The sequence below is a fragment of the Salmonella sp. K21076 genome (assembly GCF_039650795.1).
In the GTDB taxonomy this organism is placed as follows: domain Bacteria; phylum Pseudomonadota; class Gammaproteobacteria; order Enterobacterales; family Enterobacteriaceae; genus Salmonella; species Salmonella enterica.
Map to the genome: position 1 here is coordinate 1 of NZ_JBCLYA010000046.1, position 57671 is coordinate 57671.

Here is a 57671-nt window from a genome sequence, read left to right on the forward strand (position 1 = left end):
GTAAGTAACGAAGTTTGATGCAAATGTCAGATCGTATGCGCCTGTTAGGGCGCGGCTGGTAAGAGAGCCTTACAGGCGCATCAGAAAAACCTCCGGCTATGCCGGAGGATATTTATTATTGTGTTGATAGGTCAGAAATTGATGGAAAGCAATAATAAGCTAAAGCGTGGGCTGAGCACCCGGCACATTCGCTTTATGGCATTAGGTTCGGCAATCGGCACCGGCCTGTTTTACGGCTCGGCGGACGCCATCAAAATGGCGGGGCCGAGCGTGCTGTTGGCCTATATTATTGGCGGGGTCGCGGCATATATCATTATGCGCGCATTGGGGGAAATGTCCGTTCACAACCCTGCCGCCAGCTCATTTTCGCGCTATGCGCAGGAAAACCTCGGCCCGCTTGCGGGCTACATTACCGGCTGGACCTACTGTTTTGAGATCCTGATCGTCGCCATTGCTGACGTGACCGCGTTCGGCATTTACATGGGGGTCTGGTTCCCCGCCGTGCCGCACTGGATTTGGGTGCTTAGCGTGGTGCTGATCATTTGCGCCATCAACCTGATGAGCGTCAAGATGTTCGGCGAGCTGGAGTTTTGGTTCTCCTTCTTCAAAGTCGCCACCATTATTATCATGATTGTCGCGGGTATCGGCATCATTGTGTGGGGAATTGGCAACGGCGGGCAGCCGACTGGCATTCATAACCTGTGGAGCAACGGCGGCTTCTTCAGCAATGGCTGGCTGGGAATGATCATGTCGCTGCAAATGGTGATGTTCGCTTACGGCGGGATTGAGATTATCGGTATCACCGCCGGGGAAGCGAAAGACCCGGAGAAATCCATTCCGCGCGCCATTAACTCAGTACCGATGCGTATCCTGGTATTTTATGTCGGCACGCTGTTCGTCATTATGTCTATCTATCCGTGGAATCAGGTCGGCACAAACGGCAGCCCATTTGTGCTGACGTTCCAGCATATGGGGATTACCTTTGCCGCCAGCATTCTGAACTTTGTGGTATTGACCGCCTCGCTTTCCGCTATCAACTCCGATGTGTTTGGCGTAGGCCGTATGCTGCATGGTATGGCGGAGCAGGGGAGCGCGCCGAAAGTCTTTGCCAAAACGTCACGCCGTGGTATTCCGTGGGTCACTGTGCTGGTGATGACGATTGCGCTGCTGTTTGCGGTTTACCTGAACTACATCATGCCGGAAAACGTCTTCCTGGTGATTGCCTCGCTGGTGACGTTTGCGACGGTATGGGTATGGATTATGATCCTGCTGTCGCAAATCGCCTTCCGTCGTCGTTTACCGCCGGAAGAGGTAAAAGCGCTGAAGTTTAAGGTGCCGGGCGGTGTCGTAACGACGATAGCGGGTCTGATTTTCCTGGTCTTCATTATTGCGCTTATCGGCTACCATCCGAATACCCGCATCTCACTGTATGTGGGCTTCGCCTGGATAGTTCTGCTGTTGATTGGCTGGATATTTAAACGCCGTCGCGACCGTCAATTGGCGCAGGCGTAGTCGTTTTTCTCTGCCTTATCCGGTCTGCAGGCAACGGCAGGCCGGATAAGCGGAGCCGTTTCTCCTCCTGGAGTCTCCTCCCCTAATAAACCCCCGGATGATGAGTTATCCTTTAAATCTCTGTGGCAAGGTGGCCCCATTTTTAGTAGAGGGGATACGAGATGTTGAATGCCTGGCACTTACCGGTTGCCCCGTTTGTTAAGCAACATAACGATAAATTAACCATTACGCTGTGGCTGAGCGGAGAAAATCCGCCGTCTCGCGTGACGTTGCGCTCAGAATTCGATAACGAAGAAATCTCACTGGCGATGCGCAAACAGCGCCGCCAGCCGCAGCCGGGCGTGACGGCGTGGCGAGCGACGCTCAATATCGCGTTAGGACAGCCCCGTCGCCGTTACAGCTTTAAATTGCTTTGGCATGACCGCCAGCGATGGTTTACGCCGCAGGGATTTAGCTGCTTTCCACCCGCGCGTCTGGAACAATTTGCGGTTGATGTGCCGGATAGCGGCCCGCAGTGGGTCGCCGATCAAATTTTTTATCAGATCTTCCCGGATCGTTTTGCCCGCAGCGCGACGCGTGAAGCCGATCAGGACCGAGTGTATTACCATCATGCCGCGGGTCAGGAGATTGTGCTGCGCGACTGGGACGATCCTTTAACCCCCCAGGCGGGCGGTTCCACCTTTTACGGCGGCTGTCTGAATGGCATTTGTGAGAAGCTGCCGTATCTGAAAAAACTGGGCGTCACAGCGCTATATCTGAATCCGGTATTTACCGCGCCGAGCGTCCATAAGTACGACACGGAAGATTATCGCCATGTCGATCCGCAATTTGGCGGCGATCGGGCGCTGCTACGCCTGCGGCGTGAAACGCAAGCACAGGGCATGAGGCTGGTGCTGGATGGCGTGTTTAACCATAGCGGCGACTCGCATGCGTGGTTTGACAGGCATAACCGCAGCACTGGCGGCGCGTGCCATCACCCGGACTCGCCGTGGCGCGACTGGTACTCCTTTTCACCACAAGGCGTGGCGCTGGACTGGCTGGGTTATCCGAGCCTGCCGAAACTCGATTATCAATCAGAAACGCTGGTGGATGAGATCTATCGCGGTGAGGACAGTATCGTTCGTCACTGGCTAAAGGCACCGTGGAATATGGACGGCTGGCGGCTGGATGTCGTACATATGCTGGGCGAGGCGGGCGGGGCGCGCCACAATTTGCAGCACGTCGCCGGCATTACCCGGGCGGCAAAAGAGGCGCAGCCTGAAGCCTATATTGTGGGGGAACATTTCAGCGATGCGCGGCAGTGGCTACAGGCCGATGCGGAAGATGCCGCCATGAATTATCGCGGCTTCACCTTCCCGCTGTGGGGATTTCTCGCCAATACTGATATCGCTTACGAACCACAGCATATTGATGCCCGGACCTGTATCGCGTGGATGGATAACTACCGCGCCGGATTATCGCACCAGCAGCAACTGCGCATGTTTAATCAACTCGACAGCCATGATACTGCGCGCTTTAAAACCCTGCTGGGTAAAGACGCGGCGCGCCTGCCGCTGGCGGTGGTCTGGCTGTTTACCTGGCCCGGCGTGCCATGTATTTATTACGGCGATGAAGTCGGCGTGGACGGCGCAAATGACCCCATGTGCCGCAAACCGTTCCCATGGGATGAACGCAAGCAGGACGGCAACTTGCTGGCGCTGTACCAGCGTATGGCGAAACTGCGCCAGAGCAGTCTGGCGCTGCGTCGTGGCGGATGCCAGGCGCTGTATGCCGAAGGTGACGTAGTGGTATTCGTGCGAGTTTATCAGCAGCAGCGGGCGCTGGTGGCGATTAACCGGGGCGAGGCCTGTGAAGTGGCGCTGGAAGCGTTGCCGTTGCTGAACGTGGCCGGATGGCAATGTAAAACGGGAAGCGGTGACATCCGCGAGGGAAGACTTAGTTTACCCGCGATTTCCGCGACGGTATGGATGAATCGTTGAGGCGAGGTGGTTCATAATACCTCACGCATAAAAAAGGCTCGCATTCGCGAGCCTTTTATCAATGCACTGACTTACAGGCTGGAAATATTCTCAGCCAGGTATTTAGCCACGCCGTCCGGAGAGGCGTTCATGCCTTCTTTGCCTTTTTCCCACTGCGCCGGGCAGACATCGCCGTGCTCTTCGTGGAACTGCAGCGCGTCGACCATACGCAGCATTTCGTCGATGTTACGACCCAGCGGCAGATCGTTTACGACCTGGTGGCGAACAATACCGTTTGCGTCAATCAGGAAAGAGCCGCGCAGCGCAACGCCTTCGTCCGGATGTTCGATACCGTAAGCTTTCTGAATTTCACGCTTCACGTCAGCGACCATTGCGTATTTCACCGGGCCAATGCCGCCTTTATCGACAGGGGTGTTACGCCATGCGTTGTGGACGAACTCAGAGTCGAAAGAAACGCCGACCACTTCAACGCCGCGCTTCTGGAATTCTTCATAACGTTTATCGAAGGCGATCAGCTCAGACGGGCAAACAAAAGTGAAGTCCATCGGCCAGAAGAACAGAACGGTCGTTTTACCATTGGTGTGCTGTTTGAAGTTGAATTTATCAACAATCTCACCGCTACCCAGTACCGCCGCAGCGGTGAAATCCGGGGCCTGACGAGTAACCAGTACCATAATAATTCTCCTGCAATATTAAGGGTTTTAGAACGCAACGCGGGCAGTATAGGGAGGGCGAAGCGACAAAACAATGCGGTCTTGACAATCAATGAGACAGCTTTTGCCTATCGATCGGGTCATTATAAATCGTAATGATGACTCCTTTATGACAGCGAACGATCTTTCTGCCAACGGCGGATCTGACGCACGCCCTCGCTATCAGGCCGTCACAGCGCTTTGCGGGCGGCCTGTGCCATCATACGCGGATAAAAATACCAGAAGCGCTCTTCTAACGCGTCGTAGTGCGCGTCCAGATCGTACCAGGAATCACGCAAGGCATCCAGCCGGGGACGGCGATTCGCCATGCCATTCAGCACGTTTTGAATGAAATCCATATCGCGATACCGCTCTAACCATTTTTCTGACCAAAGATAATCATTCAGGTTGACAAAGCGCGGCGGGGAGTCGGGCAGAATCGTCGCGACCTGCGCATGGGCGTAGCCGACAAACGCCTGAAGTGGAAAATCGGGAGAGATTTGCGTCCAGTGGCGCGATAAAAAATGATCCCACATGACGTCCAGCGTAATGGGCGCCACGCGCCGCGTTTCATGGCGGAACCACTCTCGCGCCTCACGAACTTCCGGCAGGTTGTCGGTCATGACGTCAATACGCCGATGCATATAAATACCCTCTACCACGTCAGGAGGATAATGCGTTGCCGGGTTACCGCGGACAAAATCGGCCAGCAGATTACCGGAAAGCGAGCTGTCGGCAAGGTGCGCCAGATGCAGGTGAGCAAGAAAATTCATTATTGATTCTCTGTCCAAAAAGCGGGTAACGGTTGCAGCGGGAACGCCCCGGCACTAGACTACCCGCCTCTTATTTTAGTCTGAGTCAGAGTCATGCGCGTTACCGATTTTTCCTTTGAACTACCCGAATCCTTGATTGCCCACTACCCACAGCCGGAACGCAGTCGCTGCCGTTTGCTGTCATTAGAGGGGCCGACGGGCGCGCTGACGCACGGTACTTTCACCGATCTGCTCGATAAGCTCAACCCTGGCGATTTGCTGGTCTTCAATAATACCCGCGTGATCCCGGCGCGCCTGTTTGGCCGTAAAGCCAGCGGCGGCAAGATAGAAGTGCTGGTCGAACGTATGCTCGATGATAAACGCATCCTGGCGCATATTCGCGCTTCTAAAGCGCCAAAACCGGGCACGGAACTGCTACTGGGCGATGACGAAAGTATTCACGCGACCATGACCGCGCGTCACGGCGCTCTGTTTGAAGTTGAGTTTAATGACCCGCGTCCGGTGCTGGATATTCTCAACGCCATCGGCCATATGCCGTTGCCGCCGTATATCGACCGTCCGGACGAGGACGCCGACCGCGAACTGTATCAGACGGTTTACAGTGAAAAACCGGGCGCCGTCGCCGCGCCGACCGCGGGGCTGCACTTTGATGAGCCGCTGCTGGCGGCGCTTCGTGAGAAAGGTGTCGAAATGGCGTTTGTTACGCTACACGTCGGCGCGGGCACTTTCCAGCCAGTGCGTGTCGATACCATTGAAGATCACATCATGCACTCCGAATATGCTGAGGTGCCGCAAGAGGTGGTCGACGCGGTGCTGGCGGCGAAAGCGCGCGGCAACCGGGTTATCGCCGTCGGCACGACCTCGGTACGCTCACTGGAGAGCGCGGCGCAGGCGGCAAAAAGCGATTTGATAGAGCCATTCTTCGGCGATACGCAAATCTTTATTTATCCAGGTTATCAATACAAAGTGATTGATGCGCTGATCACCAACTTCCATCTGCCGGAATCGACGTTGATTATGCTGGTTTCCGCATTTGCCGGTTATCAACACACCATGAATGCCTATAAGACTGCGGTAGAACAAAAATATCGCTTTTTTAGCTACGGGGACGCGATGTTTATCACGTGCAATCCGCAGGCTATTTCTGAGCGTCCGTAAGAAGGCTATCTCACTTGCCATTTTGACGCCGGGCAGTGCTCGCCATCCTCACGTACTGCGTGTACGCTCCGGTGGTTGTGCGCTGGCCGACTCCAAACTGGCTGCGCCGATGACGCCTTCGGGAATTTATTAGCTATGGAATCATTCCGTAGCGAGTCGTTAAACGTCGGACTGTTTTTCTGACGCAGGAGTGATAATGAAATTTGAGTTAGATACCACCGATGGTCGCGCGCGTCGCGGTCGTCTGGTGTTTGATCGTGGCGTAGTGGAAACGCCTGCTTTTATGCCTGTGGGTACTTACGGTACGGTAAAAGGCATGACGCCGGAAGAAGTGGAAGCGACCGGCGCGCAGATTATTCTCGGCAACACTTTCCACCTGTGGCTGCGCCCGGGTCAGGAAATCATGAAGCTGCACGGCGACCTGCACGATTTCATGCAGTGGAAAGGGCCGATTCTCACCGATTCCGGCGGCTTCCAGGTCTTCAGCCTCGGCGATATTCGTAAGATTACCGAGCAAGGCGTGCACTTCCGTAACCCGATCAACGGCGATCCGATTTTCCTCGATCCGGAAAAGTCGATGGAGATCCAGTACGATCTCGGTTCCGATATCGTGATGATCTTTGATGAATGTACGCCGTACCCGGCAGACTGGGACTATGCTAAACGCTCGATGGAGATGTCGTTGCGTTGGGCGAAGCGTAGCCGCGACCGTTTTGATAGCCTTGGCAATAAGAATGCGCTTTTTGGCATCATTCAGGGCAGCGTTTACGAAGATTTACGCGATATCTCGGTGAAAGGTCTGGTAGAGATTGGCTTTGATGGCTACGCTGTCGGCGGTTTGGCTGTCGGTGAGCCGAAAGCAGATATGCACCGCATTCTGGAGCACGTTTGCCCGCAGATCCCGGCTGACAAACCGCGTTACCTGATGGGCGTGGGTAAACCGGAAGATCTGGTGGAAGGGGTGCGTCGCGGTATTGATATGTTTGACTGTGTCATGCCAACGCGAAATGCCCGTAATGGTCATCTGTTTGTGACCGACGGCGTGGTGAAGATTCGTAATGCAAAGCATAAAAGCGACATCAGCCCGCTTGACGCCGAGTGCGATTGCTACACCTGTCGCAATTATTCACGCGCTTACTTGCATCATCTCGACCGTTGCAACGAAATATTAGGTGCGCGTCTCAATACCATTCATAACTTGCGTTACTACCAGCGTTTGATGGCGGGTTTACGCAAGGCTATTGAAGAGGGTAAATTAGAGAGCTTCGTAACCGAGTTTTACCAACGTCAGGGGCGACCCGTTCCACCTTTGAACGTTGATTAATTTTAATAATGAGGGAATTTGAATGAGCTTTTTTATTTCTGATGCGGTAGCGGCAACAGGTGCTCCGGCGCAGGGCAGCCCGATGTCTCTGATTTTAATGCTGGTGGTGTTTGGTCTGATTTTCTATTTCATGATCCTGCGCCCGCAGCAGAAGCGCACCAAAGAGCACAAAAAGCTGATGGACTCCATTGCGAAAGGTGATGAAGTTCTGACGAATGGCGGTCTGGTTGGTCGAGTGACCAAAGTAGCGGAAGCCGGCTACATTGCCATCGCGCTGAATGACACCACGGAAGTGGTTATCAAACGTGACTTCGTAGCTGCCGTTCTGCCGAAAGGCACCATGAAGGCGCTGTAATATTTCGTTTTCCCAAAGGGAACTGCCGTGTTAAACCGTTATCCTTTGTGGAAGTACATCATGCTGGTCGTCGTGATTATCGTCGGCCTGCTTTACGCACTTCCCAACCTGTATGGTGAGGATCCGGCTGTTCAAATCACTGGCGTGCGCGGCGTCGCCGCCAGTGAGCAAACGCTGATCCAGGTCCAGAAAACGTTACAAGAAGAAAAAATTCCCGCTAAGTCTGTGGCACTGGAAGAGGGCGCTATTCTTGCGCGCTTCGACACCACCGATACCCAGCTACGCGCCCGTGAAGCGCTGATGAGCGTGCTGGGGGATAAATATGTCGTGGCGCTTAACCTTGCGCCGGCTACGCCGCGCTGGTTGGCGGCTATTCACGCCGATCCGATGAAGCTCGGTCTTGATCTGCGCGGCGGCGTTCACTTCCTGATGGAAGTGGATATGGATACCGCGTTAGGTAAACTCCAGGAACAAAATATCGATAGCCTGCGCAGCGATCTGCGTGAAAAAGGCATTCCTTATACCACCGTTCGTAAAGAAAATAATTATGGGCTGAGCATCACGTTCCGTGACAGCAAAGCGCGTGATGAGGCGATCGCCTATCTGACGCCGCGTCATCGTGACCTGGTGATTTCCAGCCAGAGCGGCAATCAACTTCGCGCGGTAATGACCGATGCGCGCCTGAGCGAAGCGCGTGAATACGCCGTTCAGCAGAACATTAATATTCTGCGTAACCGTGTTAACCAACTGGGCGTCGCGGAGCCTGTCGTACAACGCCAGGGCGCAGACCGTATTGTGGTTGAGCTGCCGGGTATCCAGGATACCGCTCGCGCGAAAGAAATTCTCGGCGCGACCGCGACGCTGGAATTCCGTCTGGTGAATACCAACGTTGACCAGGCCGCCGCTGCTGCCGGGCGCGTACCGGGCGATTCCGAAGTGAAACAGACCCGCGAAGGTCAGCCGGTGGTATTGTACAAACGCGTGATCCTCACCGGCGACCATATCACCGACTCGACGTCCAGCCAGGATGAATATAACCAACCGCAGGTTAACATCTCGCTGGATAGCGCAGGCGGCAATATCATGTCTAACTTCACTAAGGACAATATCGGCAAACCGATGGCGACCCTGTTTGTGGAGTATAAAGACAGCGGTAAGAAAGACGCTAACGGTCGCGCCGTACTGGTGAAACAGGAAGAGGTGATTAACATTGCCAACATCCAGTCTCGGCTGGGTAACAGCTTCCGTATTACCGGTATCAGCAACCCGAACGAAGCGCGTCAGCTCTCGTTGTTGCTGCGTGCGGGTGCCCTGATTGCGCCGATTCAGATCGTTGAAGAGCGCACCATTGGCCCGACTCTGGGTATGCAGAACATCAAGCAGGGCCTGGAAGCCTGTCTGGCCGGTCTGGTGGTCTCCATCCTGTTCATGATCTTCTTCTATAAGAAGTTTGGTCTGATTGCGACCAGCGCGTTAGTGGCTAACCTGGTGTTGATTGTCGGTATCATGTCGCTGTTGCCGGGGGCAACGCTCAGTATGCCGGGGATTGCGGGTATCGTGTTAACCCTTGCGGTGGCGGTCGACGCCAACGTTCTGATTAACGAACGTATCAAAGAAGAGTTGAGTAATGGCCGCACGGTACAGCAGGCGATAAACGAAGGCTATGCCGGCGCGTTCAGTTCCATCTTCGATGCGAACATCACGACGCTGATTAAAGTCATCATTCTGTATGCTGTCGGTACCGGGGCAATTAAAGGGTTCGCGATTACGACCGGTATCGGTGTGGCGACGTCGATGTTTACCGCGATTATCGGTACGCGTGCTATCGTAAACCTGCTATATGGCGGCAAGCGCGTCACTAAGCTGTCAATCTGAGGAGTGCGATGTGGCACAGGAATACACTGTTGAACAACTAAACCACGGCCGTAAAGTCTATGACTTTATGCGCTGGGACTTCTGGGCATTCGGCATCTCCGGGCTGTTGCTGATCGCGGCCATTGTCATTATGGGCGTACGCGGGTTTAACTGGGGGCTGGATTTCACCGGTGGTACGGTAATTGAAATCACGCTGGAAAAACCGGCTGAAATGGACGTGATGCGCGAAGCGCTGCAAAAAGCGGGCTATGAAGAGCCGCAGTTGCAGAACTTTGGCAGCAGTCACGACATTATGGTGCGTATGCCGCCAACCGAAGGTGAAACCGGCGGTCAGGTACTGGGTAGCAAAGTGGTGACGATCATTAATGAAGCCACCAACCAGAACGCGGCCGTGAAGCGTATTGAATTCGTGGGGCCAAGCGTGGGCGCCGATCTGGCGCAAACCGGCGCCATGGCGCTGCTGGTGGCGTTGATCTCTATCCTCGTTTATGTCGGTTTCCGCTTTGAGTGGCGACTGGCGGCAGGGGTGGTCATCGCGCTGGCGCACGACGTGATCATTACGCTGGGGATACTGTCGCTTTTCCATATTGAGATTGACCTGACCATTGTGGCATCGTTGATGTCGGTGATCGGTTACTCGCTGAACGACAGTATCGTGGTCTCCGACCGTATTCGTGAAAACTTCCGCAAAATCCGTCGCGGGACGCCTTACGAAATCTTTAACGTGTCGCTGACCCAGACGCTACACCGTACGTTGATTACCTCCGGTACGACGTTAGTGGTAATTCTGATGCTGTACCTCTTCGGCGGTCCGGTACTGGAAGGCTTCTCGCTGACGATGCTGATCGGTGTCTCTATTGGTACGGCATCTTCTATCTATGTCGCATCGGCGCTGGCGCTGAAACTCGGTATGAAGCGCGAGCATATGCTGCAGCAGAAAGTCGAAAAAGAAGGGGCGGATCAGCCGTCCATTCTGCCGTAAACACGTATTTAAGTGTTATCTGAATCCCGGTCATGCGATCGGGATTTTTTATTTATGTACCATGACGATAAACATTACTGACAGTATGCTGTCAGGAGCCCTGTCATACACTCCTCATGAATTTACCCACACTCGCAGGAGGATGTATGAAAAACTTGATTAACTGGTTTGAAATTCCAGTTACTGATATGGCGCGTGCAATCGCCTTTTATGAGCAAGTGATGCAGATATCGTTACGTCGGGAAACCATGGATGGGGCGGACCTGGCCGTATTCCCGTATGCTGAACCCGGACCCGGCGGAGCGCTGATAAAGCAGGATGATGTCGCTCCAGTTGCGCAGGGAGTCGTTATTTATCTGCATACCGCCGATTTGTTAGCCTCGATTGAACGTGTCGTCCTTGCCGGTGGCAAGTGTGTTCTGGAACCCATGGTTCCCGGAGATGACATTGGAACCATCGCGTTGTTTATTGACAGCGAAGGTAACCGAATAGGTTTACATCAACCTGCGTGATATTTGCTAAATGTAGAGAGTCAATATGACCAGACGCGCTGACCGTTTGTTTCAGATCGTGCAAATTTTGCGGGGTAGACGACTGACGACGGCAGCGCTGTTGGCACAGCGGCTTGCGGTTTCTGAACGGACGATTTATCGCGATATTCGCGATCTGTCGTTATCCGGTGTGCCTGTCGAAGGTGAAGCGGGGAGCGGATACCGTTTAATGGCGGGTTTTGATCTGCCGCCCTTGATGCTTACCCATCGTGAATCGGAAGCACTGATGGTGGCTATACGGTTATTGAAAACCTGGGGTGGCGATTCGCTATCGCGCGAGCTTGAATCCGCCCAGGAAAAAGTGTTGGCTATTTTACCGGAAGAGAGCCGTCGTAAAGCGGAGCAGACACGGATTTACGCTCCGGATTTGGGTACATCTCCACATTCGCGCAGCGCGTTTGATCTTATCCATCAGGCTGTTTCGGCGCAGCAGGTGTTGGCGCTACATTATCGTGATGAAGCGGGGCATCTCTCTTCGCGGGATATACAACCTCTGGGATTGTTTTTCTGGGGAGAGCACTGGCTACTGGTTGCCTGGTGTGAGAGACGGGAAGACTATCGGTGTTTTCGCCTCGATCGCTGTTTACAAATTACTCCGCTTAACCGGCGATTTCGTGAAACAATCGACCGTTCTTTGCGTGATTTTTTGCGTAAAGTCGAGCACGAAAAAATGCCGTAAGATGTGATAGCGATACCTCCAACGCTTGTAAAACGGGTTGATTGGTCATCAGTTTGCCTGAAATAGCCTTCCTTACCTGGATATATAAGTTGCACAGAATCATTGCTAAAAGCCCGGCTTCGCGGGAAACTGCGCATAACCCTTTGTATTATTCAGGTACCTGTTAATTATGGCTATCATCCCAAAAAACTACGCGCGCCTGGAAAGCGGCTATCGTGAAAAAGCGCTGAAGCTGTTTCCGTGGGTGTGCGGACGTTGTTCCCGTGAGTTTGTGTATTCAAATCTGCGTGAGCTGACGGTGCATCATATCGATCATGACCACACCAATAACCCGGAAGACGGCAGTAACTGGGAGCTATTGTGCCTCTACTGCCACGATCATGAGCATTCTAAATATACCGAAGCCGATCAGTACGGTTCGACGGTCATTGCCGGGGAAGATGCGCAAAAAGATGTCGGCGAGGCGACTTATAACCCGTTTGCCGATCTGAAAGCGATGATGAACAAAAAGAAATAAGCAGACTGCTGACAAAGCTGTTGGTGCTGTTGAATGTTAGGTTACGCTTCGCTCCACTCCACCCAACGGAATCCGCAATATAAATGAATTATTGGTTTTCGTAGGTCGGATGCAATCTGACATTTTTTCAGCCCCGGAGTTTGTCGCCAGCCCCAAACGTCCTGTAACGCATACATTGTCACTGGAATTCCGATCGCAAGGTTGGGATTTTTTTGTTTTTAAGTCCTGCCGATACTGGCGAGCAGAGTAGAATCAGCGGTAAGCCGGGGCAACCCGGTGAGGCGCAATGTTGCGGGGGCTTGATCCCCGGTGGCCTTGTCGCTGGAAAGAGAAAACCCCCGCACATTGTTCGGTATTCACCGGCAACATTACGGGGGCTAACTTGACCCCAGACAAGTTGAGGATAGCCGCGAACCGTTGCCATTGCAACAAAGGCGGCAATATGACGCTCACAGAGTTGAGCATTACTATCTGGCACGATCTGGCGGCACCAACGCTGGTCGGGATTGCGACAGGTCTGTTTTTAGGCTGGTGGCATCGCCGGAAGTAATGTGAAGTGGGCGCGACTCGCCGCCGCATGGCAGCATGCGCCCGAAACGGGCCAGAGGACGACCTCTGGCTTTTTTGCAGGTTTAGAAGTTGTAACCCACGACCAGGTAACCGCCCCAGCCGGTAGATTTCGCGCTGAAATCGCCGTCGCCCCAGTTCAGTTTGGCGCCATTCTGCCACTGTCCGCCGTTATGGAAGTAACGCGCAACGACCGAGTAGTGCCAGTGATCGTAGTTCAGCGCCAGGATATGGCTGGAAGCGATGGAGTTGCTGGTACGGTTCGGATCGTCGCCTAAATCAGATCCCCAGTCAAAGTTGGTAAAGCCGATATAGCTCAGTTTACCGCCCCACAGATCGGTGATGGGGACGAAGTATTTCACTTTGAAACGGTAGCCGTCCCATTCGTTTTCATTGGACGCGCCGTAGTTTTGCCACTGATATTTCGCATACACGTTCAGCGACAGACCCATCGGCAGGCCGGTGTCGATATCGGTCCCCAGACCCATATACCATGTGCTCTGGCGGCTGGCTTTGTTATCGCCCATATCGTAGATGTAGTTGTTGGCGAAATACCACTCTTTAAACGGGCCAAAGCTCAGGTCTGCGCCGGTCAGCTTATCAATCGAGAAACGCGGTTCGATTTCCATGAACAGCGGAGAACCGTCGGACCAGATACCTTTATCGTTGCCGTTACCCCAATCAAAGGTTTTGGGAATATCGATATAGCCGTAGAAATCAAACCAGTCTTTTTTGGCAAATGCTTCATATTCCAGATAGACGTCGTTGTTCAATTTCGGCGAGAAACGGGTATGGTAGCTGCCTACCACGTTTACGCTCTGGTGCCACCAGTCGGACAAATACTGCGGCTGATCATTTTCTGCTGCGTTAGCAGTAAAAGATGAGGTGAGCGCCAGCGCTGCGCTGACTGCGAGTAAAGTTTTTTTCATATGTATGCCACTGTTTGAAATCCCTTGCGGGAGTGAAAAGAACGCAATTTGCGTTTCTAAATATTTCGTGTTTCTGCGGAGCCTATTATAAAAATCATTGCTCACAAAAATATGTCTTGTTTCACATATCTATCATTTACGTAATCGATTGCGTTCACGTTTGCGCACTTTAGGCGCGGCGACAGTACTATCTTTCATGAATATTAACAATCCGTGTCATAAATTACGGAAATGTCAGAAGGGCAACAAAAGTTGCGCAGAGGATGTTGCGGAGCGCACAAAACGCTCCGCCAGAACGTTTATTGATTAACAGGCTGAATATCATGGATGCGAATGAAGCCTAACTGCGCCGGTGTGATCCCCTTCAACGGTAACGGAATATTGACATCACTGGGCGCCAGCAAGCTGGCGGGCGCATTTACCAGAAGGCTCTGCGCATTCACCTCCTGATAGTTCTCCGTAGTGCCCTGAATTTGCCCGTACTCTACGGTAGCGCTGAATGCCGGTAGCGGATCGCGGGACTTGCCCTGAATGCGTAACGTTGCGTGAGCGCCGTCAGCGACAGGCGTAATTTCCAGCAATGTCATACGTAGCGTACCGATCTGACTCTCCAGCCGGGCAGGCGTATTGGCGCCAGGCAACAAATAGACGCCGCGGGTTGAATCCGCATTCAGCTTATTTTGTTGGGTAATTTTTACCGTTTCCTGATTCAGTTGGGTCATCTCTTTATTCAGGGTGCTAATGCTTTGATGCATCTGGCGAACTTCGCTCTGCGGCGCGCAGGCGGTCAGGCTCAAGAGACTTCCCACCAGGAGAATTCTTAGGTAACATCTTGTCATGTCGATCATTTCCTTCGTGGTCCGATAGCGTAATGGTAGTGCGCTATACGCACAAAGGCACCGATCCTTTATCTCAAAAGCGCTCCGCCTTTGTTGTCGCGCCAGTTCAGGGTAAAATAGCATTTCCTAAATCATCTGGTCAGGACGCCGTATGCATTGCCCATTTTGTTTCGCCGTAGATACCAAAGTCATTGACTCTCGTCTTGTAGGCGAGGGCTCGTCCGTGCGCCGCCGTCGGCAGTGTCTGGTGTGTAATGAACGCTTTACGACCTTTGAAGTGGCTGAACTGGTCATGCCGCGCGTGATAAAAAGCAACGATGTGCGCGAACCCTTTAATGAGGATAAGCTGCGTAGCGGCATGTTGAGAGCGCTGGAAAAAAGACCCGTCAGCGCAGATGATGTTGAAATGGCATTGAACCATATTAAGTCACAATTACGTGCCACTGGGGAGCGTGAAGTTCCCAGCAAGATGATTGGCAACCTGGTCATGGAGCAGCTGAAAAAACTCGATAAAGTCGCGTATATTCGCTTTGCCTCCGTCTATCGCAGTTTCGAAGATATCAAAGACTTTGGCGAAGAAATCGCTCGCCTACAGGACTAAGCCATGCAGGATGAGTTTTACATGGCGCGAGCGCTCAAACTGGCGCAGCGTGGACGTTTCACCACTCACCCGAACCCTAATGTCGGCTGTGTCATTGTTAACAATGGCGACATCGTCGGCGAAGGTTATCACCATCGCGCCGGAGAGCCGCACGCCGAGGTCCATGCGCTGCGGATGGCGGGCGCAAAAGCCAAAGGCGCAACCGCCTATGTCACGCTTGAACCCTGTAGCCATCATGGGCGAACGCCGCCATGTTGCGATGCGCTGATTGCGGCTGGCGTCGCGCGCGTGGTCGCCGCGATGCAGGACCCGAACCCACAGGTCGCCGGGCGCGGGCTGTATCGCCTGCAACAGGCGGGTATTGCGGTCAGCCACGGGTTAATGATGAGTGAAGCGGAGGCGCTCAATAAAGGCTTCCTCAAACGGATGCGTACCGGATTCCCTTATCTTCAGCTTAAACTGGGTGCCTCCGTGGATGGACGGACGGCGATGGCCAGCGGCGAAAGCCAGTGGATCACCTCGCCGCAGGCCCGGCGCGACGTTCAGCGCTTGCGTGCGCAAAGCCACGCTATTTTAACCAGTAGCGCGACGGTATTGGCTGACGATCCGGCCTTGACGGTGCGTTGGGCGGAGTTAGACGCCTCTACACAGGCGTCTTACCCGCAGGAAAATCTGCGCCAGCCGGTGCGAATTGTTATCGACAGCCAAAACCGGGTAACGCCTGCGCATCGTATTGTGCAGCAGCCTGGCGAAACGTGGATTGCGCGTACCCAGGAAGATAGCCACGCGTGGCCCGATTCGGTTCGTACTATCAGCGTGCCGGCGCACAACGGACATTTGGATCTGGTTGTGCTGATGATGCAGTTAGGCAGGCAGCAGATTAATAGCATATGGGTTGAGGCCGGACCGGGACTGGCGGGCGCGTTGCTGCAAGCCGGGCTGGTGGATGAACTGATTGTCTATGTCGCGCCTAAATTGTTGGGAACCCAGGCGCGGGGATTATGCGAATTGCCGGGGCTTGAGAAGCTCGCCGACGCGCCGCAATTTACCTTCAGCGAAATACGTCATGTCGGCCCGGATGTTTGCCTGCATATGGTGAGCGCATGAGTTCTCCCGTCGAAAGGGGAGCAGCGCTCAAATTATTATGATAAAATCCGCCCCCCTGCGGGGCCAAATGAACCCTGGAAGAGAGAATATGAACATTATTAAAGCTAACGTTGCAGCCCCTGACGCTCGTGTCGCCATCACTATTGCGCGTTTCAATCAGTTTATCAACGACAGCCTGCTGGATGGCGCGGTTGATGCCCTGACGCGTATTGGTCAGGTAAAAGATGATAATATTACCGTAGTGTGGGTGCCTGGCGCTTATGAACTGCCGCTGGCGACCGAAGCGCTGGCGAAAAGCGGTAAATACGACGCCGTGGTTGCGCTGGGAACCGTGATTCGCGGGGGGACTGCGCACTTTGAATATGTGGCAGGCGGCGCCAGCAATGGCCTGGCAAGCGTTGCCCAGGACAGCGGCGTGCCGGTAGCCTTTGGTGTTCTGACCACCGAGAGTATTGAACAAGCCATCGAACGTGCTGGTACAAAAGCCGGTAATAAAGGCGCAGAAGCTGCGCTGACCGCGCTTGAAATGATTAATGTATTGAAAGCCATTAAGGCCTGATTTTTTGTAAGGGGAATTCCGTGAAACCTGCTGCTCGTCACCGCGCCCGTGAGTGTGCCGTCCAGGCGCTTTACTCCTGGCAGTTGTCCCAGAACGACATCGCTGATGTTGAATACCAGTTCCTGGCGGAACAGGACGTAAAAGACGTCGACGTTCTCTATTTCCGTGAACTGCTATCCGGGGTGGCGACTAACAGCGCGTACCTGGATGGTTTAATGAAACCGTATCTGTCCCGCCTGCTTGAAGAGCTGGGACAGGTTGAAAAAGCCGTGCTGCGTATTGCGTTGTTTGAGCTGTCAAAACGCAGCGATGTGCCTTATAAAGTGGCCATCAACGAAGCGATTGAACTGGCGAAAACCTTTGGCGCTGAAGACAGCCACAAATTCGTCAACGGCGTACTGGATAAAGCAGCTCCGGTGATTCGTCCCAACAAAAAGTGATTCACAGGCCGGAAAGATAGCGGGCGATCGATACCCGCCGTCTCCGGCCTTTTCTTTTTTTCTGCTGAGGCATAACGTATGGCATGTGGCGAGTTTTCCCTGATTGCCCGTTATTTTGACCGTGTAAGAAGCTCTCGTCTTGATGTTGAAACCGGTATTGGCGACGATTGCGCGCTCCTGAATATTCCTGAAAAGCAGACCCTGGCGATCAGTACCGATACGCTGGTGGCGGGCAACCACTTCCTCCCTGATATCGATCCTGCCGATCTGGCTTATAAAGCGTTGGCGGTGAATTTAAGCGATCTGGCCGCGATGGGGGCCGACCCGGCCTGGTTAACGCTGGCGTTAACGCTACCGGAAGTGGATGAGCCGTGGCTGGAGGCTTTTAGCGACAGCCTGTTTGCGCTATTGAATTACTACGATATGCAGCTCATTGGCGGCGACACCACGCGTGGACCGCTGTCGATGACGCTGGGTATCCACGGTTATATCCCGGCAGGGCGCGCGCTCAAGCGATCTGGCGCGAAGCCGGGCGACTGGATTTATGTCACCGGTACGCCGGGCGACAGCGCTGCCGGGCTGGCGGTTTTGCAAAACCGGCTACAGGTGTCGGAGGAGACCGATGCTCACTATTTAATTCAACGGCATTTACGCCCGACGCCGCGTATTTTACACGGCCAGGCGCTGCGTGACATCGCCAGCGCGGCTATCGATCTTTCCGATGGTCTGATTTCCGATCTGGGGCATATCGTCAAGGCCAGCGGCTGTGGGGCAAGAGTGGATGTTGATGCGTTGCCAAAATCCGATGCGATGATGCGCCATGTTGATGACGGGCAGGAGCTGCGTTGGGCGCTTTCCGGCGGCGAAGACTATGAGTTGTGCTTTACGGTGCCGGAACTGAACCGTGGCGCGCTGGATGTCGCCATTGGTCAACTGGGTGTTCCCTTTACCTGCATAGGCCAAATGAGCGCAGATATTGAAGGGCTGAATTTTGTACGTGACGGAATGCCTGTCACCTTCGACTGGAAAGGATATGACCATTTTGCCACGCCATAAAGATGTTGCGAAAAGTCGCCTGAATTTGCGCAATCCGTGGCATCTGCTCGCTACCGGCTTTGGCAGCGGGCTGAGCCCCGTGGTGCCGGGTACGATGGGCTCTCTGGCGGCGATCCCCTTCTGGTATCTGATGACGTTTCTGCCGTGGCAGCTTTATTCGCTGGTCGTGATGTTTGGAATCTGCATTGGCGTTTATCTTTGCCATCAGACGGCGAAAGATATGGGCGTACACGACCACGGCAGTATTGTCTGGGATGAATTTATCGGTATGTGGATAACGCTAATGGCGTTGCCGACGACGGACTGGCAATGGGTGGCTGCCGGGTTCGTTATTTTCCGCATTCTAGATATGTGGAAACCCTGGCCGATCCGTTGGTTTGATCGCAACGTGCACGGCGGCATGGGGATAATGATCGATGATATCGTCGCCGGGGTGATATCCGCTGGCATACTGTATTTTATCGGTCATCACTGGCCGCTCGGTATTATTTAAAGGGTTTGCCGGATGGCGGCATAAACGCCTTATCCGGCCTGCCTCCGAACAATATGTCGATTTCGCAGGCCCGATAAGCGCCGCGCCATCGGGCAATGGCAGATTATTTAAATCCCACCACCGGATGCTGCTTGTACGGTGTTTCGAGTTCGGCAATCTGCTCCGGTTTGAGCGTTAAATCAACGGCATTCAGCAACTCATCTAACTGCTCTTCACGCGAAGCGCCGATAATCGGCGCGGCGACGCCTCGTTTGCTGAGCAGCCAGGCCAGCGCAACCTGCGCTCGCGTTGCGCCAAGCGCCTCGCTGACGCCAGCCAGCCGTTCCGCTATTTGCGCATCATTTTTATCGCTTTCATCGTATAAATTTTTGCCCACGTCATCCGAGGCCAGCCGGGCCGTGGTTTCTCCCCAGGGGCGAGTTAAGCGCCCGCGCGCCAGCGGACTCCACGGAATCACGGCGACCCCTTCCTGCCAGCACAGCGGTAGCATCTCACGCTCTTCCTCGCGGTAGATCAGGTTATAGTGATCCTGCATAGTGACAAACGGCGCCCAGCCGTGTTGTTTTTGTAGCGCCAGCGCCTGGGCAAATTGTGAGGCGTGCATTGAGGAAGCGCCGATATAGCGGGCTTTACCCGCCTTTACCACGTCGTTTAGCGCTTCCAGAGTTTCTTCTATCGGCGTGGTGTAATCCCAGCGGTGGATTTGCAGGATATCGACATACTCCATTCCCAGACGGGTGAGGCTATCGTCAATAGAGCGCAGGATTTGCGCGCGGGACAATCCTTCCGGCAGATCGCCGACGCGATGGAAGACTTTCGTCGCTACCACCACCTCGTCGCGCCGGGCAAAATCACGCAGCGCGCGACCGACAATCTCTTCGCTGCTGCCGTCGGAGTAGCTGTTGGCGGTATCAAAAAAGTTAATGCCGCCCTCAAGGGCGCGCTTGATGATGGGACGGCTGCTCTCTTCGGGAAGCGTCCAGGCGTGATTGCCGCGACTCGGCTCGCCGAATGTCATACAGCCCAGACAAAGGCGGGACACCCGAAGATCGGTATTTCCTAACGTGTTGTATTGCATGACTCCGCTCCTGTTATACCCGTCACTCTTCAAGCATAGCAGGAGCAAAGAGGAGATTATGCCAGCCAGGCCTTGATTTTGGCTTCAATGCCTGCGGCGTCAAGCCCCAGTTCCGCGCGGGCTTCTTCCTGCGTTCCTTGCGGGATAAAGAAATCCGGAAGACCGATATTCAGCACAGGTACAGGTTTACGATGGGCCATTAGCACTTCGTTTACGCCGCTGCCAGCGCCGCCCATAATGGCGTTTTCTTCCAGCGTCACCAGCGCGTCATGCTGCGCGGCCATCTCCAGAATTAACGTGTCGTCCAGCGGTTTAACAAAGCGCATGTCGACCAGCGTGGCATTCAGCGCTTCGGCGACTTTCGCCGCCTCAGGCATTAAGGTGCCAAAGTTCAGAATCGCCAGTTTTTCGCCATGACGCTTCACAAGACCTTTACCAATAGGCAGTTTTTCCAGCGGGGTTAGCGCCACGCCCTGCGCATTACCGCGTGGATAACGTACTGCCGTCGGGCCGTCGTTATAGTGATACCCGGTAAATAACATCTGGCGACATTCGTTCTCGTCGCTTGGCGTCATGATCACCATATCCGGGATGCAGCGCAGATAGGAGAGATCGAACGCGCCTTGGTGTGTTTGCCCATCCGCGCCAACGATACCGGCGCGATCGATGGCGAACATGACCGGCAGTTTCTGGATAGCGACGTCATGGATGACCTGATCGTAGGCGCGTTGCAGGAAAGTAGAGTAGATCGCCACGACGGGCTTATAGCCGCCAATCGCCAGACCTGCGGCGAAGGTGACGGCATGCTGCTCGGCGATAGCGACGTCAAAATAGCGATCCGGGAATTTACGTGAAAATTCCACCATGCCGGAACCTTCGCGCATTGCCGGGGTGATCGCCATCAGCTTGCTGTCTTTGGCGGCGGTTTCACACAGCCAGTCACCGAAGATTTTTGAATAACCTGGCAGACCGCCGCTGCTTTTCGGCAAACATCCGCTGGAGGGATCAAATTTAGGCACCGCATGGAAAGTGATCGGATCTTTTTCCGCGGGCTCATAGCCGCGGCCTTTTTTGGTCATGATATGCAGGAACTGCGGCCCTTTCAGGTCACGCATGTTCTTCAATGTGCTGATAAGCCCCATGACATCGTGACCATCGACCGGCCCGATGTAGTTAAAGCCCAGCTCTTCGAACAGTGTTCCCGGCACAACCATGCCTTTAATATGTTCTTCGGTACGCTTGAGCAGTTCTTTAATTGGCGGTACGCCGGAGAAGACTTTTTTTCCGCCTTCGCGCAGAGAAGAGTAAAGCTTACCGGAAAGTAGCCGCGCCAGATGGTTGTTGAGCGCGCCGACGTTTTCCGAAATCGACATTTCATTGTCGTTCAGAATGACCAGCATGTCGGGTCGGATATCGCCTGCGTGATTCATTGCTTCAAACGCCATACCGGCGGTGATGGCGCCGTCGCCAATCACACAGACGGTGCGGCGATCTTTGCCTTCTTTCTCCGCCGCCACGGCAATACCGATACCGGCGCTGATGGAGGTGGAGGAATGCCCAACGCTCAGCACATCGTATTCGCTTTCTCCGCGCCACGGGAACGGGTGCAGACCGCCTTTCTGGCGAATGGTGCCGATTTTGTCGCGACGACCGGTAAGGATTTTATGTGGATAAGCCTGGTGTCCAACATCCCAGATTAGCTGGTCAAACGGGGTGTTGTAGACATAATGCAGCGCCACGGTAAGTTCTACCGTGCCCAGCCCGGAAGCGAAATGCCCGCTGGAACGGCTTACGCTGTCGAGTAAGTAGCGGCGTAGCTCGTCGCAGAGTTTCGGCAGACTCTCTTTCGGTAACAGTCGTAACTCCTGGGTGGAGTCGACCAATGCCAGGGTAGGGTATTTGGCTATATCAAAACTCATCGCAAGCTCATTGGATATGGGGTTTATTTATCACGCTGGATTATGTAGTTCGCTAGCGCTTCCAGTGCCGAGGTGTCCAGTGATTGCGCGGCCAGCTGATGTAACGACTGACGGGCGTCCTCTATCAGGTCCCGGGCTTTATTCCGGGCTTGCTCAAGACCCAGAAGTGCAGGGTAGGTACTTTTGCCAAGCTGCTGGTCTGCGCCCTGACGTTTACCTAACGTTGCAGTATCGCCCACCACATCCAGAATGTCATCCTGAACCTGGAAGGCAAGGCCGATACTCTCTGCATAGCGGTCAAGTATCGGCAGAGTATTCCGTCCTTTATCGCCCGCGCTCAACGCGCCAAGTCTAACGGCGGCGCGAATGAGCGCGCCGGTCTTATGGCGATGAATGCGTTCCAGCGCGTCCAGAGTGATCCGCTGGCCTTCTGCCGCCAGATCCAATGCCTGACCGCCGCACATACCGGCGATACCGCTGGCGTTTGCCAGTTCGGCGATCATCGCGATACGATCGCGATCGGCGACTTCCGGCATCGGCGCGTCGCTGATAATGGTAAACGCCAGCGTTTGCAACGCGTCTCCCGCCAGGATTGCGTTGGCTTCGCCAAATTTAATATGGCAAGTCGGCAGGCCGCGACGCAAATCGTCATCGTCCATTGCTGGCAGGTCGTCATGGATCAGCGAATAGGCATGAATGCATTCGACCGCCGCAGCTGGCGCATCCAGCGTTGCCGTACTGACGCCAAACATTTGACCGGTGGCGTAAACCAGAAATGGCCGCAGGCGTTTACCGCCTAATAATGCGCCATACTGCATGGCTTCGACCACGGGAGTGTTCTGAAAGGGCAGTGGCGCGATAAAACGGCTCAGCGCCTGATTCGCTTGCGTTACGCAAGCCTGTAGCTGCTGCGTAAAGTCCATTTACTCATTATCCGCGATAAAAGGCTCAGGTGAAGCCTCTTCATTATCAGACAGCAAAATTTGCACGCGCTGTTCCGCCTGCTGCAGTTTTGCCTGCCCCTGACGCGCCAGTTGTACGCCGCGCTCGAATTCATTCAGCGCGTCTTCCAGCGGCAAATCGCCGCTTTCCAGGCGGGTAACAATATGTTCCAGCTCGCTCAGCGCAGTTTCAAAGCTGGCGGGCGCCTCATTTTTCTTCGGCATGATGACTGTTTGACTCTCTGTAATGGCAGCACAAGTCTATGGTAACGGACTCGCACTGATAAGCAAATAACGCGCAATGGTAAGGGGAAATGCGCAAGATGTCCGTGATGGTGATATACTTCCGCGCCTGGATGCAGCCGTAGGTATGGGCTGCTGTACTATTTCTCCACGACAAGCCTTAGATAGCTTGCTAAAGAACCATTACCGCCATGAAGTTTATCATTAAATTGTTCCCGGAAATCACTATCAAAAGCCAATCTGTGCGTTTGCGCTTTATAAAAATTTTAACCGGGAACATCCGTAACGTTTTAAAGCACTACGATGAGACCCTCGCGGTTGTCCGTCACTGGGATAACATTGAAGTTCGCGCCAAAGATGAAAACCAGCGTCTGGCGATTCGCGACGCGCTGACCCGCATCCCGGGGATTCACCATATTCTTGAAGTCGAAGATGTGCCGTTCACCGATATGCACGACATTTTCGAGAAAGCGTTGGCGCAGTATCGCGAACAGCTTGAAGGCAAAACCTTCTGCGTGCGGGTAAAACGTCGCGGTAAGCATGAGTTTAGCTCCATTGAAGTGGAGCGCTATGTTGGCGGCGGATTAAATCAGCATATTGAATCAGCGCGCGTGAAGCTCACTAACCCGGATGTGACGGTGCATCTGGAAGTGGAAGATGATCGCCTGCTGCTGATCAAAGGGCGTTATGAAGGTATTGGCGGTTTCCCGATTGGCACCCAGGAAGACGTGCTGTCGCTGATCTCCGGCGGTTTTGACTCCAGCGTCTCCAGCTATATGCTGATGCGTCGCGGCTGTCGCGTACACTACTGCTTCTTTAACCTCGGCGGCGCGGCGCATGAAATCGGCGTTCGCCAGGTGGCGCATTACCTGTGGAACCGCTTTGGCAGCTCCCATCGCGTGCGTTTTGTGGCGATTAACTTTGAACCAGTGGTCGGCGAGATTCTGGAGAAAGTCGACGACGGCCAGATGGGCGTGGTGCTCAAACGTATGATGGTACGCGCGGCGTCGAAAGTGGCGGAACGTTACGGCGTACAGGCGCTGGTGACCGGCGAAGCGCTGGGCCAGGTGTCCAGCCAGACGCTAACCAACTTGCGCTTGATCGATAACGTGTCTGACACGCTGATCCTGCGCCCGCTGATCTCTTACGATAAAGAGCACATTATCAACCTGGCGCGCCAGATTGGTACGGAAGATTTTGCCCGTACGATGCCGGAATACTGTGGCGTGATTTCAAAAAGTCCGACGGTGAAAGCCATTAAAGCGAAAATTGAAGCCGAAGAAGAAAATTTCGACTTCAGTATTCTCGATAAGGTGGTAGAAGAAGCGAACAACGTCGATATTCGTGAAATCGCCCAGCAGACCCAGCAGGAGGTGGTGGAAGTTGAAACCGTGAGCGGTTTTGGCGCCAACGATGTGATTCTGGATATCCGTTCTGTCGATGAGCAGGATGACAAGCCGCTGAAAGTGGAAGGCGTCGACGTCGTTTCGCTGCCTTTCTACAAGCTGAGCACTAAATTTGGCGACCTCGATCAGAGCAAAACCTGGCTGCTATGGTGCGAACGCGGCGTAATGAGTCGCCTGCAGGCGCTCTATCTGCGCGAGCAGGGGTTTGCCAATGTGAAGGTGTATCGCCCGTAATTCCTTTGCCGGGTGGCGGCTATGTCCTACCCGGCCTACCGTTTTATTTCTACCCCAACCGTTTTGCAATGCGCTCCAGCTTCATCATCAGCAGCAGCGTAATGGCCACCAGCACAATGGTCAGCGCCGCGCCGTCGGCGATATTTCCACGGTCGGTCAGGCTAAAGATAGCTACCGGCAGCGTCGTCCAGCCCGGTGGATAAATCATCACCGTCGCGCCCAACTCCCCCATGGAGAGCGATAAACTCAGCGCCAGCTCTGACACCATCCACGGCATCAATAACGGCAACGTCACGTGACGCAGACGATACCAGGGCGATGCCCCCAGACTCGACGCGACGTTTTCAATATCGGCGGAAATGCGCGCCAGTCCGGTCGACACGTTACTGAAGGTAAAGGCGGAAATCAGCACAAAGTGCGCTGTCAGCACAATCCATAGGGTGCCGTTCATTTGCAATGGCCCCTGGCTGAAAGCAACCAGAATGCCCAGGCCCACGGACACTGACGGAATCGCACTCGGCAGATAGAACACCATACTTAACCATTTCTGCGTTTTCACCCCATATTGACGCAACGCCAGCGCCGCCCAAACGCCGCAAAGCAGCGCAAACAGGCTGGCGCAAAAGCCAATCGTGAGGCTGGCAAGTAGGGCATCCCATGCCGCACCGTGCAGAGCGTTAACAAAGTGGTTCAGCGTGAAGCCACTCGGCAGAATACCGTTCCACCGCTGGCTAAGGCTGGACATCAGAATCACCGCCAGCGGCAGGAAAAAGAACACGATAAACAGTACGCTAGCCACAACGCCCGCCGCTGCGCGTCCTTTAGGTGACCAAATTAGCATGGCTGGCTCCTTACGCCGGTACGCGATGCCGCCAGGCGATAGAGGGAGAACAGCCCCAGCGACAAGACAATGTTAATCAACGCAATCATGCAGGCGACCGTATAGTCGGACTCCAGAATCGCTTTGCTGTAAACCATCATCGGCAGGGTGTTAACCCCTTTCGCGCCAATAAACAGTACGATGCCGAACTCGTTAGTGGTCAACAGCAGGCACAGGCTGCCACTAGCCATCAGCGCCGGTAGCGCCGCCGGGAAAATCACCTGCCCAATCACCCGTAACGGGTGTGCCCCCAGAATGCTGGCTGCCTCTAGCTGGCTTTTATCAATTTGCCGCAGCGCGGCCATCAGTGGCCGCATCACCAGCGGAGTGAACACCGTGATCTCCGCCAGAATGACACCCTGCATCGAGTAGAGAAAATCCACCGGCGGTAGCTCAAAGGCAAACAGGCTCATCAGCGCACCGTTGAGCAGACCCGCTGACCCATAAATAAAGGTGAACGCCAGCGTAATCAGGAAGGTCGGCAGCGCAATAAAAGTATCGACGACCCGACCAATCAACTCGCTGCCGGGGAAAGGAATAAACACCAGAATCAGCGACATCACGCTGCCCAGCAGCAGGCAACCGGCGGTGGCGAAAAAGGCGATTTGCAACGTGTTCAGCAACGCGCCGACAAAGCGTTTCGAGTCGACCACCTGGCGGAAGGTCTCGAGCCCGATCTCGCCATTGGCACCGCGTAGCGCCTGTTCAACGATGAGCGACAGAGGCCAGAAAAACAGCGTCGCCAGCGCCAGCAACGGGAGCAACAGCCACAGCAGCGGGCGTAGGTTAAGCGCCGGTTTTTCCAGAGGTAAAATGAGTGACATGGTTATACCTCAATCAGGACCGCATCATCCGGTTCGAACCACAGCGCCAGCTTGTCGCCCACGCGCGGCAGCGGATTGACATGCGTCAACACCATCCGCACCGTTTCGCCAGCAACGTCACACAACAGATGGGTTAAATCGCCTTGCCAGTGCACCGATTGCAGTGTGGCGTTGAAGCGGTTGCTGTAGGCCGAACGCGGCGTTAGGCTGAGGTGCTGAGGACGAATGCACAGCAGTTTGTTGTAACCGTGGTGGCTGCCCTGGCTGAACGCGCGAATCACCGCACCGCCGCAGCTGACGTCCACCAGCCCCGGAACCTCCGTTATCCCCAGCGCGATGGCGGAGAGAATATTGGCGCGACCTAAGAATTCGGCGGCAAAACGATTGGGCGGATGGTGATATAACGCGCGGGTTTCGCCGTGAGCAATCAGCGAGCCATCCTTCATAATGCCGATTTTATCGGCCAGGGTGAGCGCTTCCGTTTGATCGTGGGTGACGTAGAGAATAGTGAGTTCCGGCAGCTCACGGTGAAGACGGGCGATTTCTTCCACCATATTATGACGAATCTGTGCGTCCAGCGCTGACAGTGGTTCATCCAGCAACAGCACGCGCGGGCGCACGGCAATCGCGCGGGCGATGGCCACGCGTTGCTGCTGGCCGCCAGAAAGTTGATGCGGATAACGGGTGGCGTAATCACTCATGCCAACTGTCTTCAGCGCCTGCGTGACACGCTCATTAATTAGCGCCTTTGGCTGCTTCTGCGCACGCAGACCAAAAGCGACGTTGTCTTCCACTTTCAGATGCGGGAACAAGGCGTAGTTCTGCACCACCATCGCCAACCCGCGTTTATAGGGTGGCAGATGGGTGACGTCCGTATCGCCAATCAGGATACGACCGCCTGCAGGCTGCACAAAGCCCGCCACCGCACGCAGCACCGTCGTTTTTCCAGATCCTGATGGGCCAATCAGCGCCAGCACTTCGCCAGGTTCAATCGTCAAAGAGAGCGGTTTAAGCACCACGTTGCCGTGATACGCAACACGCAGCGAGTCGAGGACTATCCCCGATGTCCCCTGCGATGCAGGGGCGTGAACGGCAGTCGTTTTCATCAGCATCAGGCTTACTCGCTTTCGGTCACTTTGTGCCAACGGCTAATATCTGCCGACAGCGAAACGGCTACGTCATCCCAATTTGGCTGCCAGCTCTGCACGCCTTCTAACGCGGCAGTGGCGGCCTTGTAATGTTCGTCGCTCGGCGTCACGTCGCTGCGTACCGGCATTCCCCAGGAGAGTTCGCTGACGCGAGTCTGCGCTTCTTTACTCAGCAGGAAGTTAATCAGCTTTTTACCATTTTCACTCTGCGGCGCCCCCTGGACCAGGCCAATGACATAAGGGATGGCCAGCGCGCTGCGCTCGCCTTTGTCGTTGGCCGGCCAGAAGATTTTCACGTTCGGGTTACGTTCCATCTGCGCGAGGTTCATTTGCAGGTCGCCGTTAGCGACGTAGATTTCACCTTTATTAACCAGCGCGGTTAGCTTGCCGGTAGAGGCAGATGGCCCGACGTTATTGGCCTGCAGCTTGCCGAGATACGCAAAACTGGCATCTTTACTGCCGAAGCTGTGGAAAGCCTGCAGCATTACCGCCGTGCCGTCAGCGGCCTGACCTGGCGTGGAATACTGGAGTTTATTTTTGAATTTACCGTCAAGCAGATCCTGCCAGCTCGCCGGGGCAGTTTTCAGCAGCTTGCTGTTGTAGATAAAGCTCAGATAATTCTTTACCAGCGGCGAATAAAGGTTGTTGGCATCGGGGATAGCCGAGGCGGCGTCGGTGTTAAAGTTCGCCAGCAGCTTTTCGGCGGCGGCGCGCTGAATGAATGGCGGCGCGGTTACCAGCACGTCGGCCTGTGGATTCGTACGCTCTTTTGCCAGACGTTCCACTACCACGCCACCACCGCCTTCAACATAGCGTATGGTAATGCCGGTCGCTTTGGTGAACGCGTCAAACTGCACCTGGTACCAGCTGTTATCGCCATCGTGCAGCCCGTCGATGGAGTACACCGTGACCACTGATTCCGCCCATGACGGGGCGCTGGCGAGAGCGAAGACAGACAGCAGAGCAAGTCGGGAAAGTTTCATCGTAATAGCCTCATAGCGTACGTTGCATTTTCTGGCCTATACCAGGTTTGCTTTTTACGCTAAACGGCTTATATGACAAAACGATGAAAGAGAAATAAATCAGTCCACGCCGGATGATGCTGCGCTTATCGGGATAGCCGTGAGACGATACGATTGACAGGCCGGATAAGGCCCGCAGCCAACATCCGGCGCACCCGCTAGTGGGTATCTACCTCAATGCGCAGGCTGTCGTGACGCCAGTATTCGATATCCAGATCCAGCACTCGCCCGTGTTGATCGTAGTTCAGACGGCGCAGCAACAGCGCCGGGCGTCCTTCCATAACTCCCAGCGCCTGTGCGGCCTGCGCAGGCATGGCGGTGGGGTAGAACGACAGATGCATGCTGGTATAGACGAGGTTGTAGTGCGACTCGTATACCTCGGTCAGGCTGCCGTTGAGATCGTACTGCAGCAGCTCAGGCACGCGGGCGGGCAAACAATGGTTTTCGCAGTAGCACACGGCGCGGCCATCGGCGTAACGCAGACGGGTCAGCAGATAGATTTGATCAAACGGCTGGAGCTGGAGGGGCTCCATGACCTCGACAGGCACGGTGGTTAACACGCCGCTCAGTAGCGCGGTTTTTGGCTCCCGCCCCTGCTCGCGGCAAAGCTTATGGAAGTTGGTGTTCTGGGTCGGATCCAGCCACAGGCGTTCCGGCGTAACGAACCAACCGCGACGATCGGCGCGCCAGATAAGCCCACTGGACTCCAGCTGCGCCAGGCTTTCGCGAATAGTAATGCGCGTGGTGTTGAAGATCGCGCACAGTTCGCGTTCAGACGGCAGTTTATCACCGCTTTTCAACGCACCGCTCTGAATACGCGCCTGAAGCTGCGCCTTGATCAACAGGTACTGCGGGATATCGCCCGGGATAGATTTCATGCTTACTCGCTTCCGTTTTACCTGCCGCCATTATACAAGCAGAGATGAATTTTTTGTTGCAGCGCGATTTTCTCTTTGACCCATCGCGGCAAAGATCGTCATGATAAATGCAATCTGGTATAGACCAAAGGTAAATGATATGACTTCGCGTAACTATCTGTTGCTGACCCCTGGCCCACTCACCACCTCTCGCACCGTGAAAGAAGCGATGTTGTTCGATAGCTGTACCTGGGATGATGATTACAATATCGGCGTGGTAGAACAGATCCGCCAGCAGTTGACCGCACTGGCAACGGCCTCCGAAGGCTACACCTCCGTACTGCTGCAAGGCAGCGGCAGCTATGCTGTGGAAGCCGTACTGGGAAGCGCATTGGGGCCGCAGGATAAGGTGCTGATCGTCAGCAACGGTGCATACGGCGCACGAATGGTCGAGATGGCCGGCCTTATGGGTATCGCCCATCACGCTTACGACTGCGGCGAAGTTGCGCGCCCGAACGTGCAGGCGATCGACGCGATCCTCAACGCCGACCCGACGATCAGCCATATCGCCATGGTGCATAGCGAAACGACCACCGGGATGCTCAACCCCATTGATGAGGTTGGCGCTCTGGCGCATCGCTATGGCAAAACCTACATCGTTGACGCCATGAGCAGCTTCGGCGGCATCCCCATGGATATTGCAGCATTACACATCGACTATCTGATCAGCTCCGCTAATAAATGCATCCAGGGCGTGCCGGGTTTTGCCTTTGTGATTGCCCGCGAGCAAAAACTGGCCGCGTGCAAAGGGCGTTCCCGCTCGCTGTCGTTAGATCTCTACGCCCAGTGGCGCTGCATGGAGGATAACCACGGCAAATGGCGTTTTACTTCGCCCACACATACCGTCCTGGCGTTTGCACAGGCGCTGAAAGAGCTGGCGAAAGAAGGTGGCGTGGCGGCACGTCATCAACGCTATCAGCAAAATCAGCGCAGCCTGGTGGCCGGAATGCGGGCGCTGGGCTTTAACACGCTGCTGGATGACGAGCTTCATTCGCCCATTATCACCGCCTTTTATTCACCGGAAGACCCGCAGTATCGCTTTAGCGAATTTTATCGCCGCCTCAAAGAGCAGGGCTTTGTTATCTATCCAGGCAAGGTGTCGCAAAGCGACTGCTTCCGCATCGGCAACATTGGCGAAGTATATGCCGCCGATATCACTGCCCTGCTGACCGCCATTCGTACCGCCATGTACTGGACGAAATAAGGAACCATGATGAACCGTATTCACGCTGTTATTCTCGACTGGGCGGGCACCACCGTCGATTTTGGCTCCTTCGCGCCGACGCAAATTTTCGTCGAGGCGTTCCGTCAGGCATTTGATGTGGAGATCACCCTCGCCGAAGCACGCGTGCCAATGGGGCTGGGTAAATGGCAACACATTGAAGCGCTGGGAAAATTACCTACTGTTGACGCGCGCTGGCAGGCAAAGTTTGGCCGCGCCATGAGCGCAGCAGATATTGATGCCATCTACGCCGCTTTCATGCCGTTACAGATTGCTAAAGTTGTCGATTTTTCTTCTCCTATTGCCGGAGTTATCGACACGATCGCGACGCTACGAGCCGAGGGTATCAAGATAGGCTCCTGCTCCGGTTACCCACGAGCGGTGATGGAGCGCCTGGTTCCCGCCGCCGCTGAGCATGGTTATCGTCCGGATCATTGGGTGGCAACGGACGACCTGGTCGCGGGTGGTCGCCCGGGGCCGTGGATGGCGCTGCAAAACGTGATTGCGCTGGGCATTGATGCGGTCGCGCACTGCGTGAAGGTAGATGATGCCGCGCCGGGCATTAGCGAGGGGCTTAACGCGGGGATGTGGACGGTGGGGCTGGCGGTATCGGGTAACGAATTCGGCGCAACATGGGACGCCTATCAGACAATGTCGAAAGAGGACGTTGCGGTCCGCCGCGAGCACGCGGCCAGCAAGCTGTACGCCGCCGGGGCGCATTACGTGGTGGATTCACTGGCGGATTTACCTGAGGTGATTGCGCATATTAATGCGCGTCTGGCGCAGGGCGAACGCCCGTAAAATAACTGCCGGATGGCGCTGCCGCTTATCCGGCCTACAGACTGTACCGTTTTGTAGGCCGGATAAGGTGTTTACGCCGCCATCCGGCAATCATTCTTATTCGTAGTAGTTATAAATCCCCGCCGCCATCACCAGTTGCGAAGCCACTTCATGCGCTTTTTCACGACCAACCAACAGGTCGATGATTTTCAAGCCAAAATCGATAGCGGTACCCGGTCCCTGGCTGGTTAATAATTTTACCCGCGCATCCCACACCACACGCTTATCCTGCCACTGTTCGGCGGGGATCTTATCTTTCAGCGCCGGAAAACCGGTCATATTGCCGATAGGGAAGATATCGTGCGGCACGAGCACTGTAGCGGCTGCGGCGCAAATGGCTGCGACAATGCGCCCGGAGCGGTGAAACTGTTTTACGGTTTCGACTAGCAGCGGGCTGTCGCGAAAGCACTCGGCGCCTTTAATTCCGCCGGGCAACACGATGATGTCATAATCGCCGTCGGCAACTTCAACCAGCGGCGCATCCGCCAGCAGCTTCACGCCGCGCGAGCAGACAATCGTCAGGTTGCCATCGCTGGCGACGCTGGCGGTAGTGACGTGGATTCCGCCGCGAACCAGCAGATCGATAGTGGTGACCGCTTCGGTCTCTTCACTACCAGGGGCGAGGCATACCAGTGCCTGAGCGCTCATACTCACTCTCCTTTCGCTTTACCATTTCAAACAGGCGGCTATTTTCCGGAACGGCGAGACCGTGCACGCGGGCGCGCTTGAGTAAATAACCGGTGATGTAGTCAATTTCGGTATGGCGCATGGCGCGCACGTCCTGCAACATGGATGAGATATTTTCTGCCGTACTGTCAATCACTTGCTCAACATAATAGCATAAATCGTCTGCCGATGTGTGGTAGCCCTCACGTTCAATCACGGCGGCGACCTCTTCGCAAATCGCGTTGATTTCATCAGTATGATGGCGCAGCTCGCCGTTCGGGCAGTTCCAAAGCGCGGTGAGCGGGTTGATAACACAGTTGACGGCCAGTTTGCGCCACATCTCTGCGCGGATATTGTTATGCCAGGCGACATCGGGCAGTACCCCTTGCAGGATCTCGGCGAGATAACTGTAATCGCCGTCTTGCTCGCGCGCCGGGCCAATATGCGTAGTACCGTTAGCGACATGAATAATGATATTACCGTCGCGGCGCGCAGCATGGGTGATAGTCCCCATCAACATCGGCTGTTGGATACTTTGCAGTTCTTCTATGGTTCCCATTCCATTATGAATGAGCAGGATAGGCGACGTCACCGGTAGGGTTGACGCCAGGGTTCGTACTGCGTCGGAAACCTGCCACGCTTTCAGCGTGACTAACAACAGTTCGCTCTTCGCCAAAAAATCCGGATCGTTTGCCGTCAGTGATTCGTTGAAAAAGGAACCATCGGTATCGATCAGATTTACGCTGCAATAAGGTTGTGGCACCCGTAGCCAGCCCTGTACGTCATGTCCATGTTTGCACAGTGCCGAAAGCCAAAGTTGTCCTAAGGCTCCGCATCCCAGTACAGTAATTTTCATTGTTCCTCCTCACCTGCAACAGCGCCAGGTGTTATGGCGCTAATTATAGCGTCATCAGCTAAGCTTCTCGTTAAGCCTCGTTGCAGGTATTATGCAACGCAACGAAAATGAAGGGAGAAGAAAAGATGCCATCTTTCGATATTGTTTCTGAAGTTGATCTGCAGGAAGCGCGTAACGGCGTGGATAACGCGGTTCGCGAGGTTGAGTCTCGTTTTGACTTTCGTGGCGTAGAGGCGACTATTGAACTGAACGATGCCAATAAAACCATCAAGGTGCTGAGCGAGTCCGATTTCCAGGTCAATCAGTTGCTCGATATTCTGCGCGCCAAGCTGCTTAAACGCGGTATTGAAGGCGCTTCGCTGGATGTACCGGACGAGTTCGTGCATAGCGGTAAAACCTGGTATGTGGAAGCGAAGCTGAAGCAGGGCATTGAAAGCGCCGTGCAGAAGAAAATCGTCAAGCTGATTAAAGACAGCAAACTGAAGGTGCAGGCGCAAATTCAGGGGGAAGAGATTCGCGTGACGGGCAAATCACGTGACGATCTGCAATCGGTAATGGCGCTGGTTCGCGGCGACGATTTAGGCCAGCCGTTCCAGTTCAAAAACTTCCGCGATTAAGTTGTTATGCCGGATAGAGCCTCGCCGCCATCCGGCAATGCTGCATTCATCCTTTGCTGATAAGCTGTTCAACTTCAAAGCGATTGGTCACTTTGCTGTCGATTTTGACGTAAGCGGAATGCTCTTCCGCCACGATCAGCGCTTCGCTTACGCCTTTCATTGCCAACAGTCGCTGTTTTAGCCTGTCGTCAGCAACGATATCCGCTGGAATTTCCACACGCAGGCTGCTGACATAGGGCGGCTCTTTCATGGTACTTGCCACCGCCAGCCATACCATCGCCAGTACGGCCCCGGCAAGGAAAACGGTTTGCCCATCAAACGTGCCGTCTATCCAGCCGCCCAGCGAGCCGCCAAGCGCCACGCCAAGAAACTGACTGGTAGAATAGACGCCCATCGCCGTTCCTTTATACCCCGCGGGCGACTCTTTGCTAATAAGCGAAGGCAGCAGCGCCTCCATCAGATTAAAGGCGAGGAAAAAGAGTTGTACGCCAATCACCAGCTCCCAGAAATGCTGGCCCGCTCCCCACAACACGATTTCTGCGACGATAATGAGCCCCACGCAGAACAGGAATACCTGCTTCATCCGCCGTTTGACTTCAGCATAGATGATAAAAGGCACGACGGCGGCAAAGGCGATCACCATGGTTGCCAGATACACCTTCCAGTGTTCGGCGGCAGGGAAACCGGCATCGGCAAGCTGGCCGGGCAGGGCGACAAAGGTGGACATCAATAAAATATGCAGACACATGATGCCGAAGTTGAGCTTGAGCAGCCTCGGCTCCGCCAGCACTTTACTGAAGCTGCCTTTGACCATCCCGGATTCGCGATTCAGCACATGGTTGGTACTGTTGGGAACCACCCAGATCGTCAGAAGAATGCCCAGGGTGGCGAGGGCGGCGATCATCCAGAACAACGCGTTCAATCCCAGACTATGGGTAACAATCGGCCCTAATACCATCGCAATCGCGAAGGTGATACCAAAGCTGACGCCGATAAACGCCATCGCTTTGGTGCGGTTTTGCTCTCGGGTCAGATCAGACAGGAGCGCCATGACGGCGGCGGCAATAGCGCCGGACCCCTGTAGCGCTCGCCCCAGAATAATGCCCCAGATAGAGTGGGAGAGCGCGGCAATGACGCTACCCGCGACAAATACCGCCAGTCCGCCGACAATCAGCGGTTTACGGCCAATGCGGTCGGACAGCAGCCCAAAGGGAATTTGAAAGATAGCCTGCGCCAGCCCGTAAATACCGATCGCAATGCCGATTAATGCTTCGCTGGCGCCCTGTAGCGCCATACCGTATGTGGTCAGTACTGGTAGAACCATAAACATGCCCAGCATACGCAACGAAAAGACGGTCCCTAAACCCCATGTGGCGCGCAGCTCCCCTGGCGTCATTTTATAATCGTTCATTGCCACCTCTGTATAAAAGCTGGGAGTAGTGTAGTGCGGGGAGTGTGCCGGGTAAATAGAGGGTTAATTAGCAAATATTATGTTTTTGAAACAGTTGAGCTAAAAAAGAGATAAATTGTTAACACGATAGGGGCGATCGGGAGAGTCAGCATAGCCTTGTGCTCATTCATATTCCGATCTCCTTGAGCTGTAGTGGCTATCTGAGCCATCTCAGTATAGTGTAGCGGTTAGCCACGGCCTTCAGGCTGTGTACGCTGTTGCTTCATATAGCAATAGCAGGCTCGTCAAGTCAGACTGTCAGCGAACCGCGCTGCCTGAGTGTGGCTGGCCAGTGGGTGACTTTAAACTTTTGCTTTGCCATAGGGACCCGATTCTGAAACGATGGCAATGATCAGAACCGTCCATCTCCTGAAAATTTGATTTATTCAACAACGCCGAGACTGATAGCAAACTTTCTGCGTGATGGCGCGCGTTTATCAGGCAGAAGGTTAGTCATCAGTCTTATTTATTATATTATTCAAGGAGTGAATTAGTTGTGAAAATTAAATTCTTATCATTATGTATTTTAGCAGGTGTTTTATTTGCTAACCAGGTGAATGCATCAGAGAACAACAGTAAAGATGATGTAAAATACGCTGCGCTTACCCAGAAGGATTTTGATGCTTTGCCTGTGGAAAAAAGAGCTTCGGTTCTGGATGAACTGGGGTTTATCCATGAATACGGCCTTAATGTACCGATGAATCGCGAACAGGCGTTGCAGTATTATAAGCAGGCCTGTGAGCTTGGCGGTAACTACGGTTGCTATAATGTGAAGTATGCTTATCAGCATGGCGACGGAGTGGCGAAAGATAGCGCTCAGGCCAATAAGTATGCTAAAAAAATGAATCTGGATAATTTATTGATTGAGCAAGAATATATTGACAAGTTTTCGCAAGAAATTTACGTGGCGAAAGCATTGGCCGATATGGATAAATCGCAGCGGGCGGCATTTATTAGTATACTAATTCATGCTCTAAATAATAGACCCGAGAGCGATGCGCTTTTTTTAGTCGTATCGGATTTAATCAGGAAAAAACGTTCCGCCTTGCTACGCTATGGGGGCAGGACGGCGATCCACAAATGGATTATCAACTGGGGTTACTCACCCTTAATGATTTCTCTGGCCATTATGTGGATGAGCCTTATAAAGCCAGGCCGGCCTCGTTGAAATGGTTTCGCGCCGCCGCGGAAAAAGGCGTCGTTGAGGCCCAATCTCTCTTGGGGGGTATTTATTCGGGGGGAGAGGGCGATGAGTGGGGGATTAAGCCAGACATTCAGGAAGCGCAAAAATGGTATGGGCAGGCGTCTGAGCAGGGGGACAGCGATGCACAGATTGCGTTAGGTAAAATCTATTATTCTGGTGCAACAGGGCGCACTGATTACGCTAAAGCGCTGGCATTATTTACGCAGGTTGAAAATGATGGTACTAATTCGCGCTCAACGATGCCGTTGAGTTGGATGTATTATAACGGTTTAGGTACTGCACCTGATTGTGATAAAGCCTGGTCGTATTACAAGAAAGCATCTCGATATGTAGGTAAGAAAGTTGAGGAAAAAATATTTTTAAGTAAGTGCGCAGCGGATATTCAGAGTCGAAAAAAAACGCGGATGCTTTACCCAAAGTAACCCTAAAAAAAGAGAGTGTTTTCTCTCGCGGGATAACGGCTAAACCGAAAGAATGTGCATTAATTTTTCAGATTGGCACAGATAAAATCCGTAACATGGCGAATTTGCATATTACACTTGAACTGAAAAATGCTGATGGAATGGCAACTGAGGAAACGTTGATGATTCCGCCATTCGGTTTGAATACTCTGGGGATAGATATGCAAAATCATGATGTTGATCCTCTCATTACCCCATACGATCTCCCACTGTATACGCAAGATTTTTGTCACGGGATCGGCGATATCCATTTTACGCTGAAATCCGCTACGGCAACGATTAACGGTAAGAATGTCGATTTGCTGAAAGCTGACAGTGTGCACTTTTTAGATAAAGAATAAGGGAATGAAAAATGATAAAGCGGAAATGGAATCTTTTGCTTCTGCTTGGGTTTTCTTTCGCATCGGTATGCCAGGCAGGTGATGATATTGACGCGTTATATAGCCGTATTGCGCAGAAAGATGTTCAGGCGCTAAATGAGCTAAAAGCGTTAGCCAAAGATAATAATGCTCAAGCGCTGGCGGAGTTGGGGTTTATTTATGAGTACGGCGTTGCCGTGCCGAAAGATACGATACAGGCTATCAAGTATTATGAGCAGGCTTGTCATGTTGAATAACCCTATGGCTGCTACAACGCTCGTTATTTTTATCTGCATGGCCTGGGGGTGATGCAGGATGACGTTTTGGCAAAAGAGCTTGCGGATAAAACCAGTAAAGCAGATATCGATACTGATGCGCAGACGGTGACGCGCCTGATAGCCGACGAAATAGATACGGCAAAGCAAGCCGCGGAAAGCGATATTACTCAGCGTTCCCGGTTTATTGAAACATTACGCCAGTATGCCGGCGGCGGGAGCGCGATGGCCGCGCGCATCACGCGCCTGGGTTATTCAAAGGCGGATATCCTGCACCTTGCGGAGCTGTGGGCGCAGGAGAGAGACCCTGAACTTAACTTTATCGTTGGTAGTCTCTATGACTCTGGTTTTGTTGAGGTCGACGATAAAGAGGCGCGTTCGTTGCAATGGTTCCGCAAGGCTGCTGAATTGGGCCAGGCTGATGCGCAGAATATACTCGGTTACTTCTACTTGAATGGAAAACGAGGGATTAAGCGCGATCTGCAGAAGGGGGGGCAGTGGTACGAGTTGGCGGCTGCGCAGGGTAATGTCGATGCGCTCATAAATCTTGGTGAGATCTATTACTCCGGGACGCGGGTTCCGCTTGATTACGCTCGGGCGTTTGAATTCTTTGAACGGGCGGCGAAGATGGGCAAGTCTCGCGCTTTAAACTATCTTGCCTGGATGTATACCAACGGTCAGTTTGTCGACACGGACTGCCGGAAGGCAGCGGAGTTGTTTGCTCAGGGGCGAACAAGTTTTGCAGACGATCCCCATTTTCAGGTGACCTGCGAAAAAGACCGACAGGCCCGTGCTGAGGCTGTGGCAATGCGTGAAAAGAATTTGCCGAAGTTAACCTTCAATCGTGATCGTGTTTTCGGTGCGAGTCAGGGCAGCGGCTATGCATGCGAGCTGGAGTTTGTCGTCAAAACGGATAGAGTCAGCAGTATAGAGAATTTACGCGTCTCACTGGCGCTGAAAAATAAGGCCGGGGCGATGTCACAGCAGGTTATCGCATTTGAGCCTTTTGGGCTAAATATGCAGAACCGCAATTTACAAGGGTATAAGTCTGATACGCTACGTGAATCGACATTACAACCTATCTATCAGCCGGAATTTTGCGATGTTGATAGCTATAGCGTAACCGCTGTGACGGGGATTGTTAACGGTAAAGAGATGGACATTCTTAAGGCGGGAATTTTTATTTAAACGCGAAAAGAAAGATGGCGTATCAAGCGATACGCCATCTAAAGTCTTTACCAGACGTAAGTCAGCAGATTCTGCGAATTCGGCACCATAAAATCAACAGACATCATGATACTCAGTGCGGTAATCGCAATGATAGAGAAGCCGAACAGCTTACGCGCCCAGACCTTATCATCTTCCACTTTGTAACCGCGTAGCGCCATGCCGAGCCACCAAACGCTGACCGCCGCGGCGACCACCAGGTATTTGTAACCAGCATAACCGCCCAACGTTAGCATTAGCGTTGCAACGGCAAACGCAATGATGTACAGCGTGATGTGGTTTTTAGCGACTGAGATTCCTTTTATCACCGGCAGAACCGGGATATTGGCCGCCTGATAGTCCTTAAAGCGGAAAATGGCGATGGCGTAAGAGTGCGGCATCTGCCAGAGGCTGAAAATAGCCAACAGAATCGCCGCGCCGCTGTCAAAGTCGCCCGTTACGGCGCAGTAGCCAATCACCGGCGGCGCTGCGCCGGAGAGCGAACCAATCAGCGTTCCGTAGACGGAGTGACGCTTCATGTACAAGCTGTACACGCCAACGTAGACCACGAAGCCCATCACCCCCAGCCAGCAGGCCAAAGGATTAGCGCCAAACCACAGCAGCATAAAGCCAGCAATACCCAGCAGGGTGGCGTATACCAGCGAGACGCCAGGAGAAATCAGGCCTTTGACCAGCACCCGATTCTTGGTCCTTTCCATCTTCCTGTCGATATCCCTGTCGATGTAGTTGTTAAATACACAACCCGACGCCACAACCAGTGACACCCCGACCAGCGTATAGATGAACAGGGGATAGTCAATGCTGCCCTTTGAGGCCAGCAGAAATCCCCCGATCACCGAGATCAGGTTGCCAAAGATGATGCCTGGTTTCGTTACTTGCAGGTATTGCTTAAACATCATACTCGCCGCTCTTAGTGCATCATCATGTTGTAGTTGAGGTTCCACATAATCCAGATGGAGCCCACAACCAGGATGGCGATGATCAGCACGGTAAAGATGAAGGCCGTCATGTTCCAGCCTTCATCAGATTTGGTGTTCATGTGCAGGAAACACACCAGATGCACCAAAATCTGCACCACTGCCATTGCCAGGATAGATCCCAGAATAACGGCCGGAGAGGCAGCGCCGGTCATCACCATCCAGAATGGAATAACCGTCAGGATGACCGACAGGATAAAGCCGGTCATGTACGTTTTTACGCTGCCGTGGGATGCGCCGCCGCTCTCGGTAGAATGACTCATTACATCGCCCCCATCAGATAAACAACAGTGAATACGCAAATCCAAATCACATCCAGGAAGTGCCAGAACAGGCTCAGGCACATGATGCGGGTACGGTTAGTGCTGGTCAGACCGCGACGGGCGACTTGCACCATCAGCACCGCCATCCAGATCAAACCGGAAGTGACGTGCAGACCGTGCGTGCCGACCAGCGCGAAGAACGCAGACAGGAAGCCGCTGCGATCCGGGCCCATACCGTTAACAATCAGGTGATGGAATTCATAGATTTCCATCCCGATAAATCCGGCACCGAACAAGAAGGTCAACGCCAGCCAGGAGATAACCTGGCTCTTGTTGTTCTTGTGCATGGCGATCGCCGCCATGCCGTAGGTAATGGAGCTAAATAACAGCAGGAAGGTTTCAACCAGAACGAACGGCAGTTCGAAAATGTCCTTACCTGTCGGGCCGCCAGCGGTGCCGTTCACCAGAACGGCATAGGTAGCAAACAGAATAGAGAACAGAATGCAGTCGCTCATCAGGTAGACCCAAAATCCGAAGATTTTGTTCTGGCCTGCGTCATGGTGCCCGTGTTCGTGCGCGTGGGCAGTCGCGTGCGTTAAAGTATCAGTTGCCATTTTTCAGCCCTGCCTTAGTAATCTCATCGAAATGCTGGTTTTCCAGTTTTTCGACTTCCGGGACCGGCACGTAGTAATCCACATCTTCATCAAAGCTTTTTACAATCCAGCTGATGATCATGCCTGCGAAACCCACTATCGCCAGCCACCAGATATGCCAGATCATGGCGAAGCCAAATACCGTCGCGAAGGCGGCGATAACAATACCGGCACCGCTATTTTTCGGCATATGAATCTCTTCATACTGTCCAGGCTGTTGGTACGCTTCGCCTTTTTCTTTCATTTCCCAGAAGGCGTCACGTTCGTGAACGTGCGGCACAACGGCAAAGTTATAGAACGGCGGCGGAGACGAGGTTGACCACTCCAGCGTACGGCCACCCCATGGGTCGCCGGTCAGATCGCGGTTCTGATCGCGGTCGCGAATAGAAACGAAGATCTGAATCAGTTGGCACAGGATACCCAGCGCAATCAGCGCGGCGCCGGCGGCGGCAACCATCAGCATCGTATGGAACTGCGGATCAATTTGCTGGCTGAGGCGACGGGTCATGCCCATGAAGCCCAGTACGTACAGCGGCATAAAGGCTACAAAGAAACCGATAATCCAGAACCAGAAGGCGCGTTTACCCCAGGTTTCGTTCAGCTTGAAGCCAAACGCCTTCGGCCACCAGTAAGTCATACCTGCGAAGCAGCCAAACACCACGCCGCCGATGATCACGTTATGGAAGTGCGCAATCAGGAACAGGCTGTTGTGCAGGACGAAGTCCGCGCCCGGTACCGCCAGCAGCACGCCGGTCATACCGCCGACCGAGAAGGTCACGATAAAGCCGATGGTCCACATCATTGCGGAATGGAAGACGATACGGCCCTGATACATGGTGAACAACCAGTTGAAGATCTTCACCCCGGTCGGGATGGCGATAATCATGGTGGTGATACCGAAGAAGGCGTTAACGTTCGCGCCCGCGCCCATCGTGAAGAAGTGGTGCAGCCAAACGATAAACGACAGTACGGTAATACAGACGGTCGCCCAAACCAGCGAGGTATAGCCGAACAGACGTTTACGCGAGAAGGTCGCTGCGATTTCGGAGAATACCCCGAAGACCGGCAGAATCAGAATGTACACTTCCGGATGGCCCCAGGCCCAAATCAGGTTGATGTACATCATCATGTTGCCGCCCATATCGTTGGTAAAGAAATGGGTGCCCAGATAGCGATCCAGGGTCAGCAACGCGACGGTAACCGTCAGAATCGGGAAAGAGGCGATGATCAGTACGTTGGCGCACAAAGAGGCCCAGGTAAAGACCGGCATCTTGAACATTGTCATACCCGGCGCACGCATCTTCAGGATCGTCACGAAGAAGTTGATACCGGTTAACGTCGTACCAATACCCGAGAGTTGCAACGCCCATATCCAGTAATCGACCCCGACGCTGGGACTGTACTCTATTCCCGATAGCGGCGGATAAGCCAGCCACCCTGTCTGCGCGAATTCACCCACGCCCAGCGAGAGGTTAACCAGAATAACGCCGACAACGGTGAACCAGAAGCTCAGGTTGTTCAGGAAAGGGAAAGCAACGTCGCGCGCGCCGATCTGCAGCGGAACCACCAGGTTCATCAGACCGATAACGAAGGGCATCGCCACGAAGAAGATCATGATTACGCCGTGAGCGGTAAAGATCTGATCGTAGTGGTGCGGCGGTAGAAAACCCGCTTCGCCTGCGGAGGCAAGCGCCTGCTGGCTACGCATCATGATGGCATCGGCGAAACCACGTAACAGCATCACAATCGCGACGATGATATACATGATACCGAGGCGTTTATGGTCAACCGACGTTAACCACTCTTTCCATAGGTAGGTCCACTTACCGAAGTAAGTAATCGCTGCCAGTATCGCCAGTCCCCCGACGATAATTGCAGCGATCGTTACCATGACGATAGGTTCATGGAACGGTACTGCATCCAGTGATAATTTTCCGAACATCTTATCTTCCTCAACCCTTGGAGTTGGCGGATTCCGCGTGGCTCATGTCCATACCTTCCATTCCTTCATGCGAGCTGTGCTCACCTTCAGGTTGGGTCATGTCCATGCTCTTACCGTGGCCCATGAATTTGTTAATAACGTCCTTGAACAAATCTGGTTTCACGCTGGAGAAATATTCCACCTTGTTGTACTCGCTTGGCATAGCCACTTTCTCGAACGCCGCCATATCATTCATGGTGTTCGGAGACTGCTTCGCTTTTGCGACCCATTGGTCGAATTCTGCGCGGTCTTTGGTGGCGATAGCTTTAAACTTCATACCAGAGAAGCCCGGGCCGCTATAGCTGGCGGAGATGCCATCGTAGGTTCCGGGTTCGTTGGCGATCAGATGCAAACGTGTTTGCATACCGGCCATGGCATAAATCTGGCTACCCAGACGCGGGATAAAGAAGGAGTTCATCACGGAGTTGGAGGTCACTTTGAAATAAACCGGCGTGTTCGCCGGGAAGGCGATCTCGTTGACGGTGGCGATACCCTGCTCCGGATAGATGAAGAACCATTTCCAGTCCATGGAAACCACTTCGATGGTGATCGGTTTTTCGTCATGCGCCAGCGGCTTGCTTGGTTCAAGCGCGTGCGTGGTTTTCCAGGTCAGTACGGCAAGGAAAATGATGATTAAGATAGGCACCGTCCAGACCACGGCTTCCACTTTATTGGAGTGTGACCAGTTCGGGCTATACTTCGCATCCTTATTACTCGCACGATACTTCCAGGCAAAACCAACAGCCATCAAGATGGCGGGAATAACGACGATCAACATCAGGCCAAATGCCGTCAGTATCAGCGAACGTTGCTCCAGTCCAATCTGTCCTTTGGGATCCAGCAGCGCAGAATTACAGCCACTGAGTAATGCAGTGCCTGCAATTAATGACAACCATCCCAAACTTTTATTGTATTTCCTGAGTCTCATTTAACGACCTCAATTCCACGGGACCTGGTGGCGTTTAAAGTGTAGGGGCATTTTACGGTAAGGTTGCATTACTGTAAACATGATTGGTTCTGTGTTACCAAGTTCTGCCGCGCGTGTCACATATGTTGCCAAGTATGTCGAAATAACTTTAAGACACTGTTGAAACTTTGCGTTATAACGGATGAGGTCTGTAAGTGGGATGTTGAGGGATAATTGGTATAACCAATGTAAAAATAAAACAATTACTTAACAATTTATTATCAATAAAAGGACAATCAACGGTAGAAATTTAAATTTAGTCGGCTGAATCGTGTAAAGAAAATAGGTAGCGTAGAAATTACCAATAATTTCCAAAATTCTGTTGCGCACAAAAAGACAAATATATTTTTTATCAATTGATGGTTATTTAGCCGTTATAATTCCGGGTCGTTATTACAACGGCAAATAATGTTTTACAGCAGGCGTGTTTTTCGTAGCGCCAGGTAGTCCAGCAACCCGCCAAAGACAATGCCGCACACGGCAATCGCTACCGCAGTCTCAAGCAATTCGGGCAGGAATGAAAAGTTAGTGTAATCCAACGCGTTCATGGTCAGCAGGAGTACCCACACCGCCAGCAAAGCGACGCCCGCGAGCAGGATTGAAAGCGCGAAATTGTAGGTGCCACGGTATTGCGTGCGGGGAATGAAACGCTCGCTCTGCCAGCTATATTCCAGCGTTTGCCGACAGACCAGCAACAGTAACAGCCCGGGAACGGCGGCGACAACCGAGAAGAGGTAGAATGTCGGCCAGCCGTGCGCTTCAACGAACCAGCCCGCTACAGGACCAACATAAACCCGGCCTACTGCGGAGAGGGCCGACAGTAGGGCAAACTGTGTTGCGGAAAACGACTTATTACATAGCGTCATTAATAAGGCGACAAAGGCGGCAGTACCCATCCCGCCGCACAGATTTTCGAAAAAGACCGCCGCGCCCATGCTGAACATGTTTTTATCGGTAATGGAGAGCAACCAGTAACCGGCGTTGGACGCGCCTTGCAAAATGCCGAAAATCAGCAGCGCGCGAAACAGCGAAAGACGCTGCATTAATATGCCGCCGTATAACGCGCCGACGATCGTCGCCAGCAGGCCCAACGTTTTATTGACCACACCGACTTCGCCGGCGTCAAAGCCGACGCCGCGAATCAAAAAGGTGGTGGTCAGGCTCATGGCGAAGGCGTCACCCAGTTTATAAAGCACAATGAGCAGTAAAATCAGCCAGGCGTTGTTACGGCCAAAGAAATCGCGTAGCGGCGCGACGACGGCCTGTTCCAGCGATTTCGGGGAGGGGATAGTATCGGTCGGTTCCGGCGCCAGTAAGGTGGCGATAATGCAGGGGATCAACAATGCCGCCATCAGCCAGTACATGCCCTGCCAGCCGAGCCAGCGATCGGCCAGCCATAGCGCCAGTCCGCCGGAAACCAGCATCCCCAACCGGTAGCCAAGCACGCTGATTGCCGCGCCAGCGCCGCGTTCTTCTGCGGGTAACACATCGGTTTTCCAGGCGTCGAACACGATATCCTGCGAGGCGGAGCAAAAAGCAATCACCACCGCCAGCGCCGCCATCCAGCGTAGCTGCGTGCCGGGTTCAAGAAAGCCCATCGCCGCAATCGCCGCCAGTAACAACAGTTGGGTGGCGAGTAACCAACCGCGACGTCGACCTAAAAAAGGCGGCGTGTAGCGGTCCATCAGCGGAGACCAGAGAAACTTAAACACATAGGCCTGACCAACCAGCGAGAAGAAGCCAATCGTTTTAAGATCGATATTCTCGACGGTCATCCACGCCTGTAGCGTACCGGAAGTGAGCGCCAGCGGGAGACCGGAGGCAAAACCCAATATCAGCAGAATGGCTGAACGCGGTTGCTGGAAAATACGTAAATATTGACTTGACATAGGCATCTACAGACCCGGCTTCTGCCGGGTCTTGTTGTTGCTATTAACGGGCGTTTTGCTTGATAAAATCGTGAATGCTGGTGTCCTGAGACATATCAGCAATGGTATCGGTCAGAACGCTGTTCACCGCGTCGGCAATATTCTGGTTAGAGGCCTGGAACGCCCCTTCAATAGAGTAGTTGGCGCGATAGTTTTTGGTCATCTTGTTGCCATTTGCCGCGGTCGCAATAATCGCGATATCCGCTTTGGTCGCGATGTTGTAGCGCACGCTGCCCTGGGAAACATCAGCATACAGTTGGTTAACAATAATCTGCAGATTAACCGCGCCGTTAGGCCCGATCATATAGCCCCGCGCCGTCATCTGTTTTTCCAGGACTTCTTGTAACAGGAAGCGTAAATCGCGGGAGGCGGTTAACGTTACCAACTGGTTGTTACGCGTGACTTTCGCTAACGCTTGATCCTGGCGTTGGTCCGCGCCGGTAATGCTAACGGTGACGCCCATCAGGCTCGGGTCCTGCTGTGGCAAGGTGATCTTCGGCGCGACGTCAATGGTCGTCGGCGGTGTGGCGCATCCTGCCAGCATAAACAGAGCGACTAACGGAAAGAGAAGTTTTTTTAACATATTCAGGCTCTCAATGACGCTTAAAACGTGATAGGTAAAAATTCCCGCCATCATAACACCGCTAACGGCGAGGGGAAGTGGTCAACGCAGGTAAATTCGTCGTAATGTCCGATTTGGTATTGATAACGGCGCGAGCGGGGATTTTGAGCGCTAAAAGAATGATTAAGGCAGTAAACTTCATACGTTTGGCTGAAATAATCAGACGAAAGCTAAATTTTTGTTGTCATGCTGTAATGGAAACGGTAAAAGCGGCTAGTATTTAAAGGGATGGGTGACATCACAGCGTTGTCGGAGGAGATTTTCATGATGATACGTGAGCAAATAGAAGAAAAATTAAGGACAGCGTTCGACCCCGTGTTTCTCGAAGTTGTGGATGAAAGCTATCGTCACAATGTTCCAGCAGGATCGGAAAGCCATTTTAAGGTCGTGCTGGTGAGCGATCGCTTTACAGGCGAACGTTTTCTTAATCGTCATCGGATGATTTACGGTACGTTAACGGCGGAACTTTCCACAACCGTACATGCGCTGGCACTGCATACTTATACCCTCAAAGAGTGGGAAGGATTGCAGGATACTATCTTCGCGTCGCCTCCTTGTCGCGGCGCGGGAAGCATCGCGTAGCAAAACGGATTTGCAACTACCTCCGCTTTTCCAGTATGTTGCTACAGAATTATGTGAAAACGGCCTGCGGGCCGTTTTATTTTGTCTGAATTTTGAGCGTGTCGTACAGTATTCAGACAAAAATTAGCCGAGAATTGTGAAAACCGCCGCAGCATCGCACAATCACCGTTCTCGACTCACAAAAGTGATGCCGCTATAATGCGCCGTCTTATATATGAACGTCTTCGGGATGATTCTGACGACAGGGAATGTGATTGATTATGAGAACATCCCGGTTCCGCGAAGCAAATAGCACGTGCTTGCGGAGTAGAGTTGACCGAGCACTGTGATTTTTTGAGGTAACAAGATGCAAGTTTCAGTTGAAACCACTCAGGGCCTTGGCCGCCGTGTAACGATTACAATCGCTGCTGACAGCATCGAGACCGCTGTAAAAAGCGAGCTGGTCAACGTAGCGAAAAAAGTACGTATTGACGGCTTCCGTAAAGGCAAAGTACCGATGAATATCGTCGCTCAGCGTTATGGCGCTTCTGTTCGCCAGGACGTGCTGGGCGATCTGATGAGCCGCAACTTCGTTGACGCGATCATCAAAGAAAAAATTAACCCGGCAGGCGCGCCGAACTATGTTCCGGGCGAATACAAAGTGGGTGAAGACTTCACTTACTCCGTCGAGTTTGAAGTCTATCCGGAAGTTGAGCTGACTGGCCTCGAATCCATCGAAGTTGAAAAGCCGGTTGTTGAAGTCACCGACGCTGACGTTGATGTGATGCTGGACACCCTGCGTAAGCAGCAGGCGACCTGGAAAGAAAAAGACGGCGCTGCGGATGCGGAAGACCGCGTGACCATCGATTTCACCGGCTCTGTAGACGGCGAAGAGTTCGAAGGCGGCAAAGCGACCGATTTCGTTCTGGCGATGGGCCAGGGTCGTATGATTCCGGGCTTTGAAGACGGCGTTAAAGGCCACAAAGCTGGCGAAGAGTTCACTATCGATGTGACCTTCCCGGAAGAGTACCACGCTGAAAACCTGAAAGGTAAAGCGGCTAAGTTCGTTATCAACCTGAAGAAAGTTGAAGAACGCGAACTGCCGGAACTGACCGAAGAATTCATCAAACGTTTCGGCGTTGAAGATGGTTCCGTAGCCGGTCTGCGCGCTGAAGTACGTAAAAACATGGAACGCGAGCTGAAAGGCGCGGTGCGTAACCGCGTTAAGTCTCAGGCGATCGAAGGTCTGGTAAAAGCTAACGACATCGACGTACCGTCTGCGCTGATCGACAGCGAAATCGACGTTCTGCGTCGTCAGGCTGCGCAGCGTTTTGGTGGTAACGAGAAACAGGCTCTGGAGCTGCCGCGCGAACTGTTCGAAGAACAGGCTAAGCGTCGTGTAGTTGTCGGTCTGCTGCTCGGCGAAGTCATTCGTACCAACGAGCTGAAAGCGGACGAAGAACGCGTTAAAGGCCTGATCGAAGAGATGGCCTCTGCTTACGAAGATCCGAAAGAAGTGATTGAGTTCTACAGCAAAAATAAAGAGCTGATGGACAATATGCGTAACGTCGCTCTGGAAGAACAGGCTGTTGAAGCGGTTCTGGCAAAAGCGAAAGTGTCTGAAAAAGCCACTTCCTTCAATGAGCTGATGAACCAGCAGGCGTAATTTTTCGCGTTAAAAGCACGAAATTTGCACAAAAACCCGTCACCTTTCAGTGACGGGTTTTTTTTGTCACGCATTTTGCGTGGTAAGGGTGCGAAAACCGCGTTTCAGTGTTAGCGTTAGAGCAAAAGATTGTTATGCTTGAATTATGGCGATGCCGTACCCATTACAGAGGGACTGGCTGATAATCCGTCCATCAGGTTACAATCAGTACAGCAGATTTTTTCAATTTTTATCCAGGAGACGGAAATGTCATACAGCGGAGAACGAGATAATTTGGCCCCTCATATGGCGCTGGTGCCGATGGTCATTGAACAGACCTCACGCGGTGAGCGCTCTTTTGATATCTATTCTCGTCTACTTAAGGAACGCGTCATATTTCTGACCGGCCAGGTCGAAGACCATATGGCTAACCTGATCGTGGCGCAGATGCTGTTCCTGGAAGCGGAAAACCCGGAAAAAGATATCTATCTGTACATTAATTCTCCTGGCGGCGTAATTACTGCGGGGATGTCCATCTATGACACCATGCAGTTTATTAAGCCAGACGTCAGCACCATTTGTATGGGACAGGCGGCCTCTATGGGGGCGTTTCTGCTGACTGCCGGGGCGAAAGGCAAACGTTTCTGCTTGCCGAACTCTCGCGTCATGATCCACCAGCCGCTGGGCGGCTATCAGGGCCAGGCGACGGATATTGAAATTCACGCCCGCGAAATTTTGAAAGTAAAAGGGCGCATGAATGAACTTATGGCGCATCATACGGGTCAATCTCTTGAGCAGATTGAACGTGATACTGAGCGCGATCGCTTCCTCTCCGCGCCTGAAGCGGTAGAGTACGGTTTGGTTGACTCAATTTTGACCCATCGTAATTGATGCCCTGGACGCAAGTGTGCCGCTATACACTTCATCCTTCACGCTACCTCGGTGTTGGTTGCCAGCGCGCCTCCCAGTGACTTACTTATGTAAGCGCCTGCGGAGTCGCTGAGTTGCCGCCTTGATGTAGCTCGAATGATTTTGTGTATATACTAATGAAGGGCGGCACAACGCTGATTAGCGGCTTGCGCCTGAGAATGGCATTTGCGTCGTCGTGTGCGGCACAAAGAACAAAGAAGAGGTTTTGACTCATGACAGATAAACGCAAAGATGGCTCGGGCAAATTGTTGTACTGCTCTTTTTGCGGCAAAAGCCAGCATGAAGTGCGCAAGCTGATTGCCGGTCCATCCGTGTATATCTGCGACGAATGCGTCGATTTATGTAACGACATTATTCGCGAAGAAATTAAAGAAGTTGCTCCGCACCGTGAACGTAGTGCGCTGCCGACGCCGCATGAAATTCGTACTCACCTGGACGATTACGTTATCGGCCAGGAGCAGGCGAAAAAAGTGCTGGCGGTGGCGGTCTATAACCACTACAAGCGTCTGCGTAACGGCGATACCAGCAATGGCGTCGAGTTAGGCAAAAGCAACATTCTGCTGACTGGACCGACCGGTTCCGGTAAAACGCTGCTGGCGGAAACGCTGGCGCGCTTGCTGGATGTGCCGTTCACTATGGCGGATGCGACCACGCTGACCGAAGCGGGTTACGTGGGGGAAGACGTCGAGAATATCATTCAGAAACTGTTGCAGAAATGCGACTACGACGTGCAAAAAGCGCAGCGTGGGATTGTCTACATTGATGAAATCGATAAGATTTCGCGTAAATCAGACAATCCGTCCATTACCCGCGATGTTTCCGGCGAAGGCGTACAGCAGGCGTTGCTGAAACTGATCGAAGGCACCGTCGCCGCGGTTCCACCGCAGGGCGGTCGCAAACATCCGCAGCAGGAGTTCTTACAGGTAGATACCTCTAAGATTCTGTTTATCTGCGGCGGCGCGTTTGCCGGTCTGGATAAAGTGATCGCTAACCGTGTTGAAACCGGCTCCGGCATTGGTTTTGGCGCGACGGTGAAAGCGAAGTCCGACAAAGCCAGTGAAGGCGAGCTGTTGTCGCAGGTTGAACCGGAAGATTTGATCAAATTTGGTCTGATTCCTGAGTTTATCGGTCGTCTGCCAGTGGTGGCGACGCTGAACGAACTCAGCGAAGAAGCGCTGGTTCAAATCCTGAAAGAGCCGAAAAATGCGCTGACCAAGCAGTATCAGGCGCTGTTTAACCTGGAAGGCGTCGATCTGGAATTCCGTGACGAAGCGCTGAACGCTATCGCCAGGAAAGCGATGGCGCGTAAAACTGGTGCCCGTGGCCTGCGTTCTATCGTCGAAGCGGCGCTGCTGGATACCATGTACGATTTGCCATCTATGGAAGACGTCGAAAAAGTGGTGATTGACGAGTCCGTTATTGCCGGTCAGAGTAAGCCGTTGCTGATTTACGGCAAACCGGAAGCGCAGGCTTCTGGCGAATAATTAAACATTCATACAATCAGTTAGCCAAAAAAGGGGGGATTTTATCTCCCCTTTCGTTTTTCCTGTAAACACGCCGTTGAATGTGTGGGAAACATCCCCATATACTGACGTACATGTTATAGGTGGTATGGAGCACAGCTATACTATCTGATTACCTGGCGGACACTAAACTAAGAGAGAGCTCTATGAATCCTGAGCGTTCTGAACGCATTGAAATCCCCGTATTGCCCTTGCGCGATGTGGTGGTTTATCCGCACATGGTCATACCCTTATTTGTAGGGCGGGAAAAATCTATCCGTTGTCTGGAAGCGGCTATGGACCATGATAAAAAAATCATGCTGGTCGCCCAGAAGGAAGCATCAACGGATGAGCCGGGTGTAAACGATCTTTTCACCGTCGGGACCGTGGCCTCTATTTTGCAGATGCTGAAACTGCCTGACGGCACCGTAAAAGTGCTGGTTGAGGGGTTACAGCGCGCGCGTATTTCCGCGCTGTCTGACAACGGCGAACATTTCTCCGCGAAGGCGGAGTACCTTGATTCGCCAGCCATTGATGAGCGTGAACAAGAAGTGCTGGTGCGTACCGCTATCAGCCAGTTCGAAGGCTACATCAAGCTGAACAAAAAAATTCCGCCGGAAGTGCTGACGTCACTCAATAGCATTGACGACCCTGCACGTCTGGCTGACACCATCGCCGCGCATATGCCGCTGAAACTGGCGGATAAACAGTCCGTACTGGAGATGTCCGACGTTAACGAACGTCTGGAATATCTGATGGCGATGATGGAATCTGAAATCGATCTGCTGCAGGTTGAGAAACGCATTCGCAACCGCGTGAAAAAGCAGATGGAGAAATCCCAGCGCGAGTACTATCTGAACGAGCAAATGAAAGCGATTCAGAAAGAACTTGGCGAGATGGACGACGCGCCGGACGAAAACGAAGCGCTGAAGCGTAAGATCGACGCGGCGAAAATGCCGAAAGAGGCGAAAGAGAAAGCGGAAGCGGAACTGCAGAAGCTGAAAATGATGTCTCCGATGTCGGCGGAAGCGACCGTGGTGCGCGGCTACATCGACTGGATGGTGCAGGTGCCGTGGAATGCGCGTAGCAAGGTCAAAAAAGACCTGCGTCAGGCGCAGGAAATCCTCGATACTGACCATTATGGTCTGGAGCGTGTGAAAGACCGCATCCTTGAGTATCTCGCGGTACAAAGCCGTGTAAATAAAATCAAGGGGCCGATCCTGTGTCTGGTGGGGCCGCCGGGGGTAGGTAAAACCTCGTTGGGCCAGTCCATCGCTAAAGCCACAGGGCGTAAATACGTCCGTATGGCGCTGGGCGGCGTGCGTGATGAAGCGGAAATCCGCGGTCATCGCCGGACTTACATTGGCTCTATGCCGGGTAAACTGATCCAAAAAATGGCCAAAGTGGGGGTTAAAAACCCACTATTCCTGCTCGATGAGATCGACAAAATGTCCTCGGACATGCGCGGCGATCCGGCTTCCGCACTGCTTGAGGTGCTGGACCCGGAGCAGAACGTGGCGTTCAGCGATCATTACCTGGAAGTGGATTACGATCTCAGCGATGTGATGTTCGTCGCCACCTCCAACTCCATGAACATTCCGGCGCCGCTGCTGGATCGTATGGAAGTGATCCGTCTGTCCGGTTATACCGAAGACGAGAAGCTGAATATTGCTAAACGTCACCTGCTGCCGAAGCAGATCGAGCGTAACGCGCTGAAGAAAGGCGAACTGACGGTCGACGATAGCGCGATTATCGGTATTATCCGCTATTACACGCGTGAAGCGGGCGTTCGTAGTCTGGAGCGTGAAATCTCCAAACTGTGCCGTAAAGCGGTTAAACAACTGTTGCTCGATAAGTCGTTAAAACATATTGAAATTAACGGCGATAATCTGCACGACTACCTCGGTGTGCAGCGCTTTGATTATGGCCGCGCGGATAGCGAAAACCGCGTGGGTCAGGTGACGGGGCTGGCGTGGACGGAAGTGGGCGGCGATCTGTTGACCATCGAAACCGCCTGCGTACCGGGCAAAGGCAAGCTGACCTACACCGGCTCGCTCGGTGAAGTGATGCAGGAATCTATTCAGGCGGCGCTGACCGTGGTGCGCGCGCGCGCGGAAAAACTGGGTATTAATCCGGACTTTTACGAAAAACGCGATATCCACGTTCACGTGCCGGAAGGCGCAACGCCGAAAGACGGTCCAAGCGCCGGTATCGCGATGTGTACCGCGCTGGTTTCCTGCCTGACCGGTAATCCGGTGCGCGCAGATGTGGCAATGACCGGTGAGATCACGCTGCGTGGTCAGGTGTTGCCGATCGGCGGCCTGAAAGAAAAACTGTTGGCGGCGCATCGCGGCGGGATTAAAACGGTCTTAATTCCATTCGAAAATAAACGTGATCTGGAGGAAATTCCGGACAACGTGATTGCCGATCTGGATATTCATCCTGTGAAGCGCATTGAGGAAGTTCTGACGCTTGCTCTGCAAAACGAACCGTCTGGAATGCAGGTTGTAACCGCAAAATAGTGACCTCGCGCAAATAGCGCTAATAAAAACAGGGCTGGCAGGCTATTTCGGACTTGCCAGCCTTTTTTTGTATAGCTAATTTAGATGGTTGATTGGGTCTGCCACCATTAACGGGTGTTGTAAGGGCGTGGCAGGCCTGATATAACTGCTGCGCGGTCGTACTTCGAAGGATTCAGGTGCGATATAAATTATAAAGAGGAAGAGAAGAGTGAATAAATCTCAACTGATCGAAAAAATTGCTGCAGGGGCTGATATCTCTAAGGCTGCGGCTGGACGTGCGTTAGATGCGATTATTGCTTCTGTTACCGAATCTCTGAAAGAAGGGGATGACGTTGCACTGGTAGGCTTTGGTACTTTTGCTGTTAAAGAGCGTGCTGCCCGTACTGGTCGCAACCCGCAAACAGGTAAAGAGATCACCATCGCCGCTGCCAAAGTGCCGAGTTTCCGTGCAGGTAAAGCGCTGAAAGACGCGGTAAACTAAGCGTGATCCCCTCGGGGGATGTGACAAAGTACAAGGGCGCATCAACTGATGTGCCTTTTTTATTGGCGATTCGGGACTTTCTGTGCGTTGCGGGCTGACAATTGCCCTCGTTTCTTGTCACAATAGGCTTTTGTGCGCCGCGTTCAGAAAATGCGATGCGCGTGAAGTCTATATACGCAAATCATTCAGGTTGCGTCGACGCGGCTACTGAGCGAAGCACTCAGTAGCCAGCAGAGAAGCCGCCTGAAAGATAAAGTGTAAAGTCACCTACAGCGGAGTGTGGTTACACCATGATGGACAGCTTACGCACGGCTGCAAACAGTCTCGTGCTCAAGATTATTTTCGTTATCATTATCGTGTCGTTCATTTTGACCGGCGTTAGTGGTTACCTGATTGGCGGAAGCAATAACTACGCCGCAAAAGTGAATGGCCAGGAAATCAGCCGGGCACAGTTTGAGAATGCGTTTAACAACGAACGTAACCGTATGCAGCAGCAGTTGGGCGACAGGTATTCTGAACTGGCGGCCAACGAAGGTTATATGAAAAGCCTGCGCCAGCAGGTGCTGAATCGTCTGATAGATGAAGCGCTGTTGGATCAATATTCCCGCGAACTGAAACTGGGCATCAGCGATGAGCAGGTAAAGCAGGCGATTTTCGCCACTCCCGCTTTTCAGGTGGACGGTAAGTTTGACAACAACCGCTATAACGCGATTGTGAATCAGATGGGAATGACGGCCGATCAGTATACTCAGGCGCTGCGTAACCAGCTTACCACTCAGCAACTGATCAACGGCGTGGCCGGTACTGATTTTATGCTGAAAGGGGAAACCGACGAACTGGCGGCATTAGTCTCTCAACAGCGCGTGGTGCGTGAAGCCGTTATTGATGTCAACGCGCTGGCGGCGAAGCAGCAGGTGACCGATCAGGAAGTGTCCAGCTACTACGATCAGAATAAAGTCCGCTTTATGACGCCGGAACAGTTCCGCGTAAGCTATATCAAGCTGGATGCCGCGACGATGCAGGCACCGGTCAGCGATGCGGATATTCAGGCCTATTATGACCAGCATGTAGATCAGTTTACTCAGCCGGAGCGCATTCGTTACAGCATTATTCAGACCAAAACGGAAGATGATGCGAAAGCGGTACTGGATGCGCTGAACAAGGGCGAAGATTTCGCCACGCTGGCGAAAGAGAAATCTACCGATATCATCTCTGCGCGTAATGGCGGCGATATGGGCTGGCTGGAAGAGTCTGCCACGGTGCCGGAACTGAAAAACGCCGGATTAAAAGAAAAAGGCCAGATATCTGGCGTGATTAAGTCGTCTGTCGGTTTTCTGGTGGCGCGTCTGGATGATATTCAGCCTGCCAAAGTGAAACCGTTAAGCGAGGTTCGCGACGACATTGCCGCGAAAGTGAAACAGGAAAAAGCGCTGGATGCTTACTATGCGTTGCAGCAGAAGGTGAGCGATGCGGCAAGCAACGACAATGAGTCGTTAGCAGGCGCTGAACAGGTCGCTGGCGTAAAAGCCGTTGAAACCGGCTGGTTTAGCCGTGACACCTTACCGGAAGAGCTGAACTTCAAACCGGTAGCCGATGCTATCTTTAATGGCGGTCTGGTAGGCGAAAACGGTACGCCGGGGCCGAATTCAGACATTATCACCGTAGATGGCGACCGGGCTTTTGTTGTGCGCGTGAGCGAACATAAACCTGAAGCCGTGAAGCCGTTGGCAGAAGTGAAAGAACAGGTCACTGCCCTGGTGAAGCATAACAAAGCGGAACAACAGGCGAAGCTGGATGCGGAAAAACTGCTGGTCGAGCTGAAAGCGGGCAAAGGCGCGGAAGCGATGAAAGCGGCGGGTCTGAGTTTTGGCGAGCCTAAAACGTTAAGTCGTACCAGTCAGGATCCGGTGAGTCAGGCGGCCTTTGCGTTAAGCCTTCCGACGAAAGATAAGCCAGTTTATGGCGTGGCGAACGATATGCAGGGTAACGTCGTTCTGCTGGCGTTTGACGAGGTGAAAGCGGGCGCCATGCCGGAAGCGCAGAAAAAAGCGATGGTGCAGGGCATCACGCAGAACAATGCGCAAATTGTCTTTGAGGCGCTGATGAGCAATCTGCGTAAAGAGGCGAAAATCAAAATCGGCGACGCTCTGGAACAGCAGTAATCGTCGAGGCGCTTCGCAAAAAATTGCAAAACGTTGTATCCCACAAAGGCCGCTTTCGCGGCCTTTTCCATTTCTGAGAATTGCCATTTGTTCGTTTTTCTCCGCCCCGCTATCGTGGCTGCACTGTTAACAAACAAGGAGAAAACAGTATGAAACACGGAATTAAAGCACTGCTTATTACGCTTTCTTTAACCTGCGCGGGCATGGCCCATAGCGCGCTGGCGGCGACGCCTGTCGCAAAAAATGCAGCGGTGGAAACAAAAGCGGATACGCCTTCTTCATCCTCCGCCAAAGCGGCATTACCTGCTAAAGCCAGCGATGATGAAGGTACTAGGGTGAGCATTAATACCGCGTCTGCGGAGGATCTGGCGCGGGTGATGAACGGCGTTGGGCTGAAAAAAGCGCAGGCTATTGTGAGCTATCGGGAGGAGTATGGTCCTTTTAAAACGGTGGATGATTTAAAGCAGGTGCCGGGAATGGGAAGCGCGCTGGTGGAGCGTAATCTGGCAGTTTTAACATTGTAATCACTTGCACAGTGGCCAAAATTTGCCAGACTGTAGAGGTCATACCAGTTATGACCTCTGTACTTGTCGCTTACTTATAACAACAACGTAAGGTTATTGCGCTATGCAAACACAAATCAAAGTTCGTGGATATCATCTTGATGTTTATCAACATGTTAATAATGCCCGCTATCTGGAATTTCTGGAAGAGGCCCGTTGGGATGGGCTGGAAAACAGCGACAGCTTTCAGTGGATGACGGCCCGCAATATTGCCTTTGTGGTGGTAAACATCAATATAAATTACCGTCGCCCGGCGGTATTGAGCGATCTACTGACCGTGACCAGCCAGGTACAACAGCTTAACGGTAAAAGCGGCGTATTAAGCCAGACGATTACGCTGGAGCCAGAAGGGCAGGTGGTGGCCGATGCGCTCATCACGTTTGTTTGTATTGATTTAAAAACGCAAAAAGCGCTGCCGCTGGAAGGCGAATTGCGTGAAAAGCTGGAACAGATGGTGCAATAACGCCTCGCTGTCTGATGGCGTTGAACTTGTCCGGCCTGGCGATATTGACCATGGTGCATATCGCCAGGCACGGATAAGGTGCGTGCGCCGCCATCCGGCAAAACAATCACCTTAACCCGGTTTTTTGCTTCATTGCCGCCATCACCGCCGCTTTATTCGACAGATAATGATTCAGGCCGTTAGCGCGCAGATTACAGGCTGCGCAATGACCACAGCCATCGCCTTTAATGCCGTTATAGCAGGTCAGCGTCTCTTCGCGAACTAAATCCAGTTGGCCCCAATAATCGGCCAGCGCCCAGGTTTCAGCTTTATCAATCCACATTAGGGGCGTTTCGAAACGGATATCTTTCGCCATGCCCAGATTCACCGCGTGATTCAGCGCTTTGACGAACTCATCGCGACAGTCTGGATAGCCGGAAAAATCGGTCTCGCAAACGCCGGTGATCACCGCCTCGGCTTTGACCTGATAAGCGTAAATCGCCGCCAGCGTCAGAAAGAGAATATTGCGTCCCGGTACGAAAGTGTTGGGGATACCGTCAGCGTTCGGTTCATAGTCCGGCACCGGAATGCTATCCCGCGTCAGGCTGCTGACCGCCAGTTCGTTCAGCAAAGTGACATCCAGCACTTTATGCGCGCGTGCGCCAAGTTTTAACGCCAGTGCGCGCGCAACATCA

56 protein-coding genes and 2 pseudogenes (1 of these 58 running past the window's edge) are annotated in these 57671 nt (G+C 53.2%); 33 read left to right on the forward strand and 25 right to left on the reverse strand.

Annotated features, from left to right (window positions below):
* Positions 1-141: 141 nt before the first annotated feature.
* Both proY and malZ read left to right on the forward strand, forming a co-directional pair.
* The gene (gene proY / locus AAYN39_RS13930; protein ID WP_000445555.1) at positions 142-1512 is read left to right on the forward strand and encodes a proline-specific permease ProY; all 1371 of its coding nucleotides are present in this window, start codon (positions 142-144) and stop codon (positions 1510-1512) included.
* A gap of 161 nt (positions 1513-1673) precedes the next feature.
* The gene (gene malZ / locus AAYN39_RS13935) at positions 1674-3491 is read left to right on the forward strand and encodes a maltodextrin glucosidase (RefSeq protein ID WP_000930730.1); all 1818 of its coding nucleotides are present in this window, start codon (positions 1674-1676) and stop codon (positions 3489-3491) included.
* Between the two features lie 71 nt (positions 3492-3562).
* On the opposite strand, the gene AAYN39_RS13940 is transcribed toward malZ, so the two are convergent.
* The gene (locus AAYN39_RS13940) at positions 3563-4165 is read right to left on the reverse strand and encodes a peroxiredoxin (RefSeq protein ID WP_000244731.1); all 603 of its coding nucleotides are present in this window, start codon (positions 4163-4165) and stop codon (positions 3563-3565) included.
* Positions 4166-4374: 209 nt separating this feature from the next.
* Positions 4375-4956 (reverse strand): ACP phosphodiesterase, encoded by a 582-nt coding sequence (acpH, locus tag AAYN39_RS13945; RefSeq protein WP_203085456.1) that lies wholly within the window; start codon positions 4954-4956, stop codon positions 4375-4377.
* 93 nt (positions 4957-5049) lie between these two features.
* Between acpH and queA the strand changes: the two genes are divergently transcribed.
* The 9 genes from queA to AAYN39_RS13990 all read left to right on the forward strand — a co-directional run bounded on the left by queA (position 5050) and on the right by AAYN39_RS13990 (position 12947).
* On the forward strand, positions 5050-6114 hold the full coding sequence (queA, locus tag AAYN39_RS13950) for a tRNA preQ1(34) S-adenosylmethionine ribosyltransferase-isomerase QueA (protein WP_001266528.1): 1065 nt from the start codon (positions 5050-5052) through the stop codon (positions 6112-6114).
* A 196-nt stretch (positions 6115-6310) separates the two neighbouring features.
* Positions 6311-7438, forward strand: coding sequence for a tRNA guanosine(34) transglycosylase Tgt (gene tgt / locus AAYN39_RS13955; RefSeq protein WP_000667304.1), 1128 nt, complete (start codon positions 6311-6313; stop codon positions 7436-7438).
* 22 nt (positions 7439-7460) lie between these two features.
* Positions 7461-7793 carry a preprotein translocase subunit YajC gene (gene yajC, locus AAYN39_RS13960; protein WP_000007628.1) on the forward strand — a complete coding sequence of 111 codons (333 nt, stop codon included), beginning with the start codon at positions 7461-7463 and terminating at the stop codon, positions 7791-7793.
* A gap of 27 nt (positions 7794-7820) precedes the next feature.
* Entirely contained in the window at positions 7821-9668 is a 1848-nt protein-coding gene (gene secD / locus AAYN39_RS13965; protein WP_000934811.1) for a protein translocase subunit SecD, read from the forward strand.
* 10 nt (positions 9669-9678) lie between these two features.
* Positions 9679-10650, forward strand: a complete 972-nt coding sequence (secF, locus tag AAYN39_RS13970) for a protein translocase subunit SecF (RefSeq protein WP_000046629.1) — start codon at positions 9679-9681, stop codon at positions 10648-10650.
* A 146-nt stretch (positions 10651-10796) separates the two neighbouring features.
* Positions 10797-11162 carry a VOC family protein gene (locus AAYN39_RS13975; RefSeq protein WP_000793035.1) on the forward strand — a complete coding sequence of 122 codons (366 nt, stop codon included), beginning with the start codon at positions 10797-10799 and terminating at the stop codon, positions 11160-11162.
* 25 nt (positions 11163-11187) lie between these two features.
* Positions 11188-11880, forward strand: coding sequence for a YafY family protein (locus AAYN39_RS13980; protein ID WP_000198318.1), 693 nt, complete (start codon positions 11188-11190; stop codon positions 11878-11880).
* Between the two features lie 169 nt (positions 11881-12049).
* Positions 12050-12397: an HNH nuclease YajD gene (yajD, locus tag AAYN39_RS13985; RefSeq protein WP_000974818.1), complete on the forward strand. Its 348-nt coding sequence runs from the start codon at positions 12050-12052 to the stop codon at positions 12395-12397.
* Positions 12398-12839: 442 nt separating this feature from the next.
* Positions 12840-12947 (forward strand): type I toxin-antitoxin system toxin Ldr family protein, encoded by a 108-nt coding sequence (locus AAYN39_RS13990; RefSeq protein ID WP_000176312.1) that lies wholly within the window; start codon positions 12840-12842, stop codon positions 12945-12947.
* 82 nt (positions 12948-13029) lie between these two features.
* Here AAYN39_RS13990 and AAYN39_RS13995 read toward each other — a convergent pair whose 3' ends face one another.
* Both AAYN39_RS13995 and AAYN39_RS14000 read right to left on the reverse strand, forming a co-directional pair.
* Positions 13030-13893, reverse strand: a complete 864-nt coding sequence (locus AAYN39_RS13995; protein WP_000752021.1) for a nucleoside-specific channel-forming protein Tsx — start codon at positions 13891-13893, stop codon at positions 13030-13032.
* A 299-nt stretch (positions 13894-14192) separates the two neighbouring features.
* Positions 14193-14732, reverse strand: coding sequence for a DUF3251 domain-containing protein (locus tag AAYN39_RS14000; RefSeq protein WP_000196293.1), 540 nt, complete (start codon positions 14730-14732; stop codon positions 14193-14195).
* 151 nt (positions 14733-14883) lie between these two features.
* Between AAYN39_RS14000 and nrdR the strand changes: the two genes are divergently transcribed.
* The 6 genes from nrdR (at position 14884) to pgpA (ending at position 18988) form a co-directional block, all read left to right on the forward strand.
* Positions 14884-15333 (forward strand): transcriptional regulator NrdR, encoded by a 450-nt coding sequence (nrdR, locus tag AAYN39_RS14005; protein ID WP_000543533.1) that lies wholly within the window; start codon positions 14884-14886, stop codon positions 15331-15333.
* Between the two features lie 3 nt (positions 15334-15336).
* Positions 15337-16440, forward strand: a complete 1104-nt coding sequence (gene ribD, locus AAYN39_RS14010) for a bifunctional diaminohydroxyphosphoribosylaminopyrimidine deaminase/5-amino-6-(5-phosphoribosylamino)uracil reductase RibD (RefSeq protein ID WP_001150215.1) — start codon at positions 15337-15339, stop codon at positions 16438-16440.
* An 88-nt stretch (positions 16441-16528) separates the two neighbouring features.
* Positions 16529-16999 carry a 6,7-dimethyl-8-ribityllumazine synthase gene (ribE, locus tag AAYN39_RS14015; protein ID WP_001021372.1) on the forward strand — a complete coding sequence of 157 codons (471 nt, stop codon included), beginning with the start codon at positions 16529-16531 and terminating at the stop codon, positions 16997-16999.
* A gap of 20 nt (positions 17000-17019) precedes the next feature.
* On the forward strand, positions 17020-17439 hold the full coding sequence (gene nusB, locus AAYN39_RS14020) for a transcription antitermination factor NusB (RefSeq protein WP_000801120.1): 420 nt from the start codon (positions 17020-17022) through the stop codon (positions 17437-17439).
* 78 nt (positions 17440-17517) lie between these two features.
* Positions 17518-18495, forward strand: a complete 978-nt coding sequence (thiL, locus tag AAYN39_RS14025) for a thiamine-phosphate kinase (RefSeq protein WP_000752139.1) — start codon at positions 17518-17520, stop codon at positions 18493-18495.
* Complete coding sequence (pgpA, locus tag AAYN39_RS14030; protein ID WP_000154063.1) at positions 18473-18988, forward strand: phosphatidylglycerophosphatase A; 516 nt, start codon at positions 18473-18475, stop codon at positions 18986-18988. Before thiL ends, pgpA begins: the two co-directional genes overlap by 23 nt.
* Before the next feature lie 103 nt (positions 18989-19091).
* On the opposite strand, the gene AAYN39_RS14035 is transcribed toward pgpA, so the two are convergent.
* Genes AAYN39_RS14035 through xseB form a run of 4 tightly spaced genes read right to left on the reverse strand, consistent with a single transcriptional unit; the run spans position 19092 to position 23151 of the window.
* Positions 19092-20066 (reverse strand): aldo/keto reductase, encoded by a 975-nt coding sequence (locus AAYN39_RS14035; protein WP_001199865.1) that lies wholly within the window; start codon positions 20064-20066, stop codon positions 19092-19094.
* Positions 20067-20122: 56 nt separating this feature from the next.
* A complete protein-coding gene (dxs, locus tag AAYN39_RS14040; RefSeq protein WP_000006791.1) occupies positions 20123-21985 on the reverse strand; it encodes a 1-deoxy-D-xylulose-5-phosphate synthase in 1863 nt (620 codons plus the stop codon).
* Between the two features lie 23 nt (positions 21986-22008).
* A complete protein-coding gene (gene ispA / locus AAYN39_RS14045; protein WP_000348078.1) occupies positions 22009-22908 on the reverse strand; it encodes a (2E,6E)-farnesyl diphosphate synthase in 900 nt (299 codons plus the stop codon).
* Positions 22909-23151 (reverse strand): exodeoxyribonuclease VII small subunit, encoded by a 243-nt coding sequence (gene xseB / locus AAYN39_RS14050; protein ID WP_001124944.1) that lies wholly within the window; start codon positions 23149-23151, stop codon positions 22909-22911. It abuts the gene before it with no gap.
* Between the two features lie 209 nt (positions 23152-23360).
* Here xseB and thiI point away from each other — a divergent pair, with 209 nt between their 5' ends.
* A complete protein-coding gene (gene thiI, locus AAYN39_RS14055) occupies positions 23361-24809 on the forward strand; it encodes a tRNA uracil 4-sulfurtransferase ThiI (RefSeq protein ID WP_000668658.1) in 1449 nt (482 codons plus the stop codon).
* A 49-nt stretch (positions 24810-24858) separates the two neighbouring features.
* Here the strand turns inward: thiI and phnV are convergent, their stop codons facing one another.
* From phnV to phnR, 5 genes are all read right to left on the reverse strand, one after another.
* Positions 24859-25650 (reverse strand): 2-aminoethylphosphonate ABC transport system, membrane component PhnV, encoded by a 792-nt coding sequence (phnV, locus tag AAYN39_RS14060; protein WP_000909802.1) that lies wholly within the window; start codon positions 25648-25650, stop codon positions 24859-24861.
* Positions 25644-26513, reverse strand: coding sequence for a 2-aminoethylphosphonate ABC transporter permease subunit (phnU, locus tag AAYN39_RS14065; RefSeq protein ID WP_000052708.1), 870 nt, complete (start codon positions 26511-26513; stop codon positions 25644-25646). Before phnU ends, phnV begins: the two co-directional genes overlap by 7 nt.
* Before the next feature lie 2 nt (positions 26514-26515).
* Positions 26516-27625: a 2-aminoethylphosphonate ABC transport system ATP-binding subunit PhnT gene (phnT, locus tag AAYN39_RS14070; RefSeq protein WP_000928794.1), complete on the reverse strand. Its 1110-nt coding sequence runs from the start codon at positions 27623-27625 to the stop codon at positions 26516-26518.
* A gap of 5 nt (positions 27626-27630) precedes the next feature.
* A complete protein-coding gene (gene phnS, locus AAYN39_RS14075; RefSeq protein ID WP_000778002.1) occupies positions 27631-28644 on the reverse strand; it encodes a 2-aminoethylphosphonate ABC transporter substrate-binding protein in 1014 nt (337 codons plus the stop codon).
* Between the two features lie 197 nt (positions 28645-28841).
* Positions 28842-29561: a phosphonate utilization transcriptional regulator PhnR gene (gene phnR / locus AAYN39_RS14080; RefSeq protein WP_000836268.1), complete on the reverse strand. Its 720-nt coding sequence runs from the start codon at positions 29559-29561 to the stop codon at positions 28842-28844.
* A gap of 139 nt (positions 29562-29700) precedes the next feature.
* On the opposite strand from phnR, the gene phnW reads away from it, so the two are divergent.
* Both phnW and phnX read left to right on the forward strand, forming a co-directional pair.
* Positions 29701-30804, forward strand: a complete 1104-nt coding sequence (gene phnW, locus AAYN39_RS14085) for a 2-aminoethylphosphonate--pyruvate transaminase (RefSeq protein WP_000203965.1) — start codon at positions 29701-29703, stop codon at positions 30802-30804.
* Positions 30805-30813: 9 nt separating this feature from the next.
* Positions 30814-31623, forward strand: a complete 810-nt coding sequence (gene phnX, locus AAYN39_RS14090) for a phosphonoacetaldehyde hydrolase (RefSeq protein ID WP_001079741.1) — start codon at positions 30814-30816, stop codon at positions 31621-31623.
* A 96-nt stretch (positions 31624-31719) separates the two neighbouring features.
* Here phnX and yajL read toward each other — a convergent pair whose 3' ends face one another.
* Both yajL and panE read right to left on the reverse strand, forming a co-directional pair.
* Positions 31720-32310: a protein deglycase YajL gene (gene yajL / locus AAYN39_RS14095; protein WP_001275809.1), complete on the reverse strand. Its 591-nt coding sequence runs from the start codon at positions 32308-32310 to the stop codon at positions 31720-31722.
* Positions 32273-33184 (reverse strand): 2-dehydropantoate 2-reductase, encoded by a 912-nt coding sequence (gene panE / locus AAYN39_RS14100; RefSeq protein ID WP_000705822.1) that lies wholly within the window; start codon positions 33182-33184, stop codon positions 32273-32275. Before panE ends, yajL begins: the two co-directional genes overlap by 38 nt.
* Positions 33185-33309: 125 nt before the next feature.
* On the opposite strand from panE, the gene AAYN39_RS14105 reads away from it, so the two are divergent.
* Positions 33310-33801 carry a YajQ family cyclic di-GMP-binding protein gene (locus AAYN39_RS14105; protein ID WP_001138911.1) on the forward strand — a complete coding sequence of 164 codons (492 nt, stop codon included), beginning with the start codon at positions 33310-33312 and terminating at the stop codon, positions 33799-33801.
* 46 nt (positions 33802-33847) lie between these two features.
* On the opposite strand, the gene AAYN39_RS14110 is transcribed toward AAYN39_RS14105, so the two are convergent.
* Entirely contained in the window at positions 33848-35212 is a 1365-nt protein-coding gene (locus AAYN39_RS14110) for an MFS transporter (protein WP_001000935.1), read from the reverse strand.
* Positions 35213-35442: 230 nt separating this feature from the next.
* Positions 35443-35573: pseudogene (locus AAYN39_RS14115) on the reverse strand (IS5/IS1182 family transposase); the annotation flags it as partial.
* 174 nt (positions 35574-35747) lie between these two features.
* Between AAYN39_RS14115 and AAYN39_RS14120 the strand changes: the two are divergent.
* The 3 genes and pseudogenes from AAYN39_RS14120 (at position 35748) to AAYN39_RS14130 (ending at position 38738) form a co-directional block, all read left to right on the forward strand.
* Positions 35748-37257: pseudogene (locus AAYN39_RS14120) on the forward strand (SEL1-like repeat protein).
* Between the two features lie 11 nt (positions 37258-37268).
* Positions 37269-37532, forward strand: coding sequence for an SEL1-like repeat protein (locus tag AAYN39_RS14125; protein ID WP_000595917.1), 264 nt, complete (start codon positions 37269-37271; stop codon positions 37530-37532).
* 66 nt (positions 37533-37598) lie between these two features.
* Complete coding sequence (locus AAYN39_RS14130) at positions 37599-38738, forward strand: tetratricopeptide repeat protein (protein WP_223229652.1); 1140 nt, start codon at positions 37599-37601, stop codon at positions 38736-38738.
* Positions 38739-38785: 47 nt separating this feature from the next.
* Here the strand turns inward: AAYN39_RS14130 and cyoE are convergent, their stop codons facing one another.
* The 7 genes from cyoE to AAYN39_RS14165 all read right to left on the reverse strand — a co-directional run bounded on the left by cyoE (position 38786) and on the right by AAYN39_RS14165 (position 46129).
* Positions 38786-39676 (reverse strand): heme o synthase, encoded by an 891-nt coding sequence (gene cyoE / locus AAYN39_RS14135; protein ID WP_000971351.1) that lies wholly within the window; start codon positions 39674-39676, stop codon positions 38786-38788.
* Between the two features lie 11 nt (positions 39677-39687).
* Entirely contained in the window at positions 39688-40017 is a 330-nt protein-coding gene (locus tag AAYN39_RS14140) for a cytochrome o ubiquinol oxidase subunit IV (protein ID WP_000019878.1), read from the reverse strand.
* Positions 40017-40631, reverse strand: a complete 615-nt coding sequence (locus AAYN39_RS14145) for a cytochrome o ubiquinol oxidase subunit III (protein ID WP_000179831.1) — start codon at positions 40629-40631, stop codon at positions 40017-40019. Before AAYN39_RS14145 ends, AAYN39_RS14140 begins: the two co-directional genes overlap by 1 nt.
* Entirely contained in the window at positions 40621-42612 is a 1992-nt protein-coding gene (cyoB, locus tag AAYN39_RS14150; protein ID WP_000467158.1) for a cytochrome o ubiquinol oxidase subunit I, read from the reverse strand. Before cyoB ends, AAYN39_RS14145 begins: the two co-directional genes overlap by 11 nt.
* 10 nt (positions 42613-42622) lie before the next feature.
* Positions 42623-43579 carry a cytochrome o ubiquinol oxidase subunit II gene (cyoA, locus tag AAYN39_RS14155; protein ID WP_001239449.1) on the reverse strand — a complete coding sequence of 319 codons (957 nt, stop codon included), beginning with the start codon at positions 43577-43579 and terminating at the stop codon, positions 42623-42625.
* A gap of 452 nt (positions 43580-44031) precedes the next feature.
* Positions 44032-45507: a muropeptide MFS transporter AmpG gene (gene ampG / locus AAYN39_RS14160; RefSeq protein WP_000098484.1), complete on the reverse strand. Its 1476-nt coding sequence runs from the start codon at positions 45505-45507 to the stop codon at positions 44032-44034.
* A 43-nt stretch (positions 45508-45550) separates the two neighbouring features.
* Positions 45551-46129 (reverse strand): lipoprotein, encoded by a 579-nt coding sequence (locus AAYN39_RS14165; protein ID WP_001539323.1) that lies wholly within the window; start codon positions 46127-46129, stop codon positions 45551-45553.
* Between the two features lie 303 nt (positions 46130-46432).
* Between AAYN39_RS14165 and bolA the strand changes: the two genes are divergently transcribed.
* The 9 genes from bolA (at position 46433) to fadM (ending at position 56997) form a co-directional block, all read left to right on the forward strand.
* Positions 46433-46750: a transcriptional regulator BolA gene (gene bolA / locus AAYN39_RS14170; protein ID WP_000973433.1), complete on the forward strand. Its 318-nt coding sequence runs from the start codon at positions 46433-46435 to the stop codon at positions 46748-46750.
* Positions 46751-47096: 346 nt separating this feature from the next.
* The gene (gene tig / locus AAYN39_RS14175) at positions 47097-48395 is read left to right on the forward strand and encodes a trigger factor (RefSeq protein ID WP_001198406.1); all 1299 of its coding nucleotides are present in this window, start codon (positions 47097-47099) and stop codon (positions 48393-48395) included.
* A 246-nt stretch (positions 48396-48641) separates the two neighbouring features.
* Positions 48642-49265: an ATP-dependent Clp endopeptidase proteolytic subunit ClpP gene (gene clpP / locus AAYN39_RS14180; RefSeq protein ID WP_000122257.1), complete on the forward strand. Its 624-nt coding sequence runs from the start codon at positions 48642-48644 to the stop codon at positions 49263-49265.
* A 251-nt stretch (positions 49266-49516) separates the two neighbouring features.
* The gene (gene clpX, locus AAYN39_RS14185) at positions 49517-50788 is read left to right on the forward strand and encodes an ATP-dependent protease ATP-binding subunit ClpX (RefSeq protein ID WP_000130316.1); all 1272 of its coding nucleotides are present in this window, start codon (positions 49517-49519) and stop codon (positions 50786-50788) included.
* 185 nt (positions 50789-50973) lie between these two features.
* Positions 50974-53328, forward strand: a complete 2355-nt coding sequence (gene lon, locus AAYN39_RS14190) for an endopeptidase La (RefSeq protein WP_001067728.1) — start codon at positions 50974-50976, stop codon at positions 53326-53328.
* Between the two features lie 190 nt (positions 53329-53518).
* Positions 53519-53809 carry a nucleoid-associated protein HU-beta gene (gene hupB, locus AAYN39_RS14195; protein WP_254888479.1) on the forward strand — a complete coding sequence of 97 codons (291 nt, stop codon included), beginning with the start codon at positions 53519-53521 and terminating at the stop codon, positions 53807-53809.
* A gap of 290 nt (positions 53810-54099) precedes the next feature.
* Complete coding sequence (gene ppiD / locus AAYN39_RS14200) at positions 54100-55971, forward strand: peptidylprolyl isomerase (RefSeq protein ID WP_000969436.1); 1872 nt, start codon at positions 54100-54102, stop codon at positions 55969-55971.
* 149 nt (positions 55972-56120) lie between these two features.
* Positions 56121-56495 (forward strand): helix-hairpin-helix domain-containing protein, encoded by a 375-nt coding sequence (locus AAYN39_RS14205; RefSeq protein WP_000680322.1) that lies wholly within the window; start codon positions 56121-56123, stop codon positions 56493-56495.
* A gap of 103 nt (positions 56496-56598) precedes the next feature.
* Entirely contained in the window at positions 56599-56997 is a 399-nt protein-coding gene (gene fadM / locus AAYN39_RS14210) for a long-chain acyl-CoA thioesterase FadM (protein WP_001194543.1), read from the forward strand.
* Positions 56998-57103: 106 nt separating this feature from the next.
* On the opposite strand, the gene queC is transcribed toward fadM, so the two are convergent.
* Positions 57104-57671 carry the 3' portion of a 7-cyano-7-deazaguanine synthase QueC gene (queC, locus tag AAYN39_RS14215; RefSeq protein ID WP_000817201.1) on the reverse strand. Its footprint extends 128 nt past the window's final position, so only the last 568 of its 696 coding nucleotides appear in the window; its start codon lies off the right edge, out of view; its stop codon occupies positions 57104-57106.

Bases quoted from the DNA above. Each gene is read 5' to 3' on its own strand.
- proY (WP_000445555.1), top strand. From the start codon at position 142: ATGGAAAGCAATAATAAGCTAAAGCGTGGGCTGAGCACCCGGCACATT.
- malZ (WP_000930730.1), top strand. From the start codon at position 1,674: ATGTTGAATGCCTGGCACTTACCGGTTGCCCCGTTTGTTAAGCAACAT.
- AAYN39_RS13940 (WP_000244731.1), bottom strand. From the start codon at position 4,165: ATGGTACTGGTTACTCGTCAGGCCCCGGATTTCACCGCTGCGGCGGTA.
- acpH (WP_203085456.1), bottom strand. From the start codon at position 4,956: ATGAATTTTCTTGCTCACCTGCATCTGGCGCACCTTGCCGACAGCTCG.
- queA (WP_001266528.1), top strand. From the start codon at position 5,050: ATGCGCGTTACCGATTTTTCCTTTGAACTACCCGAATCCTTGATTGCC.
- tgt (WP_000667304.1), top strand. From the start codon at position 6,311: ATGAAATTTGAGTTAGATACCACCGATGGTCGCGCGCGTCGCGGTCGT.
- yajC (WP_000007628.1), top strand. From the start codon at position 7,461: ATGAGCTTTTTTATTTCTGATGCGGTAGCGGCAACAGGTGCTCCGGCG.
- AAYN39_RS13975 (WP_000793035.1), top strand. From the start codon at position 10,797: ATGAAAAACTTGATTAACTGGTTTGAAATTCCAGTTACTGATATGGCG.
- AAYN39_RS13980 (WP_000198318.1), top strand. From the start codon at position 11,188: ATGACCAGACGCGCTGACCGTTTGTTTCAGATCGTGCAAATTTTGCGG.
- yajD (WP_000974818.1), top strand. From the start codon at position 12,050: ATGGCTATCATCCCAAAAAACTACGCGCGCCTGGAAAGCGGCTATCGT.
- AAYN39_RS13990 (WP_000176312.1), top strand. From the start codon at position 12,840: ATGACGCTCACAGAGTTGAGCATTACTATCTGGCACGATCTGGCGGCA.
- AAYN39_RS13995 (WP_000752021.1), bottom strand. From the start codon at position 13,893: ATGAAAAAAACTTTACTCGCAGTCAGCGCAGCGCTGGCGCTCACCTCA.
- AAYN39_RS14000 (WP_000196293.1), bottom strand. From the start codon at position 14,732: ATGACAAGATGTTACCTAAGAATTCTCCTGGTGGGAAGTCTCTTGAGC.
- nrdR (WP_000543533.1), top strand. From the start codon at position 14,884: ATGCATTGCCCATTTTGTTTCGCCGTAGATACCAAAGTCATTGACTCT.
- ribD (WP_001150215.1), top strand. From the start codon at position 15,337: ATGCAGGATGAGTTTTACATGGCGCGAGCGCTCAAACTGGCGCAGCGT.
- ribE (WP_001021372.1), top strand. From the start codon at position 16,529: ATGAACATTATTAAAGCTAACGTTGCAGCCCCTGACGCTCGTGTCGCC.
- thiL (WP_000752139.1), top strand. From the start codon at position 17,518: ATGGCATGTGGCGAGTTTTCCCTGATTGCCCGTTATTTTGACCGTGTA.
- pgpA (WP_000154063.1), top strand. From the start codon at position 18,473: ATGACCATTTTGCCACGCCATAAAGATGTTGCGAAAAGTCGCCTGAAT.
- AAYN39_RS14035 (WP_001199865.1), bottom strand. From the start codon at position 20,066: ATGCAATACAACACGTTAGGAAATACCGATCTTCGGGTGTCCCGCCTT.
- dxs (WP_000006791.1), bottom strand. From the start codon at position 21,985: ATGAGTTTTGATATAGCCAAATACCCTACCCTGGCATTGGTCGACTCC.
- ispA (WP_000348078.1), bottom strand. From the start codon at position 22,908: ATGGACTTTACGCAGCAGCTACAGGCTTGCGTAACGCAAGCGAATCAG.
- xseB (WP_001124944.1), bottom strand. From the start codon at position 23,151: ATGCCGAAGAAAAATGAGGCGCCCGCCAGCTTTGAAACTGCGCTGAGC.
- thiI (WP_000668658.1), top strand. From the start codon at position 23,361: ATGAAGTTTATCATTAAATTGTTCCCGGAAATCACTATCAAAAGCCAA.
- phnV (WP_000909802.1), bottom strand. From the start codon at position 25,650: ATGCTAATTTGGTCACCTAAAGGACGCGCAGCGGCGGGCGTTGTGGCT.
- phnU (WP_000052708.1), bottom strand. From the start codon at position 26,513: ATGTCACTCATTTTACCTCTGGAAAAACCGGCGCTTAACCTACGCCCG.
- phnT (WP_000928794.1), bottom strand. From the start codon at position 27,625: ATGCTGATGAAAACGACTGCCGTTCACGCCCCTGCATCGCAGGGGACA.
- phnS (WP_000778002.1), bottom strand. From the start codon at position 28,644: ATGAAACTTTCCCGACTTGCTCTGCTGTCTGTCTTCGCTCTCGCCAGC.
- phnR (WP_000836268.1), bottom strand. From the start codon at position 29,561: ATGAAATCTATCCCGGGCGATATCCCGCAGTACCTGTTGATCAAGGCG.
- phnW (WP_000203965.1), top strand. From the start codon at position 29,701: ATGACTTCGCGTAACTATCTGTTGCTGACCCCTGGCCCACTCACCACC.
- phnX (WP_001079741.1), top strand. From the start codon at position 30,814: ATGAACCGTATTCACGCTGTTATTCTCGACTGGGCGGGCACCACCGTC.
- yajL (WP_001275809.1), bottom strand. From the start codon at position 32,310: ATGAGCGCTCAGGCACTGGTATGCCTCGCCCCTGGTAGTGAAGAGACC.
- panE (WP_000705822.1), bottom strand. From the start codon at position 33,184: ATGAAAATTACTGTACTGGGATGCGGAGCCTTAGGACAACTTTGGCTT.
- AAYN39_RS14105 (WP_001138911.1), top strand. From the start codon at position 33,310: ATGCCATCTTTCGATATTGTTTCTGAAGTTGATCTGCAGGAAGCGCGT.
- AAYN39_RS14110 (WP_001000935.1), bottom strand. From the start codon at position 35,212: ATGAACGATTATAAAATGACGCCAGGGGAGCTGCGCGCCACATGGGGT.
- AAYN39_RS14125 (WP_000595917.1), top strand. From the start codon at position 37,269: ATGATAAAGCGGAAATGGAATCTTTTGCTTCTGCTTGGGTTTTCTTTC.
- cyoE (WP_000971351.1), bottom strand. From the start codon at position 39,676: ATGATGTTTAAGCAATACCTGCAAGTAACGAAACCAGGCATCATCTTT.
- AAYN39_RS14140 (WP_000019878.1), bottom strand. From the start codon at position 40,017: ATGAGTCATTCTACCGAGAGCGGCGGCGCATCCCACGGCAGCGTAAAA.
- AAYN39_RS14145 (WP_000179831.1), bottom strand. From the start codon at position 40,631: ATGGCAACTGATACTTTAACGCACGCGACTGCCCACGCGCACGAACAC.
- cyoB (WP_000467158.1), bottom strand. From the start codon at position 42,612: ATGTTCGGAAAATTATCACTGGATGCAGTACCGTTCCATGAACCTATC.
- cyoA (WP_001239449.1), bottom strand. From the start codon at position 43,579: ATGAGACTCAGGAAATACAATAAAAGTTTGGGATGGTTGTCATTAATT.
- ampG (WP_000098484.1), bottom strand. From the start codon at position 45,507: ATGTCAAGTCAATATTTACGTATTTTCCAGCAACCGCGTTCAGCCATT.
- AAYN39_RS14165 (WP_001539323.1), bottom strand. From the start codon at position 46,129: ATGTTAAAAAAACTTCTCTTTCCGTTAGTCGCTCTGTTTATGCTGGCA.
- bolA (WP_000973433.1), top strand. From the start codon at position 46,433: ATGATGATACGTGAGCAAATAGAAGAAAAATTAAGGACAGCGTTCGAC.
- tig (WP_001198406.1), top strand. From the start codon at position 47,097: ATGCAAGTTTCAGTTGAAACCACTCAGGGCCTTGGCCGCCGTGTAACG.
- clpP (WP_000122257.1), top strand. From the start codon at position 48,642: ATGTCATACAGCGGAGAACGAGATAATTTGGCCCCTCATATGGCGCTG.
- clpX (WP_000130316.1), top strand. From the start codon at position 49,517: ATGACAGATAAACGCAAAGATGGCTCGGGCAAATTGTTGTACTGCTCT.
- lon (WP_001067728.1), top strand. From the start codon at position 50,974: ATGAATCCTGAGCGTTCTGAACGCATTGAAATCCCCGTATTGCCCTTG.
- ppiD (WP_000969436.1), top strand. From the start codon at position 54,100: ATGATGGACAGCTTACGCACGGCTGCAAACAGTCTCGTGCTCAAGATT.
- AAYN39_RS14205 (WP_000680322.1), top strand. From the start codon at position 56,121: ATGAAACACGGAATTAAAGCACTGCTTATTACGCTTTCTTTAACCTGC.
- fadM (WP_001194543.1), top strand. From the start codon at position 56,599: ATGCAAACACAAATCAAAGTTCGTGGATATCATCTTGATGTTTATCAA.